General features: G+C 54.3%; 36 protein-coding genes (2 of these 36 cut by a window edge). 24 read left to right on the top strand and 12 right to left on the bottom strand.

All coding sequences use genetic code 11. From position 1 onward, the window contains the following. The 5 genes from JIN85_RS01630 to ptsP all read left to right on the top strand — a co-directional run. A protein-coding gene (locus JIN85_RS01630) for a DNA repair ATPase (RefSeq protein WP_200266956.1) crosses the window boundary here: on the top strand, positions 1-4,995 show its 3' portion. It extends 123 nt beyond the left edge of the window; only the last 4,995 of its 5,118 coding nucleotides appear in the window; its start codon lies off the left edge, out of view; it ends in the stop codon at positions 4,993-4,995. Positions 4,996-5,135: 140 nt separating this feature from the next. Next, complete coding sequence (locus tag JIN85_RS01625) at positions 5,136-5,516, top strand: ParB N-terminal domain-containing protein (RefSeq protein ID WP_200266954.1); 381 nt, start codon at positions 5,136-5,138, stop codon at positions 5,514-5,516. 424 nt (positions 5,517-5,940) lie between these two features. Then, positions 5,941-11,994: an alpha-2-macroglobulin family protein gene (locus tag JIN85_RS01620; protein WP_200266952.1), complete on the top strand. Its 6,054-nt coding sequence runs from the start codon at positions 5,941-5,943 to the stop codon at positions 11,992-11,994. A gap of 82 nt (positions 11,995-12,076) precedes the next feature. Next, positions 12,077-12,343, top strand: coding sequence for an HPr family phosphocarrier protein (locus tag JIN85_RS01615; RefSeq protein ID WP_200266950.1), 267 nt, complete (start codon positions 12,077-12,079; stop codon positions 12,341-12,343). A 104-nt stretch (positions 12,344-12,447) separates the two neighbouring features. Next, on the top strand, positions 12,448-14,214 hold the full coding sequence (ptsP, locus tag JIN85_RS01610) for a phosphoenolpyruvate--protein phosphotransferase (protein ID WP_200266948.1): 1,767 nt from the start codon (positions 12,448-12,450) through the stop codon (positions 14,212-14,214). On the opposite strand, the gene JIN85_RS01605 is transcribed toward ptsP, so the two are convergent. Further along, positions 14,193-15,830 carry a SpoIIE family protein phosphatase gene (locus tag JIN85_RS01605; RefSeq protein WP_200266946.1) on the bottom strand — a complete coding sequence of 546 codons (1,638 nt, stop codon included), beginning with the start codon at positions 15,828-15,830 and terminating at the stop codon, positions 14,193-14,195. The two genes, ptsP and JIN85_RS01605, sit on opposite strands and share 22 nt — an antisense overlap. A 101-nt stretch (positions 15,831-15,931) precedes the next feature. Between JIN85_RS01605 and JIN85_RS01600 the strand changes: the two genes are divergently transcribed. After that, the gene (locus JIN85_RS01600) at positions 15,932-16,549 is read left to right on the top strand and encodes an NUDIX hydrolase (protein ID WP_200266944.1); all 618 of its coding nucleotides are present in this window, start codon (positions 15,932-15,934) and stop codon (positions 16,547-16,549) included. 165 nt (positions 16,550-16,714) lie between these two features. On the opposite strand, the gene JIN85_RS01595 is transcribed toward JIN85_RS01600, so the two are convergent. Genes JIN85_RS01595 through JIN85_RS01585 form a run of 3 tightly spaced genes read right to left on the bottom strand, consistent with a single transcriptional unit; the run spans position 16,715 to position 19,716 of the window. Then, positions 16,715-17,026: a hypothetical protein gene (locus tag JIN85_RS01595; protein ID WP_200266940.1), complete on the bottom strand. Its 312-nt coding sequence runs from the start codon at positions 17,024-17,026 to the stop codon at positions 16,715-16,717. Between the two features lie 9 nt (positions 17,027-17,035). Further along, the gene (gene rho / locus JIN85_RS01590) at positions 17,036-18,886 is read right to left on the bottom strand and encodes a transcription termination factor Rho (protein ID WP_200266938.1); all 1,851 of its coding nucleotides are present in this window, start codon (positions 18,884-18,886) and stop codon (positions 17,036-17,038) included. A gap of 11 nt (positions 18,887-18,897) precedes the next feature. After that, positions 18,898-19,716, bottom strand: coding sequence for a YebC/PmpR family DNA-binding transcriptional regulator (locus tag JIN85_RS01585; protein WP_234047170.1), 819 nt, complete (start codon positions 19,714-19,716; stop codon positions 18,898-18,900). A 294-nt stretch (positions 19,717-20,010) separates the two neighbouring features. Between JIN85_RS01585 and JIN85_RS01580 the strand changes: the two genes are divergently transcribed. The 9 genes from JIN85_RS01580 (at position 20,011) to JIN85_RS01540 (ending at position 33,710) form a co-directional block, all read left to right on the top strand. Further along, the gene (locus tag JIN85_RS01580; protein WP_200266936.1) at positions 20,011-20,850 is read left to right on the top strand and encodes a hypothetical protein; all 840 of its coding nucleotides are present in this window, start codon (positions 20,011-20,013) and stop codon (positions 20,848-20,850) included. A 4-nt stretch (positions 20,851-20,854) separates the two neighbouring features. Then, on the top strand, positions 20,855-21,694 hold the full coding sequence (locus JIN85_RS01575) for an NAD(P)-dependent oxidoreductase (protein WP_200266934.1): 840 nt from the start codon (positions 20,855-20,857) through the stop codon (positions 21,692-21,694). Then, positions 21,691-22,542, top strand: a complete 852-nt coding sequence (ygfZ, locus tag JIN85_RS21850) for a CAF17-like 4Fe-4S cluster assembly/insertion protein YgfZ (protein WP_200266932.1) — start codon at positions 21,691-21,693, stop codon at positions 22,540-22,542. The genes JIN85_RS01575 and ygfZ overlap by 4 nt, the downstream gene beginning before the upstream one ends. Positions 22,543-22,572: 30 nt before the next feature. Next, entirely contained in the window at positions 22,573-23,577 is a 1,005-nt protein-coding gene (gene tsaD, locus JIN85_RS01565; RefSeq protein ID WP_200266930.1) for a tRNA (adenosine(37)-N6)-threonylcarbamoyltransferase complex transferase subunit TsaD, read from the top strand. A gap of 30 nt (positions 23,578-23,607) precedes the next feature. Beyond that, entirely contained in the window at positions 23,608-24,243 is a 636-nt protein-coding gene (locus JIN85_RS01560; RefSeq protein ID WP_200266928.1) for an HAD-IA family hydrolase, read from the top strand. A gap of 43 nt (positions 24,244-24,286) precedes the next feature. Next, positions 24,287-25,021, top strand: coding sequence for a hypothetical protein (locus JIN85_RS01555; protein ID WP_200266926.1), 735 nt, complete (start codon positions 24,287-24,289; stop codon positions 25,019-25,021). Between the two features lie 566 nt (positions 25,022-25,587). Then, on the top strand, positions 25,588-29,253 hold the full coding sequence (locus tag JIN85_RS01550; protein ID WP_200266924.1) for a beta strand repeat-containing protein: 3,666 nt from the start codon (positions 25,588-25,590) through the stop codon (positions 29,251-29,253). A gap of 94 nt (positions 29,254-29,347) precedes the next feature. Next, positions 29,348-32,938 (top strand): hypothetical protein, encoded by a 3,591-nt coding sequence (locus JIN85_RS01545; protein ID WP_200266922.1) that lies wholly within the window; start codon positions 29,348-29,350, stop codon positions 32,936-32,938. 16 nt (positions 32,939-32,954) lie between these two features. Then, positions 32,955-33,710, top strand: coding sequence for a hypothetical protein (locus JIN85_RS01540; RefSeq protein WP_200266920.1), 756 nt, complete (start codon positions 32,955-32,957; stop codon positions 33,708-33,710). A gap of 14 nt (positions 33,711-33,724) precedes the next feature. Here the strand turns inward: JIN85_RS01540 and JIN85_RS01535 are convergent, their stop codons facing one another. Continuing rightward, positions 33,725-35,626: a glycoside hydrolase family 97 protein gene (locus JIN85_RS01535; RefSeq protein ID WP_200266918.1), complete on the bottom strand. Its 1,902-nt coding sequence runs from the start codon at positions 35,624-35,626 to the stop codon at positions 33,725-33,727. Next, positions 35,623-37,800 carry an alpha-galactosidase gene (locus tag JIN85_RS01530; protein WP_200266916.1) on the bottom strand — a complete coding sequence of 726 codons (2,178 nt, stop codon included), beginning with the start codon at positions 37,798-37,800 and terminating at the stop codon, positions 35,623-35,625. Before JIN85_RS01530 ends, JIN85_RS01535 begins: the two co-directional genes overlap by 4 nt. Before the next feature lie 116 nt (positions 37,801-37,916). On the opposite strand from JIN85_RS01530, the gene JIN85_RS01525 reads away from it, so the two are divergent. Further along, complete coding sequence (locus JIN85_RS01525; RefSeq protein ID WP_200266914.1) at positions 37,917-39,179, top strand: glycoside hydrolase family 99 protein; 1,263 nt, start codon at positions 37,917-37,919, stop codon at positions 39,177-39,179. A gap of 1 nt (position 39,180) precedes the next feature. Here JIN85_RS01525 and JIN85_RS01520 read toward each other — a convergent pair whose 3' ends face one another. The 4 genes from JIN85_RS01520 to JIN85_RS01505 form a co-directional block, all read right to left on the bottom strand. Then, positions 39,181-40,206, bottom strand: coding sequence for a type III polyketide synthase (locus JIN85_RS01520; RefSeq protein ID WP_200266912.1), 1,026 nt, complete (start codon positions 40,204-40,206; stop codon positions 39,181-39,183). Positions 40,207-40,211: 5 nt separating this feature from the next. Then, a complete protein-coding gene (locus JIN85_RS01515) occupies positions 40,212-41,237 on the bottom strand; it encodes an NAD(P)/FAD-dependent oxidoreductase (protein ID WP_200266910.1) in 1,026 nt (341 codons plus the stop codon). Continuing rightward, a complete protein-coding gene (locus JIN85_RS01510; protein ID WP_200266908.1) occupies positions 41,225-41,869 on the bottom strand; it encodes a class I SAM-dependent methyltransferase in 645 nt (214 codons plus the stop codon). The genes JIN85_RS01515 and JIN85_RS01510 overlap by 13 nt, the downstream gene beginning before the upstream one ends. Before the next feature lie 214 nt (positions 41,870-42,083). Then, on the bottom strand, positions 42,084-43,877 hold the full coding sequence (locus tag JIN85_RS01505; RefSeq protein ID WP_200266906.1) for a beta strand repeat-containing protein: 1,794 nt from the start codon (positions 43,875-43,877) through the stop codon (positions 42,084-42,086). 439 nt (positions 43,878-44,316) lie between these two features. Here JIN85_RS01505 and purM point away from each other — a divergent pair, with 439 nt between their 5' ends. Then, a complete protein-coding gene (gene purM / locus JIN85_RS01500; RefSeq protein ID WP_200266904.1) occupies positions 44,317-45,312 on the top strand; it encodes a phosphoribosylformylglycinamidine cyclo-ligase in 996 nt (331 codons plus the stop codon). A gap of 19 nt (positions 45,313-45,331) precedes the next feature. After that, positions 45,332-47,257 (top strand): amidophosphoribosyltransferase, encoded by a 1,926-nt coding sequence (locus tag JIN85_RS01495; RefSeq protein ID WP_200266902.1) that lies wholly within the window; start codon positions 45,332-45,334, stop codon positions 47,255-47,257. Positions 47,258-47,571: 314 nt separating this feature from the next. Here JIN85_RS01495 and murA read toward each other — a convergent pair whose 3' ends face one another. Beyond that, positions 47,572-48,840, bottom strand: a complete 1,269-nt coding sequence (murA, locus tag JIN85_RS01490) for a UDP-N-acetylglucosamine 1-carboxyvinyltransferase (RefSeq protein WP_200266900.1) — start codon at positions 48,838-48,840, stop codon at positions 47,572-47,574. Between the two features lie 26 nt (positions 48,841-48,866). Next, positions 48,867-49,703, bottom strand: a complete 837-nt coding sequence (gene prmC, locus JIN85_RS01485; protein WP_200266898.1) for a peptide chain release factor N(5)-glutamine methyltransferase — start codon at positions 49,701-49,703, stop codon at positions 48,867-48,869. Positions 49,704-49,842: 139 nt separating this feature from the next. On the opposite strand from prmC, the gene JIN85_RS21845 reads away from it, so the two are divergent. From JIN85_RS21845 to JIN85_RS01450, 6 genes are all read left to right on the top strand, one after another. Next, a complete protein-coding gene (locus JIN85_RS21845; RefSeq protein ID WP_200266896.1) occupies positions 49,843-51,030 on the top strand; it encodes a beta-ketoacyl synthase N-terminal-like domain-containing protein in 1,188 nt (395 codons plus the stop codon). Further along, on the top strand, positions 50,981-52,105 hold the full coding sequence (locus JIN85_RS21180; protein WP_234047169.1) for an HAD-IB family phosphatase: 1,125 nt from the start codon (positions 50,981-50,983) through the stop codon (positions 52,103-52,105). Before JIN85_RS21845 ends, JIN85_RS21180 begins: the two co-directional genes overlap by 50 nt. A 76-nt stretch (positions 52,106-52,181) precedes the next feature. Then, the gene (locus JIN85_RS01465; protein WP_200266894.1) at positions 52,182-52,556 is read left to right on the top strand and encodes a hypothetical protein; all 375 of its coding nucleotides are present in this window, start codon (positions 52,182-52,184) and stop codon (positions 52,554-52,556) included. A 182-nt stretch (positions 52,557-52,738) separates the two neighbouring features. Then, positions 52,739-53,881 (top strand): lactonase family protein, encoded by a 1,143-nt coding sequence (locus tag JIN85_RS01460; RefSeq protein WP_200266892.1) that lies wholly within the window; start codon positions 52,739-52,741, stop codon positions 53,879-53,881. A gap of 12 nt (positions 53,882-53,893) precedes the next feature. After that, entirely contained in the window at positions 53,894-56,623 is a 2,730-nt protein-coding gene (locus tag JIN85_RS01455; RefSeq protein ID WP_234047168.1) for a valine--tRNA ligase, read from the top strand. 50 nt (positions 56,624-56,673) lie between these two features. Next, positions 56,674-57,671, top strand: partial view of a DUF4332 domain-containing protein gene (locus JIN85_RS01450; RefSeq protein WP_200266890.1) — the 5' portion only. It continues 133 nt past the right edge of the window; 998 of the gene's 1,131 nt are visible here — the first part of the coding sequence; it begins with the start codon at positions 56,674-56,676; the stop codon falls past the right edge of the window.

Below are 57,671 nucleotides of genomic sequence, written 5' to 3'. Positions count from 1 at the left end.
TTTGGCGCGATTCCGACAGCCCTTCTTTCCACCGGACACATCGCGACCAGCCATAACTGTGTTCCGCGAGATATCATCGGTTTGGGAAATGATCTCTATCTGTTAGGATTCAATATCCAGTTCGGTCTTAAGCAGACCATGGAGTTGGAGGATGTTTTCGCACTCTACCGGTTGGAGCCCGAAGGCACTTTTCATCCGGTCCCTCTTGGCGAGGTGCTAACCGATAAAGGGTTTGTTGAAGATTTCAACACGCTGTTTCGCTACTATCGCGAGGCGGTTTTCATCAAATTCATGGTGATCGGGCCCCACCTGCATATGAAAATGCGGATTGGGAAAACCGAGAATGATTTCAAAACCTTCAAGTGGCTTCTGAATGGTGATGGGAGCATGGAGTATCAGGGCAATCGCTCGGATCATGAATGCCGGTTTCCTGAGACCACTGAATTCCAATGGACCCGTGCACACCGCGATATGCATCGCTCTGGCGAGCATCCGCACATTTCCATTGAAGATCGGGTGTTCGTTGAAACGGTAGGCGGTGACCTGACGGTTAAAATCGAGGATAACACCAAGACCGGCGAGGGGATTTACGCGGAGCCGGTCACGGATTCGGATCAAACTCTGGATGATGCCGAGATTCACTATGCGATCATCGGATCGCTCATCGTGCTACGGGTTTTGCCGTACCGTGAGGAGCTGCACCGCTATCTGGTTTTCAATGAGAAGACCAAGGCCGTCCATCGACTCGATGGGATCGGTGAATCCTGCGTTCTACTGCCAGAAGACCAAGGGCTTCTGTTTGCCAATGGATATATCCTGGCGACAGGTGAGGTGAAAACATTCGAAACCGGCCTGAGTAAATTGCGTTTCGAGCGCCGATTGCTGGCCGGGAATGGCGAAGACACCCTGTTTGTTTTCTATCAACAAGCCAGCGGTCATTACGTTTTGTTGTCCTACAACGTCATCGCCCAGCAGGTGGAAACGCCGATGGTTTGCAATGGTTTCGCGATCGCGGCCGATGGCAGAATGGTGCAGTTCAAAGCACCGGATCAGCCACAGAAACATCATGCCTTGCAACTTTGGCAAACGCCGTATGCCGGAGATTCCGCGGTTGCGGTGCCAGAGGAAAAACGCGAGTCTCTCTTGTTCAAGGTCGGCAATGCCAACCTCGTTCATGGGATGGCGGAAGCACGGGAAATCCTGATCCTGTTTGGAAAAGGGGATACCTACGCGAATGTTTATCTCGATCTGGTCAAACGCAGCCGCGAGGTTCTTGATACTTACTTTTGGTTGAATCAGGAGGAGACAAAAAATCTCGCCGAACCACTTCAGGAAATCAACGCCGCTGCCAACTCGGCGATCGAGGAGTTTGATAAAGTGCAACGTCTCCGCCAGGCGACGGCTGCTCGTTCGAATGAAGTCCGTGCGATCACCGAAAAACTGCTCAAAGCGGTCCGCATCACATCTCCGGATGATATTCGAGGCTTTGTTAGAAACCTGGCCGATCTGCGGATGCGGCGCGGTGAAATCATCGGTCTGCGTGAACTGCGCTATGTGGACCTTCAGTTTGTTGAGTCATTGGACCAGCAGGTCACCAAGGCAACTGATGAGGTTTCCAAGCAGACTGCGGATTTCCTGATGCGTGACGAGGCGCTCGATCCTTATCGGAAGGCGATTGAGGAACAGCACGCGATACTCAAACAAATCACCAAAACCACCGAGGCGGATGAGGTGGCGAAGGCGCTCGATCAAGCGGGCAGCGAACTGGAATTGTTGATCGATATTGTTGGCAATCTGCGGATCGAAGATCCGACACAGACGACCGCGATCATCGAAAATATCTCGGCGCTGTATGCAACTCTCAATGGCATTCGTGCTGAGCTGAAATCCAAGCGTCGCGAATTGGCGCAAAGTGAAGGCGTCGCTCAATTCGGCGCGCAGATGAAGCTGCTCGGTCAAGCCGTGGTGAATTTCATCGACCTTTGCGATACTCCCGAAAAGTGTGATGAATACCTGACCAAGGTGATGGTCCAGGTCGAGGAACTCGAAGGTCGGTTCGCTGACTTCGATGAGTATGTCGACCAACTTTCACGCAAGCGTGAAGAAGTCTATGAAGCGTTCGAGGGACGGAAGCAGTCGCTGTTAGAACAACGCGGTCGGCGTGCGGGTAACCTGATGAAATCCGCTGAGCGAATTCTCAGCGGTGTCAAAAATCGCGCCGATTCGCAGGAGGATTTGGACGCGATCAATGGTTACTTTGCGGGTGACCTGATGGTTTCCAAGCTGCGCGACATCATTTCTGAACTTCGCGATTTGGGTGATACGGTCAAATCGGATGATCTTCAGACACGGCTGAAGACCTTGCAAAGCGATGCAATCCGACAACTGCGCGATCGCAAGGAGTTGTTCGCAGGCGGCAAAGATGTTTTGCAATTCGGCAAGCATCGGTTCTCGGTCAATACTCAGGAGCTTGCGCTTTCGATTGTGCCACATGAGGAAGGCATGGCCTATCATCTATCAGGAACTGGATTTTTTGAGCCTGTAACCGATGAGCGGTTTCTTGCCACGCGCGAGGTTTGGGATCAGCAACTGATTAGTGAAAATCGCCAGGTGTATCGGGTCGAATGGTTGATTCATCGGATGCTGCAGGATGGAAACCAAGGCAATGATCTGGAGGCGGTGCACGCCTTCATGTCTGCTAGATATGCCGAAGGTTATACCAAGGGCGTTCATGACGAAGATGCGGTGAAATTGCTCACAGCGATCCGCCCGATCCATGATGCATTGGGTTTGCTGAAATTCGGCCCGCGCGTTCGCACGTTGGCGATGTTGTTCTGGGAAGTGTTCAAGGACACGCAGGAAGGTTCGCGCTTGGCGCCGATGATCGCCTCACACGGAGCGATGCGGCGCGCGTTTGGCACCGCTCCAACTCCGAATCACCCGATGCAGGCCGCGCTGCAGCGGCAGCTTTCGGCATTCCTAACCGATTCAGCTGCGGCTTCGCAAATTGCGGGTATCGGTGAGCACGCAGAGCCTGTTTCTTTCGCAGCTGAGGCGGCCGGTTATCTGTTCGAACAGCTGGCAGAGGGCGGAGCTTTCGCTGCTTCGGCTGAAGCAGCCGCAACGACCGCTGAGTTCAAATTGGCAATGGATCAGAGAGGTGCCGTCGCTGAAATGAACAAGGTGCTGACCGCATTTGAGAAGGATGCGGAAAGGCGCTTTCTGGTGATTTTTGATTGGATGGCTGGGCAATTGAAATCGGCTGCCATTCAAGAAACACAGCATGGAACCTCACCACTTTCCTGGGTAGCGGAAGCTGCGGCTCACTGGTTGCGTGGCGGCATCCAGCAGCTTGGAGTGATTGAGGTGGTTTCGAAAATCCATGTCTCGGGATTGCGCGGCCAGCACCCGATGATTGGTGATGGCGGAGTTTATGAAACCGATTACCATGCGTTTCGAGATCGGCTGATGAAGTTCGAGCGACATGATCTTCCTGCTTTCGAAGCTTGCGCCGGGTTGAAGCAACAGTTGACGGAGGAGAAACGCGAGTCGCTGAAGCTTGATGAATTCAAGCCACGAGTGATGAGTTCGTTTGTGCGCAATCAGCTGATCAATGAAGTCTATCTTCCTCTGATCGGAGACAACCTTGCCAAGCAGATCGGCACCGCCGGTGTGGATACACGCACCGACCGTTCAGGCTTGTTGCTTCTTGTCTCGCCACCGGGTTACGGGAAAACGACGATCATGGAATATGTGGCGAATCGTCTTGGCCTCACTTTCATGAAAATCAATGGCCCGGCGCTTGGGCATGGCGTGGTTTCCCTGGACCCGACCGAAGCACCGAACCTTTCGGCGCGTGAGGAAGTGGATAAGCTCAATCTCGCGCTTGAGATGGGGGATAACGTGATGATTTACGTGGATGACATCCAACACACCAACCCCGAATTTTTGCAACGCTTCATCAGCCTTTGCGATGGCCAACGCAAGATGGAAGGGGTGTGGCGTGGCAAAGCCAGAACCTACGATCTCCGTGGTAAGAAGGTCGCGGTGGTGATGGCCGGGAACCCGTATACTGAAGGCGGCGCGAAGTTCAAAATCCCGGACATGCTCGCCAACCGGGCGGACACCTATAACCTCGGCGATATCCTTGGAGGTCATCTTGAGGCATTTAAGGCGAGTTACATCGAGAACAGCCTGACTTCTAACAAGGTCATGGCGAAGCTAGCCAGCCGCCATCAGGAAGACATCTACACGGTGATGAAAATCGCCGCGACTGGCTCTCAGGAAGGCATTGATTTCAAAGGGAACTATGCACCGGCAGAGATTGAGGAAATGGTGAAAGTCACCCGCCATTTGTTCGAGATCCGCGACACGATCCTGCAAGTGAACCAGGAATACATTCGCAGCGCGGCACAAGAGGATGCCTATCGGACAGAGCCGCCATTCAAGCTACAAGGTTCGTATCGGAACATGAATCGGATTGCTGAAAAGATCCTGCCACTGATGACTTTGGCGGAGGTGCGGTCACTGATTCTGGATCACTATCAAAACGAATCGCAGACACTCACTCAAGGGGCTGAGGCGAACTTGCTCAAGTTCAAGGAATTTGAAGGCATTGCCAATGAGAAGGAAATCGCCCGTTGGACGGACATCAAAAAGGAATTCATGAAGCGCCGCCTGCTCGGTGGTAGTGGTGAGAACGATCCGGTGGCTCGCGTCGTCGCTCAACTCTCAGCCTTTCAAGACGGATTGGATTCCATCCGGACTGTCATTGCTGAAACGGGTCGGGACTATATCAAACCGCAAACACTTGCAGAGACCACTGTGGAGCAATTGCGGGACATCATCGCCGGCCTTCGAGCTGTCCCAGTGGAGGTCGATATCAAGGTGGTGCCCGTTCAGGAACAAAACGGCCCTATCCAAAGCCTCGATGGAAATGATGAACCTCCGATCGACATCAAACCCGAGGTGCGGCAAAACGTTGGTGAAGAATAGAGTCATGAATTCCGATGAAGCCATTGCATTAAAGTTAACGCTTTTTTCAGCCAAGGGTGCGTGTGGGGATTCATTGAATTGCTTCAATTCTTCGATCTGAGTTAGCGCTGAGATTTTTTGAAAATTCGTTGTTAGAAAGAATGCGACCTCAATATCATTTCCGGCCATCTGAACAGGGATTGCTGGCATGGGATGTGCGCAATCTAATCAAGAAAACGATCGATTTAACGCCCTCGGAAATTGAACTCACCAGCATTCTGGAAATTGACGAGATGTATTGGTATGATTCAGAAGGCGATGCTCCAACATGCCGAAGTATCGCGAATCACTCCAAACTTATTAATGGTGCAGATTTGAGTTTTCCGATCATCCTTGATCCGGATGGTAGAGTGATGGATGGGATGCATCGGGTTTGTAAGGCATTGGTTCTAGGATTGGAAAAGATTGATGCCTACAAGCTGCCAGAAATGCCTGATCCTGATTTCATCGGAATCTCGGCCAAAGATCTCCCTTATGAATAGCGTTAGTTGGATTGATTGCTCCAACTTAGTGAAAGCAGGTCGGTGCTATCGTAGGTGACAGAAGAACGAATTGCTGACCTCTCCAATTTGGCTATCGAACCTGGCAAGCGGTTCCACCGGTGGCTATGGCTGATCCCGTTGCTTGGGCCGATTGATACGGCTCAATCAACGCATGGGCAGGAACACGATTTCAGCCATGTCATTTTCCGTGAGTGCAGCAACATTCATGGGACATGGATTCCGAGATTTTGCCCAGTTGCTTGGGGCTTTTCTGCCTAGCGATTAGGAATCATCGTTATTTGCGAAAAGGCACCGAAGAAAAGAAATAAATCTTCCAAGAAATTAGCGGTTTGGGTGTCATAGTAGCGTGATGAGATTTTCCGTTTGGCTTTGTGTTTTGACCTATTGGTGTTCTTTCCTGGCAATGGCGCAGCCCTCGGCTGAGTTGCGTGAGCAGCGTCAGGACTTGATGAAACGCGGTCTTTGGCGCGATGTGGTAACGCTTTATCGTGAGCAACTTTCGGCCATCAATGATGACAAATCGGGTGAGGACCTGCGTGATGCGGTGGATGCATTGCGCAATTTACGCGAGTGGGCCGAGTTCGATGGTTTGGTAGAAAATGCCGTAGCGTCGCATGCGGAAAACCCGAAGCTACTGGCTGAGGCTGCTGCTGGATATTGGAGGGCTCCACATCGTGGCAGGCTCATCGCGGGTGAGTTTGAACGAGATGCCTCCGCTGGCTATGCGATCCGTCGGGCAGCGCCTGGTGCGGATCCGGTGGCAAATGCCGGGGAGACCGTTTTTACCGACTACCGCGATTTCGTTCGCTCCCTTCAGTTGGTGATGCTGGCACAGTCCAAGGCGGTTGAGGTTCAGGATAAGGTCGATATTTGGCAAGATGTCGAAGGACTGATCGGGGAGCGGGACGACTGGAAGTTGCAAACCTTGACGCCGCTGGATGCACTACCGGAATGGAGTGAACCCGGACCGAACGGAGGGACTGAGGGGGCGCCGTGGAAAGATGGCAAGCCGGTCCTCTATCAGATTCCGGAAAGCTGGGACGCAGCCAAGAACGATGGCGAGAGATTGCGGTTTGCATTGGATCAGCAGGTGAAGCTGGATGAAAATAACAAGGCGCGCGTCATCATGATCCGGGCGCGGAAGTTGCAGCAAGAATTCAGCATTAGAAGTCTCAATTCTTATCAGCGATGGGGCTGGCAGGATCCGGAGCAGGCGAAAAGCATTCTGGAAGTCGAGACTCTCGCCGATGATGAATGCCTGGCGGAGACATCGGATGGCGTGAAGCGCTTCAAATTGTCTGCGGACTATCATTTTATCGCGCTCTATCGGTCGATTTTGGACGATAAGGGATTGGGCGGGGATGCTGGTGACGCGCTGGTTTCCGTTTACTTGGATCGCCTGCAATTGAAGAAGGCGGAAGAATGCCTGGAGCAGGTCATTTCCAAACATGGCCCGGGGCCGGAGGATTCGCGGAAGAAATTGTTAGAGCAGATCACCGGAGACTGGGGTCAGTTCAATCGTGCAGAATCCGTGGCGCATGGTTCCAAAGTGAAGCTCCCTTTGGTATTCCGGAATGCTCGTGAGCTGAAGTTGACCGCTGCTCCGGTGGATGTGGAAAGCGTTCTGAAAGATGCGGTGAGTTATCTGAAGTCGAATCCCAATGGGATCGATTATCAAATGATCAACATCGCGAACGTGGCCAATCGATTGATTCATGATAACGAGTCCAAATACATTGGCGAGGTCGCGAAGTCATGGGATGAGAGCCTGAAGCCTCTTCCGGATCATCGGGAAACTTACGTGGAGCTGGAAGTTCCGGTCGAGGATTCCGGTGCTTGGTGGATCACTGCGGAAACTGCCGATGGCCATCCTTTCAACACCTTGGTCTGGATCGTCGATACGGTCGTGATGCACAAGGATGTGGATGGTAAAAAACAGTGGTGGGCCGTCGATGCTGCAACGGGCGAGCCTGTCGCTGGGGCTGAATTTGAGTTTTTCGGCTTTCGCACCGTGCCGGTCAATAAGCCTGAGCCACAGGGGCGTAAAATGAATGTCCTGGTGAAGGAATTTTCCCGCGTTGCCGATGCGGAAGGTAAGGTGCTGCTAAATGGCGGCGATTGGGACCGTGACTATCAATGGATGACGGTTGCGAAAAGCGAGGGGCGGAAGTCGGCGTATTCCGGTTTCCTGAACTACTATCTCGGCGAGTCTGGGTTCGAGAATGGCAATCGTGACATCAGCTATGGGATTTCAGACCGGCCGCTCTATCAGCCGGGGGATACGGTGCATTTGAAATTTTATCTAAGGAATGTCGGTTATTTCAATCCGGAGGATGGCAAATATGCCAACTTGGAAGGGACCCTAACCCTTTACAATGGACGCGGTGACGAATCGGTAAAACTCGAAAAACTGAAGACCGATGCAATGGGAACTGTCGAGGCGGAGACGGTGATCCCCAGGGATGCGGCACTGGGGGAATGGCGTGCGAGATTCGAGATCGTCGACAAGATTTCGACGTCGATGTCCTTCCGGGTCGAGGAGTATCGGAAGCCGGAGTATGAGGTGACCGTTGAGGCACCAGATGCCCCGGTGAAATTGGGCGAAACTTTTACCGCCAAGGTCAAAGCGACTTATTTCCATGGTGCTCCGGTGCGAAATGCGCGGGTCGAGATCACGGTGAAACGAAAATCGCTCGGCGAACGTTGGTTCCCGCTTTCAAGATGGGATTGGCTTTACGGACCCGGTGCCTGGTGGCCTCAGGCGGTCGCAAGCTGGCACCCGTCCTGGGCTTCCTGGCGTTGCTTCCCACCATCACCGCCATGGCAAAATCGGGGCCGTTGGACGCCGGATGAGTTGGTGCTGCAAAAGACCACGGAAATCGGGCCAGATGGTACCGTTGAAGTGGTGGTGGATACCGCAGCGGCGCTGCAGGCCCATGGCGACATGGACGCGAAATACGTGATCGAGGCGCGAGTGGTGGACGCTTCAAGACGCGAGGAATCTGGCACGGGGGAGGTGATCGCAGCGCGAAAACCATTCGAAGTCGTGGTCTGGACCGAGCGTGGATTTAGCGCTCCAGGTGACGATGTTGTCGCGCAAATCTCCGCTGCTACCTTGGCGGGGAAACCGGTGGTTGGTGCGAAGGGAACCCTGGCCCTGCTCAAGCTGAATATCGGAGACGATGGCCGAGTCGAGGAAACTGAAGTTTCCTCCTGGCCGGTGGAAACGAACGCCGAAGGCAAGATCGAGCAGAAATTCCAGGCACCTGCTGCGGGACAATACCGGCTTTCCGCAAAGCTCTCGCTTGATGGCGGTGAAGTCACGGAAGGCGGGGCGATTTTGAATGTGTATGGCTCCGGCGCTCCCGACACGGAGCATTGGAAGTTCGGTGACATCGAGTTGCTGACCGATAAGCAAACCTATGCGCCGGGAGAGACCCTGAAACTCCGGGTGAATAGCGATCACGCGGATGCAAGCGTCTGGCTTTTCATTCACATGGCGGGAAACAGTGGTCGCGAGGCGAAGCTGGTGAAACTGGACGGCAAAAGCCTTGAAGTGCCGGTTCCCTTGGACGCACGCGACATGCCCAACATGTTCATCGAAGCGGTGACCGTGTTCAACGGGGAGGTGCATTCGACCGAGCGCGAGGTGCTGCTACCACCTGTTAGCAAGCTGATCGATGTCTCTCTGGAGCCAGCTGCAAACCGGGTGCAACCCCAGGCGCATTCCTCGATCAAGCTGACGCTCAAGGATGCTGCGGGAAATCCGATTCGCGGGAAGGCCGCTCTGACCATTTACGATAAAGCACTGGAAGCCATTGCCGGAGGCTCCAACGTCGGGCCGATCAATGAGAATTTCTGGGGTTGGAAAAACGAGTTTTATGGTTATTCGATTCCAGACTCCATTCCGATCGCTTCCGGGAATTTGGTCCGGGATGGTTCAGAAGAAATGGTGCATTTGGGTTATTACGCAGATGCCGGGATACGGACGCAGTCGCGAAGCCTTTACGGTAGGCAACGTTATGAATTTGCAGAGTCTGATGCTGACCCTTTTGCTGCATCCCCTGCCACACCGATGATGGCCAGAGGTGGTGCGATGGCTAAAGGAGCTGAAATGGCTGCTGCGCCTGAGATCCACGTCCGCAAGGACTTTGCGGATTTGCTGAAATGGTCTGGTGAAATCGAAACCGACGAAAATGGCCAAGCCGAGATCCCCTTGGAATTCCCCGATAATTTGACCACCTGGAAGGCCCGGGTCTGGGCGATGGCAGATGGTACACAAGTTGGCGAGGGCACTGCGGAAATCATCACGTCGAAGGAACTGCTGGTCCGACTGCAAGCGCCACGGTTTCTCGTAGAAGGAGATGAAGCGGTGCTGAGTGCGGTGGTTCACAACGATCACTCTGAAGCAAAATCGGTGACGGTTTCTCTCGAACTCGATGGTGAAGCGCTGGAACTGGTCAGTGGAGAAAGTCCAACGGTGGAAATGGCGGCGATGTCGGAAAAACGCGTCGATTGGAAAGTGAAAGCACTCCACGCCGGTGAAGCGACGCTGCGCATGAAAGTGACTGCAGACGACGATGGCGATGCGGTGGAGCGCCAGCTTCCGGTGCTGGTCCATGGCATCTCGAAACAGGAAGCGTGGAGCCGCGTGGTCACCGAGGATCAGGAATCGGCCGCCATCGACTTCGAAGTCCCGGACAAGCGTCGGCCGGAGGAATCGAAGCTGACGATCCGTTTTTCGCCGACGGTTGCCGGAGCGGTGGTGGATGCGATTCCTTACCTGGCGGACTATCCTCACGGCTGCACTGAGCAAACGTTGAATCGTTTCGTGCCAGCAGCGATCGCCCGCAAAATGCTGACGGAAATGGGCGTGAATCTGGCGGAAATCCGTGCGAAACGGATCAATTTGAATCCCCAGCAACTGGGTTCCGGTCGGGAAAAGGAATGGCAGCAGTGGCAACGCAATCCAGTGTTTGATGAAGCGGAGCTGGATCGCATGATCAGCACGGGGCTTGACCGACTGGCAGGGATGCAAAATGCCGATGGCGGCTGGGGTTGGTTTTCCGGCTACGGCGAGCATTCTTACCCACACACCACGGCACTGATCGTTCATGGCTTGTTGGCGGCGAATCAGGCTGGAGTGGATATTCCATCGACCATGCTTGATCCCGCGATTGGCTGGCTGATCGCCTACGAGCGTCACGAAGCGGAAGCGCTGCAGCGTTACGTGGAGAATCAGGCGCTGAGAGCTGCCGGGAAAAAAGTGCCGAACAAGAATCTGCGCGAGAAAGTGCGCTGTGATGCCGTTGACGCTTTCGTGCGATACGTTTTGGGGCAGGCATTGAGGAATTCCGAGCCGATGGCGGCATTTCTGTATCGCGACCGGCTGGACTTGCCGGTTTACGCCCAGTGTTTGCTTGGGCTGGAGCAAAATCGCATGGGGGATGTGGCGAGACGTGATGAAATGCTTGAGGTGGTCTCCCAATTCCTAAAACAGGACGCTGAAAATCAGACTGCCTACCTTGATCTGAACAACCAAACCTACTGGTGGTATTGGTATGGCAGTGAAGTGGAAGCAAACGCCTGGTATCTGAAATTGCTGGCCGCGGTGAAACCCAAGGACTCCGTGGCGCGTGGAGTGGCGAAGTATCTGGTGAACAATCGCCGCCAGGGATCGGCCTGGAAATCGACCCGCGATACGGCGTTTGCTGTGGAGGCGATTGCGGATTACTTCACTGCCAGCGGCGAGGGCGCACCTGAGATGAAGGTGGAAGTTCTGGTCGATGGGAATTCGCTGAGAACGGTCGAAATCAACCGCGACAATCTTTTCGATTTCGATGGCACCATCGTTCTTTCCGGTGAGCAGGTCCCTGGCGGGAAGCATCAGATCGAATTGCGCCGCAGTGGCAAGGGCACGCTCTATGCAAATGCCTATCTCCAGGTTTTCACCATGGAAGATCAGCTCAAGGCCACGGGCCTGGAGGTGAAAGTCCAGCGCCGCGTTTCGAGGCTGATTCCGCTCGAAAAAGAAACCGAAACGCCGGATTCGACCGGATTGGTGACGCATCAGCTTGAGCAACGGTTCCGCCGCGAAGTCCTGAAAGATGGCGATTCCGTCAAATCGGGCGACCGTATTGAGGTCGAATTGATCCTGGAGAGCAAAAACGACTACGAATATTTGCTGTTTTCCGATGCGAAAGCCGCCGGTTTTGAGCCGTTGGAAGCCCTCAGCGGATACGTTCCTGGCAGCACCCTGAACGCCTACATGGAACCGCGGAACGAAAGCGTGAATTTCTACATCCGCTCGCTACCACGGGGAAAACACACGCTTCGCTACCAACTGCGGGCCGAAGCCCCAGGCACCTACAAAGCACTCCCCGCGATGGCGGAGGGCATGTATGCGCCGGAGCTGCGGGCGAACTCCGATGACATCCGTTTAAAGGTCGGCGAGTGAGGGTTTCCATCTGCTGGCCGAACTTTTACCTTGGATGCGCCGTGGGTCCTTACTAGATTCCCGGCGGCGTGAGCCCCATCCCATGGCAAAGAAAGACTTCACCATCCTCAACAAGCTCGGCATTCATGCCCGGCCTGCTGCTCAATTTGTTAAAACTGCAAACCGTTTCCAGGCAGACATTTACGTCGAAAAGGACGGTGAGGAAGTGGACGGCAAGAGCATCATGGGACTGATGATGCTGGCAGCTGGTCACGGCTCTGTGATCTCGGTGAACGCCGAAGGATCAGACGCAGATGCCGCTCTCGAGGCGATCGGTGACCTGATCAGCCGGAAATTTGAAGAGGATTGAGCGGAAATCCACTTCTGAATCGTTGATTTGATGGGGCGTAGGACGCCCGGATAAAATTGCGCCTTGATCCAAGGGGCATTGAGGAATCACGCTGTGTCGAGGATATGCCGAAAAGCGACTTTGAACCGGAAATCGTTTATGAAGGGATTCCCGCGTCTCCGGGGATCGCTTTTTCCTTAATCCATGTAATGGCCCGCGGGTTTTCTGCCCCTGAGGTCTATGAAATCTCGGCTTCAGAAATCGCCAGCGAACAGCAGCGGTTCGAGGAAGCGATCGACGTCACCAAAAAGCAGCTCACTGAGTTGCGCAACCGACTGGAAGTCCTGGCCGGCAATGATGAGCAGGCGATTTTCGAAGCGCACATCATGCTGTTGGAAGATCGTGCGGTGGTCGACCGGGTGACGGATGCGATCAGTTCCCGGCAACAGAACGCGGAATTTGCGTTCTACGCGGTGATGCAGAATTTCCTGGAGGCGATGCGCCGGATTCCCGATCCCTATTTGCGAGAAAGAACTGCGGATATTGAGGACGTTTCGCAGCGGGTGCTGAGAAATTTCAAGCTGGGTGAGGACATCCGCCAGCTGGTTCCCGATGGACGCCATATCCTGGTCGCCTACGATCTTTCCCCATCCGATACGGCGTCGATGAACCGGCGGCATGTCATGGGATTCGCGACCGAGCAGGGGAGTGTGAACTCGCACACCGCGATTCTGGCCCGGGCGCTTGGAATCCCGGCAGTGGTGGGCCTGGACGGTGCGGTGATCGACATCAAGACTCTCGCTCCGGCGATTCTAGATGGTTACACCGGCAAGCTGATCCTTTACCCCAGTGCGGAAACTCAAGAGCACTACCGCGAGCTGAGCGAGCGGAAGGAAAAGGTCCGTTCGGCACTGGACGCCATGCGCGAAGTGGCCACGAAAACAATCGATGGCCGTGAGTTGACGGTTTCCGCCAACATCGAACTGGTCGATGAGCTTTCACTGGTCAAAAGCTGCGGAGCGAAGGGCATCGGACTTTATCGGACCGAATTCCTTTTGCTCAACGGCGAGGAAATGCCGGGGGAAAGCGAGCAAGCGGACGTTTATTCCCGCATTGCCGAGACGATGGCACCGCATCCGGTGATCATCCGGACTTTAGACGCGGGTGGCGACAAACTGCCGGTCGAGCCATTGACCGATCCGGAGCCGAACCCATTCCTCGGATGGCGTGGAATCCGGGTCTCGCTGGCCAGGCCGGACATGTTCCGCGATCAGTTGCGGGCGATTTTGCGAGCCAGCGGCAAGGGCAAGGTTTCCGTGATGTTTCCACTGATTTCCGGCCTTTCGGAAGTCCGCAAGGGGCGGGAAATGCTCAAGCGCTGCATGGATGAACTGCACGAGGAAGGCGTGCCTTTTGATCCCAAGTTGCCAATGGGGATCATGATTGAAGTGCCATCCGCCGCAGTTTGTGCGGATTTGCTGGCTCCTGAAGTCGATTTCTTCTCGATCGGCACCAACGACTTGATCCAATACACGGTCGCCGCAGACCGGGTGAATCCGCACGTTGCGGAGCTTTATCGGCCGACCCATCCGGCGGTGATTCGCTTGATCAAGCGGACGATCGAAGCGGCCAACGACAACGGCATCTGGACCGGCGTTTGCGGCGAAATCGCCGGCGATGTGCGACTCACTCCGCTGCTGATCGGGCTTGGCGTTGAAGAACTTTCGGTAGGCCCGTTGCAAGTGCCGCGTGTGGGTCAGGCGATTCGTTCGCTCAATCACGTCGAGTGCGAGGAAATGGCGAATCTGGCGCTGACCAAAGGGAACAGCCAGGTCATCCTGGACCTTTCACTCGATCTGGCGAAGGCGAACTACGCGGATCTGCTCGACTGAGGCTGCGGCTTGCGGACCATTTCGACGGCGAGCAGGCACACATCGTCGTCGAAGCGCTTGCCTTCGGAAAACGCCAGCACCGTGGAGAGGATGCCGTCCAACATTTCATCCAACGTCTGGCCGGTTCCTTCACTGATGAGTTCCATCAGGCGATTTTCGAAAAACGGTTCACCCACCTGATTCTCCGCTTCCAGCACGCCATCGGTGAAGAGGATGATGCGATCAATCTCAGCCAATTTGGCTTTGTTAGAAGGATATGCAGCGCCTTTGATCAAGCCGAGTCCTGGTCCTCGCTCCGAGCGATCGAAGGCGAGTTGATAGACTCCGTTAGATCCTGCCGCCACCGGGCCGGGATGGCCGGCGCAGGCGTATTTCAAGGTGTCGGTCTTGAGGTTCACCACGGCATAAAATGCGGTTGCGAACATCGAAGCACCGGCCCGATCCAGAATGGCGGAGAGTCCGTCATTCAGGCCTTTCAGAAACTGGCTGGGATCGGCCGCCTGGGCACGCTGCTTTTCTAACAATCCACGCAGCATCGCCACGATCAGCGCGGCACGCACCCCGTGGCCCATCACATCGCAAATCAACATTCCCGCTTCGTGATCGGAAATCGGGATCACCTCGAAGAAATCGCCAGCCAATCCCGAGATCGGGATGTAACGGGAACTGAAATGCAGAGCATCGCCTTCCGGCCCGGAAACTTTGGGAAAGCCACTGCTGGCCAGCGCTTGTTGCACTTCCCGGGCGAGGTGGAGTTCTTCTTCGTAGGCCTCGTTTCGCTTTTGCAGCTCTCCGGCCAGGACGACAGCTTCCTGCCGCGTGCGCACCAGCTCGGTGACATCACCCGAAACCCCGAAGGTTCCGCGGATGTTGCCATTGCGATCCAGCCATGGAAATTTGGAACTGGTGACCCAGGTTTCTTCGCCCTCGTGCCAGGTTTCGTGTTCGAGCTTTCCAACAATGGGTTGGCGGGTTTCGACAATGTTGCGCTCATCATCTTCGGCAGCGCGTGAATGGTCGTCTTCGAAAAAATCCCGATCGTGCTTGCCCAGCATGTCCTCTGGTTTTTCCAGGCCCATCCATTCCGCCATGCGCTTGTTGGTCAGAGTGAAGCGCGATTCGAGGTTTTTGAAATAAATCTGCAGCGGCACGTTATCGATCAACTGCCGTAACAAAAACCGCTCTTCTTCAAGCTGCGACTCAGCGAATTTACGCCTGCTGATATCGATCATCGAGCCGGCGATGCGGGTTGCGTTTCCCGCTTCATCGCGCAGCACGGTGCCGCGGATGCGCAGCCAAAGGTGAACGCCTGATCCCGCCTGCACTTGGGCATCGATCGCCAGGGTATCCGGCCCGCCAGGAGCTAGAGCACGGGCCAGAGTTTGCTCAAAGCGAACCCGATCGTCCGGATGGATCGACTCAAAAGGCGGGAGGAAAAGATTCGGTGCCTGCCCGGCTTCACAGCCGAAAAACTCAAGAATACGATGAGAGTAGTAAATGTCCGCCTCCGCAGTTTGCCAGTCCCAGATGCCTTCGTTCGACGCTCGCAGCGCAAGGTTGAGCCGTTCCAGATTGACCTCACATCGGTTGCTTGCAGCTTCGTCACCAATATCCATGGGGCTATCAAGATGAGGCCACAATGCTGGTAGGGCAATCGGATTTCTTCATCAGGAATACATTGAATCGATCATTTGATGCGTGAGATTCAGACAATCGTATGCAAACGTGGGGCGTGGCGGACTTGTTGGAATTTTCTCGGGAGCTTGCGTCGATCGCGCAGGTTGGATTGACGTATGCGAAAGATCCATTCGATCTGGAGCGCTACCAGAGGCTGCGGGAAATGGCCGGTGAACTCCTGCAGATCCCCGATTATTCGCCCGATTTCACCTGGCCGGATGAACTCGGCTACGAGACGCCGAAGGTGGATGTAAGAGCCGTCGTGTTCCGCGGAAATTCGGTACTGATGATCAAGGAAGTTTCCTCCGGGCTCTGGACCCTGCCCGGAGGATGGGCAGATGTGAATGCCTCTCCGGCCGAAAATGTCGAACGCGAGTGCCTGGAGGAAACCGGTTTCATCGTGAAGGCGCGCATGATTTCGTCGGTGGTGGATCGGGATCGAGCTGGCTACCCCAGGAATGCCCACACGATTTACAAAATCTACATCCTCTGTGACCTCATCGGCGGCGAGGCGACGACGAGCATCGAGAGCAGTGAAATCGATTTTTTTCCAATCGACCAATTGCCGCCATTGGACACGCATCGCACCGGTGCAGCTCAGTTGCAGACCGCCTGGCAGCACGAGCAGAACCCGTCACTGCCGACGAAGTTTAACTGAGAAATTCCGAATAAATTGATATCGAATTCTGATCTGGTTGGCGGATTCAGATTGGAGAGCAATCGCAGCATGACGTGCCTGACAGAGGATAACTTACCTTCAGAGGTGTCTCTGCTCGAAGAACTTTTGGATCAAGTCGAGCAGTGATCGTAAACTGAAGCCACTTCAGCGGGAAAGTCCGCGGAAGATGATTTGGGCGATTTTGATCAGAAGAAAAATCGCCGCCGCGACCAGGCCGATGGTGACGAGCAGAAATAGGGCAATGATGCCGAGAAACAGCCAGAGCGGCCACCAGCGCATGTCGAGCTGACGGACCCGGCCGGGCCATTTTTGCCAATCCTGCCACGCCCATCCTCCGGAAGTTCCCGTGGAATATGGGTCGTGATGGGGATCGGAATAGCCTTTGGCAGGTGGAGCGGTGGCTACGCCATCGATCTCCACGACCTCGACTTCGATTTCCTGTTGCTCCTGTCGCATGGGGAATGATCACCCTTTTATCTCAAGAAGCATCTGAGGATTATTCGGAAATTTCTTCAGGAAATAGAGCAGGCGTTCCATCGCTTCCGCTGGCCGGTGACCGGCGAGTCCACGGCGGATGAGGTGGATTTTGTGCAGCATGTGGTCCGGCAGCAGAAGTTCTTCGCGCCGGGTTCCCGATTTGAAGATGTCCACGGCAGGATAGATGTAGTTTTCCGCGATTTTGCGATCGAGCACGAGCTCCATGTTGCCGGTGCCTTTGAATTCCATGTAGATCGCTTCGTCCGCCCGCGAGTTGGTCTGGATCAAAGCCGTCGCGAGGATCGTCAACGAACCTCCACCACGCGTGTTGCGGGCGGCAGCGAACAGGCGGCGTGGAACTTCCAGCGAGCCGATGGTGAGACCGCCGGTACCGGTGCCCCGGCCACGATGGTTCATGTTGCCATTGTAGGCGCGGGCAAGGCGGGTGATCGAGTCCATCAGCACAAAGACATCCTGACCGGCCTCGACCAGGCGCTTGGCTCGTTCGATGGCAAGTTCCGCGATGCGGCAATGGCTGCGGGCACCTTCGTCGTTGGAGCTGGCGAAAATTTCCGCACCGGGAAGTGCACGGCGAAACTCGGTGACTTCCTCCGGGCGCTCATCGACCAGAATGATCATCAGGTGCATCTGCTCGTCGTATTTTTCCCGGATGGCTTCCGCCATGTGCAGCAGCAAGGTGGTTTTGCCGGAACGAGGAGGGGATACAATCAAGCCGCGCTGGCCGCGACCGACGGGAGCCATCAGGTCGACAACCCGGGTTGTGAAGCGATCGGAAGTCGTTTCGAAACTGATGCGCTTGTTCGGGTTGATCGCTTTCAGTTCGTCGAAATGCGGCAACTTGGCTGCTTCGGCGATGGTCATGCCATTGATGCTGGTGATTTCCACCAGCTGAGGACCGCGTGGACCTTCCTGGGAAATTCCGTGGATCCATTGGCCCAAGCGCAGGTTGTATTTGCGGATGAAATCGGGCGGAACAAACACGTCGTCGCGTGCCTGTTCGAAGTTTTTACCCGGCACACGCAGGAAACCGAATCCTTTTGGCGCAAGCTCCAGCATGCCATCGACTTCGACCTTGGGTCCGTCGAGTTGCACCGGGCGGCGTTCCTGTTGGAAATCTTCGCCACCACGTGGGTTGCGTTCGCCTCGATCGTTACGATTTTTGCGCTCTTGATCACGGCGGCGCTTCCGCTTCTCGCGGCGGCGCTTGCTGCGGCTATCTCCACCATTTCCGCCCTCAGCGTGATTTCCGGCAGCGGCATGTTGGCCATCACGCGAATGGGAGTGGCGTTCTTTGGGGGGTAAATCGGCAGTATCGCGGTTTTGCACGCCGGATTCGTGAGAATCGTTCGAGCTTGGCTCTTTCTGGGTAGCGGTGCCGACAGGTCCACCACCCGGGACGCGGCCAAAGCGGCGGGGAGATTCCTCAACTTGGGAATCGGCCGCCGGTGCCGATTGTGAAGCTTCTGCTGGGCGGGTTTCCTCCTTCGCAGCCGGGGCTGGGGCGGAAACGGGAGATTCTTCGGTGGCGACGGCGGCTGCTTTCCTAGCCCGCGGGCTCGCCGTTTTTTTCGCGGCTGCCGGTTTTACCGGAGCGGAGGCTACGTCCAGAGGCAATTCAACCTGATCTACGGCAGTCTTTTTCGTGGCGGTTTTCTTTGCCGCGACTTTTTTGACAGCTGCTTTTTTCGCCGTGGTTTTTTTGGCGGCTACTTTCTTGGTAGCGGCTTTTTTCGCGGTCGTCTTGCGTGCTGTCGCCGACTTGGTTTCGGTATCCACAGTGGCCTGGGAGATGGTTTCCTCGTTGGTGTTTTTGCTCATCCGAAAGTGGTTTATGGATCGATCTGATCGAGAAGTTCCTCTGCGATCTCGAAATTGGTGAAAAGGTTGTGAGTGTCCTGATAGTCGTCGATAACGTCGTAAATTTTCACGACTTGGCGGGCGATGATCAGGTCATCGATCAAAATGGGTGTTTGTGGGATGGATACGAGTTTTTCAGAGGTGAGGGAAATTTCACGGTCGCGCAGGATATTGGCGACGCTGCCGAGCTCAGTAGGCGCGGTGTAAATGAGGTGTTCGTCGTCATCGCTCTGGATGTCGTCCGCACCTGCTTCAATCGCAAGATCCATGAGCTTCTCCGCAGAGATGCTGGTCGCGGGGATACGGATTTCTCCCTTGCGATCAAATTGATAGGAAACGCTGCCAGGCGTGCCGATGCTGCCGCCGTTTTTCGAAAAAATCGTGCGGGTATCCTGGGCGGAGCGGTTGAGGTTATCGGTTGCCATTTCGACAATAAATGCGGTGCCGCCTGGGCCATATCCTTCATAAGTAACTTCCTGGATCGCATCGCCGCCGAGCTCGCCGGTGCCTTTTTTAATGGCACGCTCGATGTTATCTTTAGGCATGGATACGGATTTGGCATGATCGATGGCGGAACGTAGCCGGGCATTGGCAGCCGGGTCTCCGCCGCCAGCACGGGCCGCCAGGGCGATCTCGTGGGCGCACTTGCTGAAGACTCTACCTTTGACGGCATCGACACGTGCTTTGATGTGTTTGACCTTGGACCACTTGTTGTGACCGGCCATGAGTGGATAGATTACGAATTGGGGAGGTAATGGGCGGGACCAAACCGCGGGATATGGCTGGGCCATGGATTCGCGGGTGGTTAAGAGACGGATCAAGGCACGATGTGGCGTGATCTTTTGGGGGCATGCCGTTACCTGAGCGCTGCGTTGCTTAGCAAAGGTGGGCGGGATGCTTGAACCCCGGGACTTTCCGCGCGTTGCGGACCGGAATGTCCCTCCGTCGTTCCAACGACGACACTCTCCCCTAGGTTCCGCATCTTGGCAATTCAAAAGTGAGGTGGCGGATTTTGCCCATTTCCTACTGCATTTCCCCGCGATTTGTCGGTTGCCGAATCCGCTAGACGGTGGCAGCCTGCGCTCGTGAAACATTGGATTGCAGGAGTTCTCGCATTGGTTGTCCTGTCATTTGCAGCGCATGCTCAGGAGGATGGGGAAGCTGTCGATTGGAAGGGGGAAATCCCGGCCGATCTGTTGGATGATCCTCATGTGCTGGAAGAATCCGCCGTCAATGAGTTCACGGCTCCGTCCATCGCGAAATTGTTTGATACGCTCCAATTTCTCATGCCCTTGCCCATTGCTGAGACCGAGCGGAAAATGCCGGCACGCATGCCGCTTGATCGTGCCGACCTCGCGATGGAACTCGGATTTCTCATCGCCGATGGATTCCTTGTCGTGCAAGCCGGCCAAATGGAAAAAGTGGAGGATCTTGCCGCGGATTTGACCCGATATGGCAAGGCTCTCGGAGCGGGAGACCGGGTGAATCGCCACGCGGCTAGTTTGCTGGAAAGTGCTCGCAAGCAGGAAGTTGAGCAACTGAAGAAAGAGTTGGCTGCAACTCAACGCGATGTGGTGATTGAGCTACTGAGCCTGCGCGATGCGGACTTGGCTCACTTGATTTCCCTCGGTGGCTGGATCCGCGCGCTGGAAGTGTCAACGGTGGCTGTCGATAACCAGTTTTCACCGGAACGCGCGCGCAAGGTGATGCGCGAGGACATTGCCGATTATTACACGGAGAGCGTTGCCAGCCTGGAGCCGCGAATTTCGGAGCGGCCCAATTATCTGGCGATGCGCGACATTTTAGCAGGTTTGCGCACGGAAATGGTGATCGGAGAAAATGCCGAACCAACGAAAGAGCAGATCAAGGAGATCCGGAAGCAGGCGGCCAAATTGGTCGAGCTCGCCTTGCAACGGCAGCAATGAGGTTATGAAAAAAGCAGCGGTATTGGGTTTAGGAATCATCGGTTCACGCGCGTCTGCGTGTTTGCAAAACGCCGGTTGGGAGGTTGCATGCTGGAATCGCACGCCAAAAGCGCTGCCCGGTGAGGTCGCTACCCCGGAAGAGGCGGTTCGCGATGCGGAAATCATTTCGATCTATCTGAAAGATGCGCCAACGGTGCGGGAAATTTTTGCCAGAATCGCCCCGGAATTGAAGCCGGGACAAATCGTGATCAATCATGCGACCATCGATCTGGTGACCACGCTCTGGCTCGACAATCGTTGTCAGGAACTGGGTTGCAAGTTTCTCGATTCACCCTTCACCGGTAGCAAAAACGCCTCAGCGGGTGGGCAGTTGGTGTATTACCTCGGCGGCGATGAAGCGCTGATCGAGCAAGTCACCCCGTATCTCCAGGCCACCTCAAAATCCTTGCTTCACTGCGGGAAAGTCGGTGCTGGAACCGTGGTGAAGGTTGCTACCAATTTGATCACCGCCAGCACGGTTCAAGCCTTGGCGGAAGGATTGGCCGTCGCCGTGAAACACGGAGTCGCGGCAGATGCGTTCATCGATGCCGTTTCCCAAAATGCTTCAGCTTCTGTGCTGGCAGGAATGAAGCTGCCGGCGATGGCGAGTGGTGATTACGACACCCATTTCTCGCTGGAGAACATGCTCAAGGATAGCAAATACGCGCTGGATCTGGCAGGCGAGGCAGGCATCGATGCCCCGGGCATCAAAGCGGTCTCGACTCGCATGCAAGCGCTGTGCGATTCCGGGCTTGGCGGATTGGATTTCGCGGCTATGGCAAAACCTTATCTAACCGATTCGTGAGCTTACGCGGTAAAATCGCCATACCAACCAAGGCCTTGTTAGAGTTTAGCGGGCCGGACGCGATCCGATTTTTGAACGGGCAACTGACTCAGGATGTCCGCAAGGTGATCGGCTCCGGCAAAAGCTGGTCGTCCTGCGTCACCGATGCCAAAGGCAAGCTGCAGTTCCGGGTTTGGCTGGCTGAAGCGGAGAATCAGGCGATCTGGGTATCCTGTGAGCACGGCGATGAAGGCGAGCTTGAGGCAAGGCTGACGCGCTATCTGATCGCGGATGATGTCGAGGTGCGCGATCGGACGGCAGAATTATGTTTGGTCCATTTGCTCGATTGCGAACCCAAGGAAACCGCCGGAATGCTGGCGAGCCCTACAGATCGTTTCGGGACCAGTGGCATCGATTGCTGGTTGCCGGTCGGGGCGGAAGCGCATGGGTTGGATGAAATCGATGAGATTCCGATGGATCAGTTGGAAGATTTCAGAATTTCCCATGCCGTTCCGGCTTGGGGCAAGGAATTGCAACCTGGGATGTTACCGCCTGAGGCTAACCTGGAAACCACCGACATTTCTTACGCGAAAGGCTGCTACATTGGCCAGGAAGTGATCTCCCGGATCAAGTCTGCCGGAAAGGTGAATCGCAACCTGCAGCGGTTCTCGATCCCAAGTGACGTGCCGGATTCGATCGATCTCTCGATCTACGATGGAGATCGTATCGCAGGTGAAATCACCAGCATTTCACCGATGGCACTTGATGGGACACGGGCCGCGCTCGGTTATCTCAAACGCGGGGCAGGCGAGTCGAATTTGTCGATACGGCGCGCAGATGGCGAGGATGTGCCAGTTTCGTTGTTGTGAGTTTCTGCCGAATCCTTCAACGATCTTTCCGTGGCACTGATCCTGGCAATTGAATCTTCCTGTGACGAAACAGCGGTGGCTGTTTTGCGCGGAGCCAAAGGCGAACCGACCGAGGTGCTCGCATCGGTCATTTCGTCCCAGATCGAGCTCCATCGTGAGCACGGCGGAGTCGTCCCGGAACTTGCTTCACGCAATCATTCGCTGCACCTCCGCCCGTTGGTCGAACAGGCGCTAGCCGAGGCGGAAATTGCGATCGGCGAGGTCGATGCGCTGGCTGCCACGACTGGACCGGGTCTCGCCTCATCTCTTTTGATCGGCAGCACTGCGGCGAAGGCGATGGCCTGCGCCTTGGGCAAGCCTTTCATCGGGGTCAATCACCTGGAAGGCCATTTGCTCTCTCCCTTTTTGTTAGAAACCGAAGTGCCGCCCCATCTCGGGCTCATTGTTTCCGGCGGACACACCCTGCTGATTGATGTGAAGGCAGCGGGGGAATATCAGAAGCTCGGAAGCACGCGGGATGATGCGGCCGGTGAAGCATTCGATAAAGTCGGTAAAATGCTCGGATTGCCCTATCCCGGCGGACCCGAGATCGAAAAAGTAGCCAAGGAAGGGAGCTCGGCGGCCTTCGATTTCCCGCGCTCAATGCTCCATGATCCGCATCTGGATTTTTCATTTTCCGGCCTCAAAACGGCGGTGCTTTACACGCTGCAAAAAGAGCAAAATCCCGTGGTTGCGGACCTGGCGGCATCATTCCAGCTGGCAGTCATTGAAACCTTGGTGGGTAAAACCATGAAGGCGGCTCGGCGCAGTCGGGCCAAAATCATCGCGCTGTCAGGCGGAGTGAGCATGAATCGCGCGTTGCGGGCTGCGTTCCAGGAGGCATGCGATCGCGCGGGCATTCGCCTGGCGGTGGCGCCCCCGGATCTTTGCACGGATAACGCGGCGATGATCGGATTTGCCGGATTGCTGCGATTTCTTGATGGCGCCTCTTCCAGGCTGGATGCTGATATTTCGCCGAACTTGCCGCTCGTTTGAGGTCCAAAAATGGTGTAACTTCTTGCTGTAATGAATTACCAGACGCTGATCTTTGACTTTGACGGGACCATTGCGGACACCCTTGAGGAAAGTCGTAAGATTTTTAACGAGATCGCTCCAGACTACGGGATCCGCCAAGTCGACCGGGAAGAGATCGATAATTTGCGTCATCTTTCGTTGAAGGAATTGCTGGCTCATCTGGAGATTCCGAAACGCAAGGTTCCGGTATTCATCGCACGTGGGACCGGAATGATGCGGCGCAACATCGAGTCGTTGCCACTGATTCCAGGGATTGGTGAGGTGCTTCGTGAGCTCCGGCCGCAGGTCAAAGGCTTCGGGATTTTAACTTCAAATTCGACGCCAAACGTTGAGCTTTTCCTGGAATCGCATGGATTGCGCGATTTGTTCGATTTCATTTCATCGACTTCGAAACTGACGGGTAAGGCCCGTCATTTGCGTGCGATTCGAAAGACATTTTCGCTCCGTCCCGAGGAGATGCTGTATGTGGGCGATGAAATCCGCGACATCAAGGCCGCGAGAAAAGCTCGCATCTCGATCGCGGCGGTAGCGTGGGGCTTCAATTCGCGGGAAGCACTCGCCGCTGAAGGCCCGGAACTGGTGTTCTCCAAACCACAGGAACTGCTGGGACTGTTGGCGCTTCCCTGACCCCTGAATTGACATCAGCGGCGGGTCGTAAGCACCATTGCGCATGAGTCAATCGAACGAGCAGGAAGACGTAGTGGTGGTGGAGGAGACCGTGGTTGAAACCGTCGAGGTGACGGCCGAACCTAAGAAATCCGCGCCGATTCCACTCTATTTGGTGATCTTGTTGTTTGCGGGGGCGGTGTTGATGATGATTTTCGTATTGAATACGAGAAAACCGCAAGTAGCTACCAATCAGGTGGATAAAGCTCAAGTGAAGGCTCTGAAAGCCGATCTTGAAGCACGCCGGGTGGATTTGAACCGGCAGCGCGAAGCACTCGGGTTGACTCCGATTTCCAGCGAAAGCGAATCAGTCGATGAGATCGCTGCTCGGTTGACGAAGGATGCATCGACGCTGGTTGCCCTGACGGGAAGTTTTCACCATCTGATCGCAGAGAAAGACCAAGAGATTTCCCAAAAAAGCGCGGATTTCATGCAGGCGGAACAAGCCCGTCAGGACGCGATGACGGAGATTTCACGTCTTCAGACAGAGTTGCAAACCGCGCAATCTGCAGCGGATGACAATCGCCTGTTGTTGAAACAAGTCAACGATCTGAAATCGCAGCGTGATGAGCTGAAAGCCAATCTGGATGCTGCGAATCAGAAGCTATCCACCTATGGCAAAGACAGCCTGACCAGCGATCAAGCGGGCGACCTTACCAGGCAGTTGAACGAAGCAACGCGGGCAAAAAGCTTCTTGGAAAAGCGCGTCGCGGAGCTGGAAGCCAAACTCGGCAATTAAAAGCCGATAAGCAGGGTAATACTTAACAACGGCGGTGGCGAGTATAACCGCCGATGATCAATTTAGCAGCGGCTAAGTTAGTGACGAAGTGAGACTGGGAATAGATTTAGCTTAATTGGGCATTAAATCTGCTTATGCTTGCGAACCGTTTTGTCTGTGGGTTAAAATCCACATCAAGTTACGGCCTATCCACCATAAATTCGAGTTGTAGAATTTAATCGATCGTTTTGCTTTTGCTGCAACCGATTGTTACAGAGCAAATTGCTCAAAATGCTTGGGATTGGTTGAGTTGACCAATCCCACTCAAGCGGCAAAATTGTAATCGTAGGAACACCCTGGCCGGGAGAAAATCCTTGAGAGGGCCTGGCACGGAGAATAGGGTTCTTCCACTCAAACCCTATTAAATTGAACTAAACCCATCTGTTCCGGTGGAAAATACGGAGCTGATCGTTCATCTAATCCAGAGATCTATTTAGGCTGACCCAGGCCCAAAATATTTCAGATACATTCGGTTCCGGAAGGATCGATTTGATAGTGTTGCAGATCTTTATTGTCGAAAACCCTATATGAAACCCCGAATCAATCTCTTTCAGATCAAGTTTGCCTTTGTTGCAACTGCCGTTTTGGCCATTTCTTCAAGTCTGCCATGTTTGGCGGCCGATATTGAGTGGGTTGGAACCACCGGTTCCTACTCGACTGCGACCAATTGGGACGGAGGGGTCATTCCAGGAGGTGTCGATTACGCCCAAGTCAATAACGGTGGAACGATTGAGATTTCCACAGACTGGAACGTGAAGCAGATCGGTGCCGGTGTGACCGCAGGCGGAACCGGGACCATCAATCTGACGGATCGAAGCCTGGTTCTCGGCACCGGACATAGCTATCTCGGCAGCGGTGGCACTGGAACCATGACCATCAGCGGAAATAGCGTTCTCAACAAAGCGGGTGGCAACAGCAATGATGATGCCCTTGTGATCGGGGAACAAACCGACACCTTGCCATCTGGCTTGGGAACTCTGAACCAGACCGGCGGGAGCATCATCTGTACGCCACAAATCTGGATCGGCCAAGGAACTGGCGGCGGTGGTGTTGCCGGGACTTACAACATCAGTGGCGGAACGTTGGACATTCAAAACTGGCTGGCCGTTGGTCGGGAAGGCGCGATGGGTGTCATCAACATGACAGGCGGAACGATTACCCGGACAGGTAACGGTAGCACCGTGCTTGGAACGGGAGGCGGCACCGGGACCATCAACCAAAGCGGCGGTGTCTATAACAACATCACCAGCCAAACCTGGCTTGGGGAGGGCGGCACGGCGGTCTGGAACCTTTCGGGAACCGGGGAAGCTAATTTCAACATCTTGCGCCTCGGTCAGAACGGAACCTCGAATGGAACGTTCAATCTCGATGGTGGTAAGGTCGCAACCTACCGGGTGGAAAAAGATGCAGCAGCGACTGGATCATTTTTCTTCAACGGCGGGACTCTGACTGCACGAGAAAACGCGCCGGCGTTCATGACCGGATTGACCACCGCTTCGATCAAATCCGGCGGTGCGATCATCGATACGAACAATTACAACGTCACGATCGCCCAACCTTTGTTGGATGGTGATACTTCTGGCACTGGCGATACCCTGACCAAACTTGGCCAAGGGATTCTGCGTCTCACGGGTGCTAATACATTCAACGGCAACATCACAGTCAGTGACGGTGACATGATCGCCGGTGCCCCATCGGCCATGCCGGGCTGGGATGTATCAGGGCGAATTTCGGTGGACGCATTTGGCGTCCTCGGAGCCAGCTTGGGAGATGGTGGTTTCACCCAGGCTCAATTTGAAACGATGCTAAGCAATGCAACCATGACCGAAGGCGCTTCGGTTGCGGTCGATACCCGCCTTGGGGATTACGTCTACACCGGTTCCATCGGCACGCTTCCGAACGCATCGACATGGACGTATTTTGATAAAACGGGTGCCAACACGCTGACCCTTGATGCCACCAATCAGGTGTTCACCGGCACTTACTATGCGCTGGAGGGAACGCTCCTGTTGCAGAATTTGCCTGAGTCTTCGACCAACCCGCTCGGCACGCTGACCACGGCAACGATCGCATTGGAGAACGCGACCAGCCGCACCTTCAGTCCGGACCAAATCACCATTGGCAGCAATTTCTCGTTCCTTGGTGACGGCGATAAGACGATCGTCAGCAATGGTGGATCACTCAACTACTACTCGATCACCAAGGCAGGTTCCGGTGCCTTGAATTTTCCTGCGGAAGGGCTGGACACCACGGCGAATTTCATTTCTTCGGGCGGCGCAATCAATCTCAACGGAGGATCGGTTTCCATCGGTGGTGAATCCCAAATCGCTCAGGGCGTAGGCGCTGTTTCCGTGTTGAACATTGCGGAGGGTGATACTTACACCGCTAATAACTGGCTGGCGATCGGTCGGGGCGGCGGCACGGGTAGTGTCGAAATGACAGGTGGAAATCTGATCAAGCAAGGTGGCGGAAGCGCGTTTGTCGGTGGCCGCGATGGCGGTGCTTCGACCGGGGTTTTCAACCTGAGCGGTGGAACGTTCGCGATCACCAGCGGTGAGCTGTGGATTGGTCAAAACGCCAATAATGCGGATGGTGCCAAGTCACAGGGGACCTTCAATTTGAGCGCGGATGGTGTCGTCACGCTTGATAACTGGTTCGCAGTCGGCCGTGAAGGCGGGATCGGAACTTTCAACATGACCGGTGGCTCCTTCACGAAAACGGGCAACGGCAATCTGGTGCTCGGCACCGGAACCGGTGGATTCGGAACCGTGAATCAAAGTGCCGGAACATTTACCGCGACTGGCGAACTTTGGCTCGGCGAAAGTCCGGGAACCGGTGTTTGGAATCTGTCCGCTAGTGCAGTGCTCGATACCAACATCATCCGATTTGGCCGCAGCGCAGACGGACTTGGAACTGGTGATAACACCTTCAATCTGAACGGCGGAACGGTTAACGCAACCGGGATCGCCCACGACAATGCAGGAGTAGCCACCTTCAATTTCAACGGAGGAACCTTGTTTGCCAAAACCGGTGATACCGAAACCGCAAGTTTCATGACCGCAGTGAATGTTGCTGCGGTGAAAGAAGACGGCGCAATCGTGGATACCAATGGATTTGTGGTAACATTTGATTCTCCACTGACTACAGGTGTCACTGGTTCCGCCGATGGAGGTTTGGCAAAGTTGGGTGAGGGCACCCTGAGATTGACGGGCGCAAACACCTACACCGGTCCAACAGACATCAACGCCGGCACCTTGGTGCTTCGCGCTGGGGGATCTTTGGGAGCGGGACAAGTGACCGTTGCCTCCGGCACAACCTTGCAACTCCGCGAAAGCACCACGCTTGCAGGCAGTGTCCAGGTCGCTGGCACCATGGATGTGCTCCCGGATGCTGCATCCGGAAACATCGCGGTGGGGCAAGGCCTGACTTTCGCCTCCGGCTCGACTGCTAAATACACCTTCGGCGCGAGTCCTTCATTGGCCTCTGCCGTGGTGGTATCGGGCAATGTGAGCCTTGGAAATGCCACATTGGCAGTCACCGGATCCGGGACTTACGAAGCTGGAACGAAGTTCACTTTGATGACCTACTCCGGCACCCTTCAAGGCACCTTTGCTGGATTGGCCGAAGGAGCGAATGTGCAAATTGGCAGCACGACTTTTGAACTGAGTTATGCCGACAGCAAGGCCGTGACCTTGACCGTTCCAGGTGGCACCGAACCAACGGATTATGCCGATTGGTCGACCTCTGCCGGATTGAGCGCCAGCAACAACGGTAGAGATGCTGACCCTGATGGTGATGGCCGCCCGAACTTCATGGAATTCGCGCTGGATGGATCACCGCTCTCCGCCGGCAACGATGGAAAAGTGGTTTCGAAAATTGCCGAAGTCTCAGCTGGTGTGAACGCCCTGACCATCACCCTGCCAGTGAGAGCTGGAGTTACCTTTACCGGTCCAGGAGACTTGGTATCGTCCTCGGTGGATGGCATCAGCTACACCATTCAGGCGTCATCGGATCTGCAGGACTTCACCACCTTGGAGGTGACGGAGGTCACGCCCGCTCTTTCCGATGGCATGCCATCGCTCTCAAGCTCTGACTGGACTTACCGGACATTCACAGTGGCGGGAACTTCCCCCACCGTTCCCAAAGTATTCCTCCGGGTTCTGGTTTCAGACTCCACGTTGGTAGCTCCTTGATGATTTGATGAGGCTCATTCCCCCCTGCGATGTGTGCAAGCGTGTCAACGGGGTGGGTGGGTCGTGACCACATGCCAACGCGAAAGCGCTCCATATGAGATACGCCTGCCGCCCCCAACGATCCACACGCCACCGGCTAGCCCGCGAAAAGGGCTTCGCGCTGATGGTGGTGTTGATGATGATGTCGTTGCTGATTGTTTTGGGAGTGGGATTGCTTTCGCTTTCCACCATTTCAGTTCGATCGGATGGGGCGGCGCGAGCTCAGCAACGAGCTCAGGCCAATGCTCGGTTCTCGCTGATGATGGCGATGGGTGAATTGCAAAATTTACTCGGTCCGGATCAGCGTATCTGTGCAAATGCTTCCGCCATGTTTCCGGCTGCCAAACAGCCCAACTTATTGGGAGTTTGGGAAAGTTGGCGTTGGAACCCTGAAACCGAGTCCAGCCCGGATTACGGCGCAAAAAGCAAACTCTTCAAAGGCTGGCTTGCCTCTGTTGATTCGGTTGAAGATGAACTCAACCTCGAATTGCCACAAGGTGATCTAACCAATCAGACTTGGTTGGTGCGGCCCGACTTGACGGCTGGGACCACCGGGCTTGCTGCCGCCAGAGTGCCGATTGAGAAAGATGGAAAAATTAACGGTTCCTACGCCTGGGCCGTGATTGATGAAAGCCAGAAAGCACCTATCAATTTGCCTGATACCGAGGCGACGACCGATGGTGAAAAAGTGGCGCGCAGAATCTCTCCGGAGCGGGCTTATCCGGAAGGTATCATTAGCAATTTAAATCCCGATCAGATCGGAGATCCCCTGAAGCTGGTCACCCTTCAAACCGCAGCTCTTGCCGCAGCGAATCAAGGCAAACTACTACAAACACACGAGACGGATCTAACTCCATATTCAGTTGGACTTTTGACCGATGTGGTATCGGGCGGATTTAAAACCGATCTGACCCAGCTGTTCGAATCGGATAGCGATTTGACCTCGGTATTCGGCAGAGAAACCCCTTATTTTCAACCGGAGAACGGAGCACCGACCTGGGATTATTTGCGGAATCACTATCAACTTTATCGCAGGACCAATCAGTCAGCAGTCGGGACACCTGAGATCACATTGACGAAAAATGACCTGACCCCATCGACCGTAGGACTCATCACCGCTCCATCCCAAGAGCGGCTGCTGCCGATTATCTCGAAATTGCAGATCATGTTCTCGATGGTGGCTCACAACGCGCGGATTCAGGATCGCGTGAATGTTTACAATAGCAAACCCACTCGGCCGTATCCCAAGGGCAACGCTCAATATGTGGTGCCGATGCTGACCTATGATCCAGTGGTTACGCTCTACAATCCTTACGATGTCGCCCTTGAATTGGATAACCTACGGGTGCGAATTTCGGATCCGCCGATTTTGTTTGGTTTCCAGAAAAATGGTGTCTGGTTGCGCAATGAATTTTCGGCAACTCCCCTGGGAAGTGGTTTTCAGCATTTAGCCCGTTTTCAAATTGCGACTCAGGATACACCCACGGCCCGTCGCTATTTCACCCTGATCCTCGGTGGTGGGACGGCGGATCAATTTGGCGGATCCATTCGTCTGGAGCCTGGCGAATTGAAAGTGTTTTCACCACGGGTGGAGAGCAATTGGACTTGGGGATTTGAGACCGATGCCGGTGACCACTATAATGGTCGTACTTTCTTCGACTGGGATGCCGGGAAGAAATTTGGCAACGAGGACGGCCGCGGGGGAGCCAAGGCAGCCTATGGAGTTGAGAGCGTTCCCGGATGGGATCCGCGAGCCGGCTTCCAGGTCGACCACCTGAGCTATGGTGGCGGCAAGCGCCCTGCTGGAACTCTCTACTCCTGGGAGGCGGATAATTTCCGCAATGACGGCTGGATCGGCGTCTGGGTGGAGGATACCGTCAGTGCCTACGCTACCGCAGGCAAAGCGACCTCAGCTCGGGGACAGCCGGATTTCACCGTTGATCTATTGGCGGGGGAAACCGTTGATCCGAAGTCCGATTATCTGCGTTCCTATCAATTCCGGTTTCAGAACATCGCATCTGAGATCAACGGCGATCTTTCCAATACGGTCGTGCAACGGGATTTCCGCGCTGGTGACCTTTTGCAAGCTGAACGGGACACGAGTCCGGGGGGGAAATCGCCCTTTGCCTTGCTGACGGTGAGCGCCAAGACAACGGTTGATAATGCGAGCTCCATTCCGTGGTTGCATAACAATCCAGTGGTGGAAGGAGCCGCGCAGGACTCATCCGCAGTTGGCAACGCATTGGATGTCTATGATGTTCGGGTAGAACAAACGAGCGACTTTACCTCCTTCCCTGGGATTTCCATTTCTCCTGAAGGCAATCGTGGATATTTCGGCGCAAGCACGACTGCGAACCGCGGCGCCACCAATGTGCCGATGCATCGGGTTCCCGTCTTGCCGGCTGCGAGTCTGGGCGACCTCATTCCGGCGAATCTCGTTTCCAGTCAATTGCCACCACGAGTGATGCACCCGCTTGGGAACTCCAGAGCGCAACCGCTGATCCCATCGGATGGCATCAAGGCGGTGATCGAAGCGGCGCAGGATAATGTGAACTCGACCACACAGAAAACCACGATTCTGGATCATTCGTATCTGTTGAATGATGCGATGTGGGACCACTTCTTCTTTTCGACGATGACCGACTACACCAGCGGCTTGTTGAAAAGTGAAACCCGAGCGGATTTGATGTCGGACTTTTTCGCAGGGTCCGGTCAGCTGTTGAATCAGCGGCTCACTCCGATGATCCAGGGCGAGAGTTCCATGGATGAATTGGTGAACAAACTGGATGCGGAATCGGATCAGGATTTGAGCAAAAGCATTGGCGCGAATTTAGGCATCGCCGGACCATTCAATGTGAATTCGGTTTCCAAGGACGCATGGTTCGCGTTCCTATCATCACTGAAAAATCAAAAAGTTCTCGGCTGGCGGAATGCGGAGTTAGGCTCCGATAATGTCACATCCTACCCGCGCATGAGCCTTTCCATCGCAGGAGACGGAGAAGGCAAGGAAGCAAGTTTGGATGTGGAAGGTCAGCGCCGTTGGGCCGGATTCCGCTCCCTGAGCGATGAGCAGTTGCAGCGTTTGTCAGAGGAAATCGTGAAGCAAATCGAGCTTCGTGGAAGAGAAGATAAGGCTCCATTTCTCTCACTCGGAGAATTTGTGAACCGGCGCATGGGAAGCGCGGAGGGGCTGCATGTCGCAAAAGGATTACTGGAAACAGCAATCGAAAACTCCGAAATCAATCGTGATTTCCAAGCCAAGGATTCGGTCAGCATCACCAATAATTCGGTGCATTCGACAACCGATTTGAATGGCATCCGTTTTCCAGAAGCGCGGGAAGGATACAGTGCTGAAGGCGCACCCTCGATCGTGACTCAAGGCGATCTTCTGATGGCTTTGGCTCCCGTGGTGACGGTTCGTGGCGATACGTTTCGCATTCGCGGTTATGGCGAGGCAAAGGATACTCATGGCAATATCATTGCCTCGGCCCGGTGTGAGGCCGTGGTGCAGCGGATGCCCCAGTTCGTCGAACGCACGGATCTGCCGGATCAATCGGTGGATGATCTGAAATCTGAAATTAATAAGCGCTTCGGTCGGCAATTTGTTTTAGTATCATTCCGATGGCTTGCATCAGACGAGACCTGAAGATCCATTTTGAATCATGAGAATTTATCGAATTATTGGTCCATTGTTGTCGGCGATTGCGGTGCTGATCGCTCCAGTTTGCGCCGCGCAGACAACCGAATCAACCGAGACGGAATCGACCCCGAAAGAGGCGGGGCCAGGCATACATGTCCGCGGGCTTTCGTTTCAACTACCTGCTCAGCTCCCGGAGCTTTATATGCATGATCCTGCCGGTGGTGATGAGGCGGTGGGGGTTAAATTGACTGTAAAGGATTACCTCAACCGGGATTCGGGCACGATTCCGCTCAAAGGGAAGTCGATCATTTTCACCAAGAAGCCAGAGCACCAAAGCATCAAGTCGCCCGCAGATGTTGTCGCATCGCTGACGATCCCGGGGAACCCATCCTCGCTGATTTGCATGTTTGTTCCGGGGACTGGTGCGGCCGGTGCACCGCCATGCCGTGTCTATCCAATCGAGGATGACAAGAAAGGTTTTCCCAAGGGTTCGCTGAAAATTCTGAATCTCAGCCCGCTTCCAGTCCGAATTCAGTTAGAGAAAAAGAATTTCGATTTCAAAGTTGGAGAAATCAAGGTCATCTCCGATCCACCTGTGGGACCTAGCAATTCTTCCGGAATGGTTGCCTACCGATTCGAGAATGGTCAGTGGCAAAAAATCGCGTCCGGTATTTGGCCGAACCCGGGCACCGTCCGCGTTCTGCAAATTCTTTTCAAAAGCCCGTCGTCCGGACAGATCGAGCTGATGGGGATTCGTGATATTGCGGTTCCGAATTAATCATTGCCAAAGCCTCATTCTGGATTTGAAAGCCAGATGAGAATCCCTCCCTTGGCTGGAATGACATGGCTTATTTCTGGATCACCGTTCAGTGGGGTTGAGGACAAGTCATCCAACGGGTTCGACCCTTCGGCGATCAGAAATGCTTTTTGGAATGGCGCGAATTCACTTGGATGCAGAGTGATCTCTTCATCTTTGCTTTGACCGTTGATGCCAGCAATGAACCAGGATTTTCCGGCCCGTCTGGCAACTACGACCAATTCCCCAGGTCTGGCGATCAGATAGCGGGTTTCATCCCACGCCGCTCGGATCGACCGTAGGGCATCTTGCGCTGGAGCTGGGAACTTTTCGTAGATTTTCGGATCGTCTGCGAAGTGGACAATTCCACTGTTGAAGATGAACGCGGTGGCCAATTCGTGAGCGGCGCTGTTTTGCCGGGCATAACCTTTTTTGCCCAATCCGAGCGGGGTGTAATCCATGGGCCCCATGACATTTCTCGTGAAGGGGAGGATGGCATTAAGCTCTGCGGATTTCTCGGGATAGCGTTCATCGAACATGTAGGACTCAGTGCCCAGCACTGCTTCAGCAGAGATGAGATTCGGAAACGTTCGCTGCCATCCCCGGGTTAGAGGGCAGCCGTGGAGGTCCACAAGAAGATGACGAGTTGCCGCTTCGCGCAGCGTTGACTGGATCGCTTCCATGGTTTCTTGCCGATCGGAGCACCAAAAATCGATTTTGATACCAGCGACTCCCATTTGCTTGAACTCGTCCAATTTCGCGGCGCGCTTTTTCGGGTCATAAAAATCATTGGCGTGTGTCCATGCCAGCAAGCCAATGCCTTTTTGCTCGGCGGCGAATCTCATCTTGGCCATGTCCGTTTGCCACCAACCCGCGTCTAACAAGGTGTATTCCCAAGCGAAGTGCTCGGCTCCATCGAGATAGTGCTGATAGATCTGAGAGGTGGCGGTTTGATCTAGTGAGTCGGGGTGCGCCCACCAACTCCATGATGCACGACCAGGGCGAATCCAGGAAACGTCATCGATCTCGCATGCTGGCGCAAGGTCGGTCACCAGTGTGGAATTGGCAATTCCAGCAGCAGAATCTGCGAGCGCAATCACTCTCCATGGCATCGTCCAGGGCAGTTGATGTTGCGGCAGCGCAGATGGTGGGAAATCGACTCCCTGGGTGCGTTCATCCGGAAACGGAAACTCGATATGATAAATCCCGCCTTGCGAATCCGATGCCAAGTGGCATCCCGGGTAATTCTCAGTGGTTGCACTTTCAGTCAGTAAGATCCATTTGCCGGTCGGGAGTTCGAATAAGGCCGGAAAATACCAGCCGCGCGTTTTGCCACCGCGTGAATCAGGTGGTGCTGAACCCGGTTGCGTTTTGAAATAGTAATCCTCATAAGCCGGACTGGTATCGGAACTATTGTTATAAGGTGAGATCCATCCATGCGCTTGCTCAGAGATTTTAAAACCCGTCGACTCGGATTGAATGGTCCGTGGTGACCCGGTTTGTTGATCAAATCGATATCGGAAAGCCACGCCTTCATTCCCTGCATCCAGATCGATGAACAAGGATTGCGAGTTGGCATTTTCCAGTTTGATGCTGAGTCGACGGTGTTCCTGATGAACACTTCGCTGGTTGCCCGAGATGAGTGTGTAGTTCTCGGTTTGTATGGAAGGATCACTAACCGAAAGCAAGCGAAGTTGTTTGGTGAAATCACCATCGCTGGTGATCAGACCAAGGGGTGATTCGTCAATGATCGAAATGCCATCACGCTCCACCGTGTAGTGGATTTCGCCTGTCTCCGTAATTTCAAGAGAGATGCGGTTTCGACTGTCCGGTGAGGAAAGGGGAATCGTTTTTCCTTCCGCTAGCCCGATTGCCAGTAGGACTGAAAGCCATTTCATTTCGCTGCCTCCAGTTGAAGGATCACGCTGCTCCGGTCGGCATTGACCTTCGGGTTGTAGCCGACGGTCATCAGATAGTCGCCGGAGAATTGATTCGCCGATGGGTCCAATGCCGATGACTTCCCTGGATACAGGTTGATCTCGGTGATTTGATAAGTCGCTTCAGGATTCAGTCCCTTGAGTTTGATGGCGCGATCGCTGCCTTTCTGATAGCGGTTGTTCACCAAATAGTTGAACCAAATAGCCCGGTCTTTTCCCGGACTGACATAGCTGAGCGACGCAAAGTCATTTTCGTAGGGGGAAGCGAGACGATACAAATCGCCATGCCAGATGACGTCTTTGATTTTTGCGTAAGTGGCCAGTGCCTCTTGACTGAATTTGAGATCATCTGGAGACATCTCTGAGACAACGATGTCGTAGCCGAGCTTGCCCATCATGGCGACATCGGTGCGATACTTTAGCGGCTGCTTGCCCCATTCGGTGATGTGGGCACAGGTGGCGATGGAGGGGAAGAAGTAGGAGTAATTCCATTGCAGGAACACCCGTTCCAATGCGTCGGTATTGTCGCTGGGCCAGAACTCGGTGAAGTCGTTTAGCGCACCGTAGTCCACGCGGCCACCTCCCCCAGAGCAAAGCATCATGGGAATATCAGGGTGCTTTTTGCGAAGATCGCTCGTGATTTCATAGAAGCCGTTGACGAAATCGACATAGAAATTTCCCTGATGCTTGAGCGTGGGCGACCATGCGTTGTAAATCACGGCATTGCAGTCCCACTTGATGTAAGCGATGTCGGGATGCTCGGTTAGAAGTTGATCCACGGTGTCGTGCACAAACTTGCGAACTTCTGGATTCGATAAATCCAGAACCAATTGATTGCGGAAATAGTAGGGTACCCGATTCGGTAGCATGACCACCCAGTCCGGGTGATTTTCGAATAGTTCACTCTTCGGGTTCACCATTTCGGGTTCGATCCAGATGCCGAACTTGATTCCGGCTTCGGCCGATTTCTGAATCAGGTTTCCGATGCCGTTCGGGATTTTTTTCTGGTTTTCCTGCCAGTCCCCCAAACCGGCATTGTCGCCATTTCTAGGGTATTTGTTGCCGAACCAACCGTCATCTAACAGGAATAAATCGACTCCAAGTTTTTTGCCATCGGCGAACAGATCCTCTAATTTCTTTTCATCGAAATCGAAATAAGTCGCTTCCCAATTATTGAGCAGTGTCAGGCGGTTTCCTTCTCCATGCGGAATCCGATGTTTCCTCGCCCATTGATGGAGATTGCGGCTGGCGAGCCCTTTGCCTTCGGACGAATAGGTGTAGATGAATGATGGGGTTTTGAAATCAACTCCGGGATCGAGCACATACTCGGATGCATAAGGGTTGATCCCGGCGATGAGCCTTAATTCGCCCAGTGGATCGACTTCGAAATCCATTTTGAAATTTCCCGTCCACGCCAGTGTGCCAGCGATGACTTCTCCTGTATCCTCTGCGGCTGGCTGGTTTAGAGAAATCAGAAATGATGGGGGCTGGAATAGGTCGGCCCGGGTGCCCAGTTTGGAATCGAGCACCTTGATGCCGGCGGTCAGCTTGGATTCCTGAGGCTGCATTTCCTTTGCCCAGTCGCCATGGAATTGGGTTAGATAATAATTCGCCGCAGAAATGGTAAGATTCGCCGATGCATATTTCTCCAGTTTCACCGAGGATGGCTCATCATGATGAATGACGCTCCATTGCTCGATTAGGTCCTCGTCCTGATAGGCTTTGTAAAACAGCGTGACTTGGAATGGATAGGCCGGGTCCTTCAGATGAATTTCTGTGGTGATGGTATCTGGCCCTTGGATGCTCTCATGGCTGACATACCGGAGATCGAGAGACGGGTTGCCATCGGCATGGATCGCCTGAATGGCTGGCTCCAGAAGATTGCGCGAACCAGCCGGGGTGTAAGCGGAGTTGTAGAGGCCGGTGTAATCTTCCGTGGATCGCGGTTGATCCGGGAGTTTTGCGTATTCTTCCTGATGGGCCAGGCGTTTGCCGAAGTGGACGATTCTTGGATTTTGCCCGTCGTTGATTCTTACGACGAGGGCTGTGGAGCGGGTGGTGATGGCGATGTCCTCAGCGGTTGAAATCAACTGCATGGCGAAAAACGCAGACGTCGTCAGGGTGGCAACTCTCATAGATGGGTTTTGATAGTTTGATAGGTCACGGGCGCGTAGCATCCAGGATGGCGATTCATACGGGATGCAGATGGTTGAAACTTGCAGCAATTCTTTATCTTGCCGGTTCTTGCTCCATGATAGCGAGAGAAGCCGTTGCTGATTCGTGGCAGCTTGCCATCCAGCGGCTTCATCCGATTCCTAACCCGTCATCCGTAAATCATCCTGATATCCACGGGAAAGTGATCGCCGGTTATCAGGGCTGGTTCGGCGCGAAGGGCGATGGCTCAGGATTAGGCTGGCGGCATTATGGAGGTGGTGACCTTGGACCCGGCAATTGCACTTTTGAAATGTGGCCCTCTACGACGGAAATGGGAGATCAGGAGAAATATCCGACGCCGTTCCGATATGAAGATGGCTCGGTTGCTCATTTATTTTCCTCATATCATCCGGATACGGTGGATCGACATTTCGCCTGGATGCAGGAATACGGCATCGATGGAGTCATGCTTCAGCGATTTGGAACGAATTTGCGAAGTCCGCAGGATTTCGATTTCTGCACTGCGGTGATGGATCATGTCCGCACAGCGGCTGTGAAACATGGCCGATCCTGGGCAGTGATGTACGACTTATCAGGGATGAATGCATCCGAAGTGGTGCCGCTCATTGAGCAGGATTGGCAGCGTTTGTTAGAACATGCCAAAGTGACAGATGACCCTGGCTATCTTCATGATCATGGCAAGCCGTTGATTGCACTCTGGGGTGTTGGATTTTCCGATGGCAGAGATTACGGTCTGAAAGAGTGCGCGAAGTTGATCGATGATTTGAAAAGCGACCCGATATTCGGCGGAAATGCGATCATGCTGGGTGTTCCGTATTTCTGGCGCGATGGAAATCGAGATGCGGTTTCGGATTCTGAATTGAAAGAAGTTCTAGCAAAAGCAGACATCATCAGCCCTTGGGCAGTTGGGAGATATCGGGGATCAGCTGAAGTCAGCAAAGTGCTGCCAGATCGGATCGGGGGTGATCTGAAATGGTGCGCAAAGTCGGGATGTGACTACCTGCCGGTGATTTTTCCCGGTTTCAGTTGGCATAACTTGCAGAAAAGTCATGGCCAGAAAGCCGAGCTGAATGCCATCGATCGCGAGTCCGGGAAGTTTCTCTGGCAACAGGCTGTGGAAGCAAAGCGCAGCGGAGCAGATATGCTTTATGTGGCGATGTTTGATGAGGTGGATGAAGGCACTGCCATTTTCAAAGTCAGTGCGCATACTCCTGTGGGAGATAGCCCGTTTGTGAGTTATGGTGATCTACCGGAAGATCATTACCTATGGTTAACGGGTGAGATTGGAAAGATGCTGCGTGGTGAAATTCCGGTGAACGATGATATGCCAGCTCGTTGATCTAACGGGATAGCTCGCAGGCATGCGCCGCAAAACCGGCGCCGAATGCAGTTAGCCAAAGCTGTTGATCGCCCGGACGTTGTTGCTGCAGCCGCTTTTCGAGCGCGAACAGAATGCACGGACTGCTCATGTTGCCGTAGGTTTTGAGCACCTCGCGACTTTCTGTTAGAGCGTATGGGAGGACCGCCTCCAAGGCGTCTAGCACATCGCGCCCGCCGGTATGGGCGAGGACCTGATCCGGATCCGATGAGCGTTTTTTGAAAAGCTCAGAGACCGCATCTGCAGCGAGCGCCGGCACGGTCCGGTGCAGTTGGTTTTTCAATTTTCCCGCAGAGTTGATGAATCGGATTTTCTCCCGTTGTTCCGGCCGGTGCAAGGTGGTGAAATTCTCAGCCTTCCAATCCCCCGGCTTGCCCTCTCCGCTCCAGATGGCAGCGGCTGCTCCATCACCGAACAGGCAGAGGCTGATCAGCACGCTCGGGTCATCATCGACAAAGAAGGCAGCGGAGCAAACTTCGACGGCCACTGTGGCAACGATCGCATCAGGATTCGCCGCGAGGTAACCTTGCGCGGCCCGCATGGTCGGAATGGCGGCTCCGCATCCCAGCCCTACCAGATCGGCCAGATAAATATCGGGCCGCATGCCGAGGATTTCCGCGATGTAACTGCTGACGCCCGGACAAAGATAGCCGGTGCAGGTGCAAACAAACAACGCGTCGATCTCTTCCGCCACGAGCCCGGCCTTTTCCAAGGCATCTGTCAGCGCGGACGCGGCGAGCGGTGGTGCTTCGCGTTCGAAGTCGCGGTTCAGTTGTTCCGCATCGTAGTCAAAGACGCTTTCGAGCGTATCCAGGGCAAGGAAGCGAGTGGAAATGCCGGAGGTTTTGCTGGTGAGAATTTTTCCGAGCAAGAGCTTCGATCGCGGATTCAGTTCATCCACGAGAGGATTATTTTTGAGAGCCTCCCAACAGGATTCCTGGGTGTAAGAGCGGGTTGGAACCCGGGTGGCAATGGAGCGGAGATACATGCAGATCAGCGGATAAGGGAAAGAATGGGGCGGACGGGGAGAGCGCGGCAGCCCGCAAGTGCGCGTAGCAAGGTGCGACCGGATTTTTTGAGTAAGAAGGGATGCAGCAGGCGTGCCGATTGCAGCCGAAGGGAAAATTGAGAACGCAGGGCGGCCTTGATTTCGGATACGGTTGTCGCCCAAGGGATCTTGCCGTCATGCCATTGGACGAGCGGGGAAATCGCTGCTTCCGCGGCCTGGAATGCCATCGACATGCCATTGCCCGTGAATGGCGGGATGATGCTTTCGGCATCACCCAGACAAAGCAAACCCGGGATTTCAGGTTGTCGGCCAAGTGAAAATCCGGCCACGGCTGTGAATGAATCATCCCGCCAAATCGCATTCCTAATGTCGGTCGCTAGACGGGTATTTCCGCCAGCTTCCAAATAGGCGGAGAGGAGGTCCGGACCTTTGGCGCGAATGGAGCGATCAATGCGAAATAACCCACATGCATTTACCCAACCGTCTTCGACTTCGGCGAGGCCAAGGTAGCCGTTTGCACCGAGATGCATTTCCAAATCGCTGGCTTTTTTGATGCCTTTCACATGCGCCTTGAGTCCTATCCAAGGGCCGTCGCAGGGCCGTCTTCCGGCGGCCCAAATGTGGCCATCGAAGGGGGCGGGCTTGGAGCGGTGACCGGTTTGCAATGCGCAGCCGATTTGCTGGGCCATCGTTGCAAGCTGGTAATCAAGGTGATGGCGAGAAATGCCGAGCGCAGGTTGATCGAGTTGACCCTGATGAAATTCCCGACCTTGTTGCCACCAGGAAAATGACCGATGTCGTCGGCATTCGGAAAATGCATGGGCGATCCCAAGATTTTCCAGAGTTTCATCGGCAACGCCCGAGATGAATTCCCCGCACACCCGGTGGCGTGGGTAACTTCCGGATTCGAAAATCCTGACTGGCAGGTCACGCCTACGAAGCGCGATCGCCAGCGAGAGACCGGCCAAGCCTCCCCCAGAAATGGTGATGGAACGTGTCAAATCCGACATCCTACGACACGGCGCGATCCACGCCAGTTAGATTGTTCACGGATTTTCCAAACAGATGGGTTGAGCCCTAAAAACTCAGCAATTTCGCCCGCAGAGAAGCCGGCATCGATGCTTACGTGGAGGTCGTGTTTCGTGACCCGATTGATGCACGGATGCAGCAGGCGACCGTGAAAATGTGGCAGCCGGGCGCGATCCGGTTCGCAAAACAATAAAGTGCTGAACTGGGCGGCAATCGTTCCGATTTGCTGAAGTGCGTCCTTTTCGAAATGATGCAGGAACAAATTCGCGATCAGGACGTCACCCTGAATGGATGATAAGTCATCGAAGATGTCGGTTTGGTGCCATTTCAGATTGGTAGGCAGAGTCTCAGGGGGCGGGGAAAGATCCCAAGCGTGGAGTTGAGATGCTGGAAAGTGGTGGGCGATTTGCCGGGACAGATGCCCATCTCCAGCTCCTAGTTCGGTGATGGTTGAGGCGGGTGCCGTGGCGAGATGGCGCAGGTTTTTCAAGACCCAGCGTTCATTTCCCATCAGGAAATTGATTCTTCGAAGATCCCGTCGACTCCTCACCGCTTCCGGATCGTTGGCGGGAAGTCGATCGAGTATCTCTGGAACCACAGAACGTTGCTGCACTTGGCACAGGTTACGGGATTCTCATTCTGCCGGGAAAGAATCGTTTTGCGATCCAGTGAGGATTGTTAATGATGATAATAGAGTTATATGCGATTTAAATATATAGTGTTTCCATCGACTGTCACTTTCGTGGATGACATGCATATAAATTAAAACCGCCACCCGGGTTGGGTGACGGTTTTGGAAGGTTAACTTCTGATGTTTAGCTTATTTCTCAGGCGCGGCGTGAACGGCGCAGCAAGAGCATGCCGGCAAAAGCGGTGAGCGTCAGGCATCCCGGTTCAGGGATGATCGACAGTGTCGCATTGAAGGCATCCGAGGTGAAGGTGATGGATGAGGATGAACCCAGAGCGTTCAGTTCAGAAATGGTGTAAGTCCCGGGATCTACCTCGACACCATCCAACGTCAGTGATTCGAGAGTCATGTCTCCATCATAGAACAGTTCAACGGCTGTGCTGCTTGCTAACTCGATGGTGGTCAGATTGGTAAGTCCTGATCCGGTATCGAACGACAGAATCGACCCACTGGCTACTGAGATGAGCGATGTGGCAAGTGATCCCGTCGCCCCAACCGAGAGGCTGCCCTCGGTGACATAAGTTTCACCAGTGTAGGTTAGTGCCGAATTGATGGTAAGATCACCGGCTCCGATCTTATTCAGTCCGCCGCTGCCGTCGATCACCGTGCCGATTCCAACGTTGAATCCATTGGTATCAAAGGTCATGCCACCGGCAGCAATGGTGACCGGGGTGGTGATGGTATTGATCGCACTGCTGCCGTTCATGCCTGCAGGGAAGAAATTCGCCACGCTGGCAAGAGCTCGGACCGTTCCGCCGTCGACTGTTAGCAAGTGGGTTCCCGTTCCTGATCCATTCTGGACATATTGGGTTTCCAGAACGCCACCGTTGAGATTGATCAAGGAGGAAACCGCTGTGCCGGTAGCGCTATCATCGCGGCCAAGTGTCACGTAGCTGCTTGCGGTGAGCTTGGCTCCTGTGTTCACGGTGACCGTTGATGTGCCGCCACCGGAATAGTGCCCGACTGTCAGCTGTTGAAGCGTCATGGTGGAACTATCGTTCAGCGTGATGGATGATGTGGACCCGGAAGCAGTGGTTCCTGCATCGCCCATTTTGATTTTGGTGGCGTTGAAATAGCTGTTTCCGTTCAAGGTGACAGAGGCGGTCGATCCACCACCACCGCCAACGATAACGGCATTGGTCGAGGTGACGTTGACATAGCTATCATCCGACAAAGTCAGAGTGCCTGTAGAGCTTCCGCCGCTGGCGATTTTCAATGTGCCGCCTGTTACGTTGATCGATGCTGAGTCGGTGAGTGACAAGGTGGTATTGGTGGAACCTCCGTTCGCAATGACGAAAGTGCCCGCCGAGGAATTGAGTTTCGAGCTTCCGGACATCGTGAAATTCACGGTCCCGGCGCTGTCGCCAAAATAGAAGTTGCTCGCGGATGAGCTGATCGAAGCAGTGTCGGACATGCCGCCGTTCAAGATGCCATTTCCGATGACAAAGTAAGAGCCGCCTGTCGTGTTCACGGCAGATGCACCCGACATGGTGAAGGTGGTAGCTGTGCTGCTTGAGGCGCCGATCCGGTAAACGAAGGCGCTCGCGATGTTGAGCGTGCCTCCTGTCATGTTGAGCGTTCCACCGTTGTTGCCGAAGTTTTGTTGAGAACTGGTTGAGATCAGGTTCAACGTTCCGGAACCGATGGTCAGGCTACCGGTGGTGGAGGATAGATAGCCGACGGAGATGGTGGAACCATCGTTAAATACCGCAGTGCCAGCAGCCAATAGCGCATTATCGCTCGATCCTGGAACTGTTCCGGAGCTCCAGTTGGTACCGAGGTTGAACACGTCGCTGGTGGCACCGGTCCAGGTGATGTCCGCAGCATTGGCGGCTTGGATGAAAAGGAGCGTGCTTAGACTGAAAGCGGCTCCGATGAATTTGGATGAACTGATAGATTTTACACGACTCGCAAAACAATGATGATGTTTCATGGGGAGGTTGCTATAACCATCGCTCACTATCTTTTTCCTTTGGGTTCAGCAATGGAATTCAAGAAGGGAATCGCCGTTCTGGAAGCGGAAAATATGGACTGAATTCTTGCCCAATGGCTTAGCGATAAAAAATATTTTTACCCATGTTCCGCGAGAGCGATCGGAGAGATAAAAAACCTTCAGAGGAAGGCGGCTGGCGGCATCGAAATGATCCATGTTTTCCTCAGTCCGACCGACGGTTTGGTGATGGTTAGGAGCTTTCGCGGCGAAAGAAGGGTAAACGAATTGGTGATGCCGCCACCATCTAGAATCAGGCCAATGGGCACCAAATTTCACGATTCCGGAACATTTTTTCTGATAGAAGATCGAACGATCCGCCGATGCGGGGTTTTTCTGCGTGACGAAAGGGGGGCGGCTGGTAGAAAGCCCGCACGGCAACATGGCGGGCAAGCTAACTTACCAACAGGCTGGAGTGGATACGCGTAAAGCGGCTGCTCTGGTAGGCGATATCGGGACGCACGTGCGTCGAACCCAGCAATCGCGCAAACTGTGGGGTGCCTTCGGGCTCTTCGCTGCGTGCTACGATTTGAGCAGCTACAAGGAACCTGTCATCATGACCGGTTGCGACGGCGTCGGCACCAAGCTGGAGCTGCTGCTCGAACACGATTTGCTGGAAACCGCAGGCAAGGACCTGGTGGCGATGAGTGTGAATGACATTCTCACTACGGGCGGCGATGCGCTGCTTTTCCTCGACTACATCGGCATCGCCGCGCTGGACGAGGATCGGATCACTCGCTTGATCGCCGGCATGGCGGACTATTTGGAAGCCTGCAATTGCATCCTCGCCGGTGGCGAAACGGCGGAAATGCCAGGCATCGTGCCGGAGGGCATCATCGAGCTTTCCGGCTTTTGCATCGGTTGCGCGGAGAAATCTGATTTGGTCGATCCGACCACGGTGGAAGTCGGCGATGTGCTGATCGGCTATCCGTCGGACAGCATTCACGCCAATGGCTGGTCGCTGGTGCGGCGCGTATTGGCGGAGCATCCGGGCGAGGTGACTGAGGAGGAACTGGCTGCTTGGTTGAAGCCGACCCGACTTTATCATGACGTGACGACGGACCTGAAAAAATCCGGCGTCAAACCGAAGGCCATGTCGCACATCACTGGCGGCGGTCTTCCGGAGAATTTGGAGCGCCTGTTCCGCGGAATGGGTGCGGATTTGGAAATTCCAAAGTGGGATCTTCCTGGCATCGAGAAGCTGTTGGCACACGTGGATTCGGAAGATCGATTCCACACATTCAACATGGGCATCGGCTGGGTGGCGATTGTTGCGGAAAAAGATGTGCAAGCCAGTTTGACGGCAGGGGAAGGCGGCGTGATAATCGGGCGCATGGTTCCTCAGGAAGGCGTCCGAGTGCGCGTATCCGGCGAATGATTGATCGAATTTCCGAACGATGAGCGATTTCCTGAAACACGAGTGCGGAATCGCCGCTGTGCGACTCCGCAAACCCCTGGCGTATTATTATGACCGTTATGGGACCTGCCTATGGGGTCTCAACAAGCTTTTCCTGTTGATGGAAAAGCAGCACAACCGTGGCCAGGATGGCACCGGTATCGGTTGCGTGAAATTGGACATGCCCATCGGCCAGCCTTATGTGCATCGCCGCCGGGGCATTGAAAAAGACGCGTTGGCACAGATTTTCCGCAAGGAAATCAAGAGCTTCTCCAAGATGGCCCGCAAGGGAATCATGGATCAGAATGATCCGAGCAGCGTGAAGAAGAATTTCGATTTCGGCGGGGAAATCCTGCTGGGTCACCTGCGCTACGGCACTTCCGGTGAGTTCGATGAAGGTTCCTGCCATCCTTATTTGCGCCGCAGCAACTGGCCGACGCGGACCCTGATGGTGATGGGAAATTTCAACATGACCAATGCCGCTGCGCTCAACCAGGTGTTGATCGAGCGCGGTCAGCACCCGGTTTTCGGCACCGATACGCAGACGGTGCTGGAGGAAATCGGCTACCATTTGGATGAGCATCACACCGATCTTTATCGCCAACTGCGCGATGCCGGAGTTCCCGGTGATCAGATGCCGCCGAAAATTTCCGAGGCTCTCGATGTTGCGCGATTGGTTGCGGAATCCGCCTCCGCTTGGGATGGGGGTTACACCATCTGTGGCGCTGTCGGGAATGGCGACATGTTTGTTATGCGCGATCCACGTGGCATCCGGCCATGCCACATGCTGATCACCGACGAGGTGGTGGCGTTTGCTTCCGAGCGGGTGCCCTTGATGACCGTTTTCGAAGCGGAAGTGGATCAAGTCAAAGCAGTCGATCCCGGCTCGATCATCACGATCAAATCAGATGGGACGATTTCGGATGCGGTATTTGCTCCACCGCAAAAATACACTCCGTGCTCGTTCGAGAAGATCTATTTCTCCCGCGGCAACGATCCGCAAATCTATCGCGAGCGCAAAGCCATGGGCGCGGCGCTGGTTTCCCAAGTCGTCGCATCCATCAACGGGGCATTCGACAAAACCGTATTTTCGTTCATTCCGAATACGGCGGAAACGGCCTATCATGGGTTGATGGATGGTCTCCGGCTTTATCGTCGCCAGGAAGTCCGGGCATCGATTTTGAAAGCCGTCGAAGAAGGGAATCTCACCCCAGATTTGGTCGATGATCTCATTTTGAGAAACTGGCCCTGTGGAGAAAAGGTCGCGCACAAAGACATCAAGTTACGCACTTTCATCTCGCAGGAAAAAGGTCGCGATCAATTGGTGTCCCACGTTTACGACATCACTTATGGCGTGGTGAAACCCGGTGATTATCTCGTGGCGCTGGACGATTCGATCGTTCGTGGCACCACCCTGAAGAAGTCGATCCTGAAGATCCTCGCCCGCACCAAGCCTTCGAAGATCGTCGTTTGCTCAACCGCACCACAAATTCGTTATCCCGATTGCTACGGCATTGATATGTCTGAGCTCGGCAAGTTCATCGCCTTCCAAGCCGCCGTTGCGCTGCATCGTCGTGCGGGCCGACATGCCTTGCTTGATCAGGTTTATGAAGATTGTCGGGCAGAATTGCAAAAGCCGGCCGCTGAGCGCACCAACCGTGTTTGCGCCATCTATGATGCGTTCACGGATGAGGAAATTTCCGCAGAGATCAGCCGCATGGTCTACCCCGAAAAAATCGAGTGGGACGGCGAAGTGGAGGTGATTTTCCAAAGCATCGAAAACCTTCGCGCTTCCATCAAAGGGCCGAGCGGGGATTGGTATTTCACCGGAAATTACCCAACTGCCGGTGGTTTCTCGATGGTGAATGCCGCCTACATTCGCTGGCATGAAGGCGTGAGTGGGCGTAGCTACGATCTGCCATTGTAGTCGGATCAGATCCCATTTCTTGGGGGAGCACACGCGCCCCCGCGTGTTGCTGGCGGCGCCTCGCCGCCAGATGAGCTCCGCTGTCCCAGTTTGCCGACTCAATCGTAATCCAGCACCGAAGTTCATTTGTTAGATCTTGGGGAGCACACGCGCCCTCGCGTGTTGCTGGCGGCGCCTCGCCGCCAGATGAGCTCCACTGTCCCTGCTTGCCGACTTAATCGTAACCCAGCACCAAAGTTTTTCCCGCGAAGGATCCCGGCGAGGGCGCCGGGACCGACACGCGAGGGCGCGTGTTCTCCCCGTAGAGCCCATTCTCACCCCTTCACCCGCTCAACCGCTGCGCCGAGCGTGAGGAGTTTTTCATCGATGTGTTCGTAGCCGCGATCGATGTGATAGAGTCGGCTGATTTCCGTGCTGCCTTTGGCGGTGAGGGCGGCGAGGACCAGTGCGGCGGAGGCGCGTAAATCGGACGCCATGACCGGGGCGGCGGAGAGTTTTTCCACTCCGCGAATGATGGCGGTGCCGTTGTCGACCTTGATGTCGGCTCCCATCCGCTTCAGCTCGGAGCAGTGCATGAATCGCTGCGGGAAAATGGTGTCCTTGATCAGGCTGATGCCCGGAGTCGTCACCAACAGCGCCGTCATTTGGGCCTGCATGTCGGTCGGGTAACCCGGATAGGGCGATGTTGAAATCTCGCAGCCGCGAAGTTCTTCTCCTCGGTAAACGGTGCACGAATCTCCCTCGGCATTGAACTCCACGCGGTGGCCCGACTTGATGATTTGCTCGGTGATGGCCTTGAGGTGTTCGCGGCAAATGCGATTGAGGGTGACTCCTTCGCCAGCGAGTGCGGCGGCGGCCATAAAGGTCCCGGCTTCGATGCGGTCCGGGATGACGGTGTGCTCGACACCGCGCAATTCCTTCACGCCCTCAATCGTGATGCGACGGGTTCCGGCACCTTCGATTTTCGCGCCCATCGCGTTGAGGAAATTCGCCAAGTCCAGCACTTCAGGTTCAGCCGCAGCGGATTCGATTACCGTGATGCCTTCGGCCAAGGTTGCAGCCATCATCACGTTGTCGGTGCCGAGAACCGTCGGTCCGTTGCTACCGCGGAGATCGATTTCCGCTCCGCGCAATCCGTCCGGCGCGGTGAGAATGATATTCCCTCCCTCGAATTCAACCTTCGCACCCAGCGCTTCCAGTCCACGCAGGTGGAGGTCCACCGGGCGATCGCCGATGACGCATCCGCCGGGAAGTGAAACGACTGCCCGGCCTTTGCGGGCGAGCAGCGGGCCCATGACGCAAATGGATGCGCGCATGCGGCGGACCAATTCGTAGGGGGCTTCGTCGGAAATATCCGCGCAGGTGATCCGCACGGTTCCGGATGAGCGTTCCACATCAGCACCAAGCGCGCTGAGAATCTGGATCATGTAATTGGTATCCGAAACGTCGGGAACGCGGCGGATGATGCAATCCTCACCGCTTAAAATCGCCGCCGCCAGGATGGGCAGCGATGCGTTTTTTGATCCGGAAATGTTAACGGAACCCCTGAGTGGTGAGCCGCCGTGCACAACGAGTTTGTCCATGGAATGAAGGCGTTAGATTTGAAAGTTCAATCGCGATAGGCGATGGGGAAGCGGGGGATACCGGAAAGATCGTTCCGGACTTCAATGCGGGTGAAGCCGGAGTCTGCGAGAATCCTGCTGACCTGTGAAGCCTGATCGTGGCCGATTTCCAGAGCAATCCAGCCACCCGGATTCAATCGGGCAAATGCCTCCGGGATGAAACGGCGGATGAGATCCAATCCGTCCTCGCCACTAAATAAAGCGAGGTCCGGATCGTAGGTGACTTCCTTACTCAGGCTGGCACGATCCGCCTCCGGGACGTAGGGAAGGTTGGCGGCAATGCCATCGAAAGTTCCAGAAACCGCGGTAAACAAATCCGAGTGGATCGCGTTGTAATTCTGAATTTCAAGGGCGATCGCATTTTCCGATGTTAGCGCCAGTGCATCGGGCGAAACGTCAGCGAGAGTGAGCTGCCATTCGGGTCGCTCTCCCGCCAGGGTGAGGCCGAGAACGCCGGAGCCGCAGCCCATATCGAGCACGGATTGCGCGGAGGTGGGGGTAAGGGAAAGGATGAGTTCGGCAAGTTCTTCCGTTTCCGGCCGGGGGATCAATGCTCTGGCATCGGTTTTGAATTCCCGGTTGTGAAAATAGACGGTGCCCAGCAAATGCTGGATGGGCACGCCCTCGCCGCGTTTTTTCAAAACATCACGCAGTGGAGCAAGATCGGCTTCCACCATCGGGCGATCGAATTGAAGATAAAGGTCCATTCGGGTGCAGCCCAATTGATGAGCGACCAGCATTTGCATATTTCGACGGGCATCTTCGATACCTCGCTTTTCCAGGTAACGGGTGCCGCCATCAATGGTTTCAAGGACCGTATTCATGAGTGAAAAACCGGCTTTGGCAGTGAGCTTACCGGAGCCGAACGATGGGGCCGTTCCGCGAGTTCGCCAAGGATTTTGCAAGTGCTGGGGGAATTGTGCAGGAGTTTAGTATTGCGGGCTGATTTCTGCTTGTTAGTCCGTGGCCATCGATTCGCCAATTTTCATCGCAGGCATGGGTGCGCTTTCCGCATTAGGGGAAAGTGTCGAAGATCATCATGCGGCGGTTCTATCAAAAGTGTCGCCGTTTCGTCCGTTGGGCGAGTTGCTCGGAATGGAGAGTCCGCATGCGGCGTTGCCTGGAGCATGGATTTCACAGCGCGGTGTTCTAACCAACCGGAAGTGGAGTCCGGTGACCATGGCGGCTTTGCATGTCGCGCGTCAGGCGGTTGCGGCAGCTGGCTGGTCTGCGGATGAATTGAGTGAATCTGCTTTGATTGTAGGAACGAGTCGCGGGAATGCAGCCGGTTGGCTCAATTCGTGGCCAGGCCGCCGGCCATTTAAGTTGATGGCGGCGAGTAATACGATTCATAGCGAATCCTGCAGCGCGATTAGTATCGAATTGGGAATCTATGGGCCGAATCAAGTCACCGCCAGTGGTTGTGCTGCCGGATTGGACGCACTCGGGATGGCAATGATGATGGTCCGCAGCGGCATGGCTCCGCGTGCTTTGGTGGTCGCGGTGGATTTGCCTTTGGTCCCGGTGCTTTTGGATAGCTATGCGGGATCAGGATTATTGGCGAAGCAGTTTCAGCTGGATCCTTATCATCCGCAAACGTCTGGATTCATCCCAAGTGAAGGCGCTGCTGCCATGGCAATAGGTCATAAGGCAAATGCGGACCCGCGCTTATTATACTACAGTTCGAATTCCGATGGGGTCGATCCTCTCGGTATACCGTCGGACGGCGGTCGCACCGGCGAGTTGATTAAGCATGCATTAAGAGCGGTCGGAACCAGTCATGCCATTTGTCCACATGCTACAGGCACCTCGGTTCAGGGACGGGCGGAGCCAGAAATGTTTCGCCGCCTGTCGCAAGTGGGAAAAGTGACGCTGCACCCATTGAAGCCATATCTTGGTCATACGATTGGTGCGAGCGGGCTTTTGGAAACCGTGGTGCTGACCCGCTTTTTGCAAGATGGTAAATTGCCGCCGAACCGCGAAGGTCTGAGTGAACCGGCGGGATTTACATTGCCGACGCATGCAATCGATGCCAACTCACCTGTGATCAAACTTTCCCACGGGATGGGTGGTCATAATTCCATTCTAGCGATTTCACCAAATGACGAATCCGATCCGGCTCGAAGTATCAATCGATCAGCAACGCCTTGATGTCATCTCCGACGGCGAGTTGGTCCGTAGTTTCACCATTTCCACAGCGACTAAAGGAGTAGGTTTCGCCGAAGGAAGCTATCGAACCCCAACCGGGAGATTTCGAATTGCAAAAAAAATCGGCGATGGAGAACCGCTGAATACGATTTTCAAGGCGCGGGTTCCGATTGGAATTTGGGACGGTGGGGATTGTTCGAAAGATTATGTCCTTACGCGAATCCTGCAGTTGGATGGATTGGATCCAGACAATTCGAACACGCTGGAGCGCTATGTTTATATCCACGGCACCAATCGTGAGGATCGGATTGGCATTCCCACCAGCCACGGATGCTTTTGTCTGACAAATCAAGAAATGTTGGAATTGTATGATCTTGTAGCGGAAGGCACGGAACTCACGGTCATTCCGCCCGTAGAAAAGAAGGGCAAGCTGATCTTCTTTGACTGTGATTGCACATTAGCCTCGATTGAGGGCATTGATGAGTTAGCTCGTCATTCGGGGGACGCCGTTTTCGAAAAAGTGTCTTCTCTCACTCACGCGGCGATGAATGGAGAAGTGGCACTCGATCAAGTGTTTGCAATACGAATGGATATCATCCGTCCTGATCAATCGATATGTGATGCTGTATCACAACAATATTTGAACAATGTTACGCCTGGAGCCAAACAACTGATCGCTCTTCTAAAAGCTAATGGGTGGACTCCAGTAATTCTTTCTGGCGGTTTCGCGCCCCTGATCCGGCCACTGGCAAAAGAGTTGGGCATCGACCATATCGAAGCGGTTCCTTTATTTCTCAATGAAGACGGCAGCTATGCCGGCTACGGAGAAGATTACCCGACGACACGCAATCTAGGTAAAAATCAGGTAATTCGCGAATGGAAGGAAGCCATGTTACCCGGCAAGGTAGTCATGGTGGGAGATGGTATCTCTGATCTAGAGACGACTCCCGATGTGGATCTTTTCATAGGTTATGGTGGAGCTGTAGCTAGACCTCGTGTTCATCAAGCCGCAGATCATTGGATTACCAATATGACCGATTATGAGAATATTTTTAGCGTTCTCGATACGATCGAATGAACAAACTGATAGTTTTGATTAATAAATCGCGGATTTTACTTGTCTATAGTATAGCCGGTATTACTTTGCCCGGGTCATGAGTACTAATGCAAAAAAAGCAGGCGTAAGAGGTAAACGTTACACTCCCGCCGAAAAGCAAAATATCGTTTCCTTCGTGGAAGAATACAATGCGACGAATGGTCGTGGTGGTCAAAGTGCTGCTTCTAAGAAGTTTGGTATTTCCCAACTGACTATTTCAAGCTGGTTGAAATCATCTGGTGAAGCGGCACCTGCCGCTGCTGCTGCTCCTGCAAAACGCGGCCGTAAGGCTGGTAAAGCTGCTGCTACCACCAAGGGTTCAATGAATGCTAAGTTGAGCGAGCTGCTTTCTATCGGTAACGAAATCGAGAAAACCGAGAAGTCTCTTGAGGCTCTTAAGGCGAAGTTCAATTCGATCAAAGCTTCTCTCTAACCGATACAATCTTAGAATCCTTGAATGGCCACTCCCAGCTCGGGAGTGGCTTTTCTTTATAGGGGTATCATATTAGGTGACTTGATTGAATAGAGGTTTGATTAAACAATGTTCGTTGGTCAGAGGGTGCCTGGCACATAATCGGGATAGATTCTATCCGCCAAATGATGCGAATATTCAATATGATGAGAAAAACAAGCTGCTGGATCGCGTGTCTATTATTTACCTGTGGCATCCAACCTTGGAGCACTGCCAAAGCAGACACATTGTTTATCGGAACAGACTCTGGAGGAGGAAAGTCGAAAGGCATCTATCATTTGGAGTTCGATAGCGGTTCGGGGCAACTCGGTGAGCCTGAGTTAGCTGCTACCTACACAAATCCCGGGTTCCTGGTGCAAAACCCGGTAAAGCCGATCTTATATTGCTGCGGGGTTCCAAAGGGGGACTTTGGCAAGGGGGTGGGCTCAGTGGCTGCGTTTCGGATTTTAGAAAATCGGAAACTCGAGTTTATTAAAGAGATATCATCCGGCGGCATCAATGCATGCCATGTGGCAGTTGACCGGTTGGGGCGGACTGTGGCGGTCGCAAATTATTCAGACGGTAGTTTTTCTACCATTCGGTTAGATCAGGAGGGCATTCCTGAAAAATTGGTATCGACCATTGGCCACGATGCAAAAGGGCCTAACGCGAATCGGCAGGACCGTGCCCATGCGCATGGAGTTTATTTCACGAAAGATAATCGGCACTTATGGATGCCGGATTTGGGATTGGACCGAGTTTTCGTATGCGATTTCAACCCGGAAACTTCGGCAGTCGTCGAAAATCCTGAGATGGATCTGCGCCTTTCGCCAGGAGATGGGCCTCGTCATCTGGCATTTTCTAAAGACGAAAAGAACGTCTATGTCATCAATGAACTGGCAAACCGCGTCTCGGTTTTCACAAAAAATCCGGATTCAGGGAAGTATGATGCTATCCAGTCGATTAACACATTACCAGAGAGTTATCGCGGATCTAACACGACGGCTGAAATTGAAATTCATCCCAATGGGAAGTTTGTTTATGGTTCAAACCGGGGTGATGACTCGATCGCATTATTTCAGCGCGATGAGCAAACCGGGAAATTGGAATGGGTGAAGACCTTCGCATGTGGCGGGAAGACTCCTCGTCATTTTAAGATCGACCCTAGCGGCAAATGGCTCATTTGCGCTCATCAGGATTCGGATTCCATCGAGGTAAGATCGATCGATCCGAAAACGGGATTTTTAGGGGATATTGCATCGTCGGTGACGTGCCCGAAGCCGATTTGTGTGCTCTTTGCGCGGTGAGGGGCATTTCCCATGCTGGACAAACCGCTTGACGTCTGGCATCCATCCGCCCTCATGTCAGAGTTGCCGAAAGCCTATGAACCTCAAGCGGTGGAAGCCAAATGGTATGCCGCTTGGATCGATGGAAAATGCTTCGAAGCCGATCCTTCCTCGGAGAAGGATGGCTATTCGATTGTCATTCCACCGCCGAATGTAACTGGCATTCTTCACCTTGGGCATGTCTTGAACAACACGCTTCAAGATATTTTAGCCCGCCGCGCCCGCCAAAATGGCAAGGAAGTCCTGTGGCTGCCCGGGACGGATCACGCTGGCATTGCGACCCAATCGAAAGTGGAGCGCGAACTCCGCGAAAAAGAAGGGGTGACGCGCCGTGAACTGGGTCGCGATGAATTTTTGCAGCGTGTCTGGGACTTTAAAAACAAGCATGGTGACATCATCATCAACCAGCTGAAGCGTCTTGGCTGCTCCTGCGATTGGAGTCGTGAGCGGTTCACCATGGACACCCCTTACACGGAGTGGGTGAGCTATGTTTTCGTGGAGCTTTTCCAAAAAGGGCTCATCTATCGCGGCAAGCGGATGGTGAATTGGTGCCCGGTTTCCCTGACCGCACTTTCTGACGAAGAGGTGATCATGACGCCGCAGCGATCGAAGCTGTACTTCATGAAATACGAGCTGGCGGATGCGCCGGGCGAGTTCCTTGAAATTTCCACCACCCGGCCTGAAACCCTGATGGGCGACGTCGCCGTGGCAGTGAACCCGAAAGATGAACGCTTTGCCAAATATGTGGGACGCAAGGTGAAGCGGCCGTTTCCGCATGCGGAAATCCCGGTGATCGCGGACGAGCATGTGGATATCGAGTTCGGCACGGGCGCGCTGAAAATCACCCCAGCGCACGACAAGGCCGACTTTGAGATTGGTCTCAAGCACAACCTCGAAATCATCGATACACTCACTCCAGACGGGCATATCAACTGTCCGGAATGCCCGGAGTTGCATGGATTGGACCGATTTGTCGCACGCAAGAAAGCGGGTGCGATGCTTGAGGAGATGGGCTTGCTTCTTAAAGTTGAGGAATACGACAATAACGTCGGATTTTCGGAGCGGGGCGGGGTGCCGATCGAGCCGCGCATTTCCATGCAGTGGTTCCTGAAGTATCCATGCGTTCATGAAGCGGCGGCAGCCGTTGCTGAAGGGGATATCAAGTTCCGGCCAGAGCGCTGGGCGAAAACGTATGCCCACTGGATGGAAAACCTGCAGGATTGGTGCATCAGCCGCCAGCTCTGGTGGGGTCATCAAATTCCGGTTTGGTATCGGAAGGATAAACTGGCGGAACTGAAAAACGCCGAGTCCCTCGATATGTCGAATTTGGCGGCTGGGGATATCCTCGTGGGGGTTGAAGCGCCAGACGATGAGGAAAACTGGGTGCGTGACGAAGACGTGATGGATACCTGGTTTTCATCGTGGCTGTGGCCGTTTGCGACCATGGCGAACGTCGGTGAAAAAACCGAAACCTTGAAGAAATTCTATCCGACGGAAGACCTCGTAACCGGGCCGGATATCATCTTCTTCTGGGTCGCCCGGATGATCATGGCTGGCTTCGAATTCACCGGTGCTCTGCCATTCCGGAATGTTTATTTCACGGCGATCATTCGCGACCTCAAAGGCCGCAAGATGTCCAAATCATTGGGTAACTCACCGGATCCGGTGGAACTGATGGAAAGATATGGCGCGGATGGTTTGCGTTTCGGGCTGATGCGGATCGCACCTGTCGGCAGTGACCTGCGCTTTGATGAATCATCGGTTGAAGAGGGCCGCAATTTTGCCAACAAGCTCTACAATGCCTGCCGTTTGCGGCAGATGGGTGGTGAACCATTCCAAAAGCTGGAAACTCTGCACGGACTCCGGCCCTATCACATCAATGTTCTATCGAAACTGGATGAACTTTCAGCCGATTTGGTGCGCCTTTTCGGCGAGTACCGTTTTGGCGAAATTGCTTATCGTTTGTATGAGTTCCTCTGGAATGATTTCTGCGACAAGTTCCTGGAGGCCGTGAAGCTTGAGCTGCGCGAATCCGCTGAACCGTGGGTGCGGGCCACCGCCCTTGGAGTGTTTGATGCTGCGATGAGCCGTTATTTGCAGTTGCTGAGCCCCTACATGCCGCACGTGACCGAAGAACTTTCCGCTCGGATGGGCTACGTGCCGGAAGGCGAATTCCTCATGCAACAGACCTTGCCTGAGTTGCCGTTGCTGGCGGACCTGCATTTGGATGAAATCACCAATGCTCAGTTTGTCGCCGCTGAAATCTACGAAGCTGCCGGGCGTTTGCGCAATCTGAAGGCGGAATACAAATTGGGCTCTCGCAAGGATGTTCGATTTGTCGTCAAGGGAGCGCCAGACTGGTTGGCAGAAGAAACCGGTGTGCTCGCATTGCTTGCCGGAGCTGCCGAAATCTCGCTCGATTCCACTTTTGACGCTCCCAAGGGCACACCCGCTGTAGTGACTGGAGTGGGCGAAGTTTATCTGCCATTGGACGGACTTATCGATGTCGAGGCTGAGCGGTCCCGTTTGACCAAGGAAATTGCAGCGACGGAACTCGAAGTCAAAAAATCCACCGGCAAATTGGGTAATGCGAGCTTTGTCGACCGGGCGCCGCCCGAAGTCGTTGAGCAAGAGAAGAGTCGATTGCAGGATTGGCAAACTAAGTTGGCTCAGCTCAAAGAGATGCTGGCTGCGTTGTCATGACGGCTTGCCAGACCGGCCACAGTCTCTAATTTCGCGTCAGCAAAACCCACATGGCGAAACTCAATGACATCCCCGGTATCGGAGAAACCTCGCTCGAACTCCTTGAAGCAGCTGGATTTCTAGATACCAAGGTTCTCGCGAAGGCAAATGCCGATCTACTGACGAAAGAACTGACAAAGGCGAACGAAGTTTTGGAGATCACCCAGAACCCGCCTTCGCTCGGTGAGGTCGAAATCTGGATCGCAAGCGCGCGTGAACGGGAGGGAATCGTGGATACTCCTAGTCCGGTGGCGACTCCGGCAGTCGATTCTGCGCCGCAAGAAGAGGCTCACTCATCGACAGTTGCTGATCCAGCGAAACCGGTCAACTACGAGGAAAACACGGAAGTGGCCGCCATGCTGGATGCCGCACCGTTGGCGATTCCATTGCCTGCGAAACTGCTGATGGATAACCATTTAAAGGTTTCGGAAATTCCTCCGGCAATTCTCTTGAGCCGATATTCCGGAGATCTGGAAGTCCGCGTGGAAGACCGGACCGAGGCCCCGAAACCTCAGGCGAAACCACAAATTCGCACGGTTACCGGGTCGGGCACGGTGCAGACGACTTTCGATGCTCCAGGATCGCGCTTGGATATCGATGTTTCACGCATCAAATCCATCGACGAAATCGGCCCAGCTCCTAAGAAGGTTATCTCTTCGAAAGCGGGACACGAAGAAGACCGGGTCGCCTTGCTACGGACCCCGCGTGAAAAGACCAATCGTGGGAAAAAACCCAGCTCCAGACGCTACATCCGCGGAGTTCTCCATTCCCATCCAATCGGCCTCTATTTCGGAGCGGTTATCACGCTGGTTTTGATGGCCATTCTTCCGCTGGCTATCATTTCAGCAGCATTGCTTCTCTTGTCCGATCAGCTGCACGATGAATTTTACTGGGTTCCCAAGTGGATCCTGGCGTTTCCGATTGCTCTCCCAGTGATAGCGATTGCCTACATGATTTGGGGCTTCAACGGACGTTGCCGAATTTGCGGTCAGCGATTGTTTTACCCTAA

It is taken from the genome of Luteolibacter pohnpeiensis (assembly GCF_016595435.1).
GTDB classification, from domain to species: domain Bacteria; phylum Verrucomicrobiota; class Verrucomicrobiia; order Verrucomicrobiales; family Akkermansiaceae; genus Luteolibacter; species Luteolibacter pohnpeiensis.
This window is presented reverse-complemented; position numbering and strand designations above follow the sequence as displayed.

Excerpts from the sequence above, each read along its gene's own strand:
- JIN85_RS01625 (WP_200266954.1), top strand. The coding sequence starts at position 5,136 with ATGCGACCTCAATATCATTTCCGGCCATCTGAACAGGGATTGCTGGCA.
- JIN85_RS01620 (WP_200266952.1), top strand. The coding sequence starts at position 5,941 with ATGGCGCAGCCCTCGGCTGAGTTGCGTGAGCAGCGTCAGGACTTGATG.
- JIN85_RS01615 (WP_200266950.1), top strand. The coding sequence starts at position 12,077 with ATGGCAAAGAAAGACTTCACCATCCTCAACAAGCTCGGCATTCATGCC.
- ptsP (WP_200266948.1), top strand. The coding sequence starts at position 12,448 with ATGCCGAAAAGCGACTTTGAACCGGAAATCGTTTATGAAGGGATTCCC.
- JIN85_RS01605 (WP_200266946.1), bottom strand. The coding sequence starts at position 15,830 with ATGGATATTGGTGACGAAGCTGCAAGCAACCGATGTGAGGTCAATCTG.
- JIN85_RS01600 (WP_200266944.1), top strand. The coding sequence starts at position 15,932 with ATGCAAACGTGGGGCGTGGCGGACTTGTTGGAATTTTCTCGGGAGCTT.
- JIN85_RS01595 (WP_200266940.1), bottom strand. The coding sequence starts at position 17,026 with ATGCGACAGGAGCAACAGGAAATCGAAGTCGAGGTCGTGGAGATCGAT.
- rho (WP_200266938.1), bottom strand. The coding sequence starts at position 18,886 with ATGAGCAAAAACACCAACGAGGAAACCATCTCCCAGGCCACTGTGGAT.
- JIN85_RS01585 (WP_234047170.1), bottom strand. The coding sequence starts at position 19,716 with ATGGCCCAGCCATATCCCGCGGTTTGGTCCCGCCCATTACCTCCCCAA.
- JIN85_RS01575 (WP_200266934.1), top strand. The coding sequence starts at position 20,855 with ATGAAAAAAGCAGCGGTATTGGGTTTAGGAATCATCGGTTCACGCGCG.
- JIN85_RS01560 (WP_200266928.1), top strand. The coding sequence starts at position 23,608 with ATGAATTACCAGACGCTGATCTTTGACTTTGACGGGACCATTGCGGAC.
- JIN85_RS01555 (WP_200266926.1), top strand. The coding sequence starts at position 24,287 with ATGAGTCAATCGAACGAGCAGGAAGACGTAGTGGTGGTGGAGGAGACC.
- JIN85_RS01550 (WP_200266924.1), top strand. The coding sequence starts at position 25,588 with ATGAAACCCCGAATCAATCTCTTTCAGATCAAGTTTGCCTTTGTTGCA.
- JIN85_RS01545 (WP_200266922.1), top strand. The coding sequence starts at position 29,348 with ATGAGATACGCCTGCCGCCCCCAACGATCCACACGCCACCGGCTAGCC.
- JIN85_RS01540 (WP_200266920.1), top strand. The coding sequence starts at position 32,955 with ATGAGAATTTATCGAATTATTGGTCCATTGTTGTCGGCGATTGCGGTG.
- JIN85_RS01535 (WP_200266918.1), bottom strand. The coding sequence starts at position 35,626 with ATGAAATGGCTTTCAGTCCTACTGGCAATCGGGCTAGCGGAAGGAAAA.
- JIN85_RS01530 (WP_200266916.1), bottom strand. The coding sequence starts at position 37,800 with ATGAGAGTTGCCACCCTGACGACGTCTGCGTTTTTCGCCATGCAGTTG.
- JIN85_RS01525 (WP_200266914.1), top strand. The coding sequence starts at position 37,917 with ATGATAGCGAGAGAAGCCGTTGCTGATTCGTGGCAGCTTGCCATCCAG.
- JIN85_RS01520 (WP_200266912.1), bottom strand. The coding sequence starts at position 40,206 with ATGTATCTCCGCTCCATTGCCACCCGGGTTCCAACCCGCTCTTACACC.
- JIN85_RS01515 (WP_200266910.1), bottom strand. The coding sequence starts at position 41,237 with ATGTCGGATTTGACACGTTCCATCACCATTTCTGGGGGAGGCTTGGCC.
- JIN85_RS01505 (WP_200266906.1), bottom strand. The coding sequence starts at position 43,877 with ATGAAACATCATCATTGTTTTGCGAGTCGTGTAAAATCTATCAGTTCA.
- purM (WP_200266904.1), top strand. The coding sequence starts at position 44,317 with ATGGCGGGCAAGCTAACTTACCAACAGGCTGGAGTGGATACGCGTAAA.
- JIN85_RS01495 (WP_200266902.1), top strand. The coding sequence starts at position 45,332 with ATGAGCGATTTCCTGAAACACGAGTGCGGAATCGCCGCTGTGCGACTC.
- murA (WP_200266900.1), bottom strand. The coding sequence starts at position 48,840 with ATGGACAAACTCGTTGTGCACGGCGGCTCACCACTCAGGGGTTCCGTT.
- prmC (WP_200266898.1), bottom strand. The coding sequence starts at position 49,703 with ATGAATACGGTCCTTGAAACCATTGATGGCGGCACCCGTTACCTGGAA.
- JIN85_RS21180 (WP_234047169.1), top strand. The coding sequence starts at position 50,981 with ATGACGAATCCGATCCGGCTCGAAGTATCAATCGATCAGCAACGCCTT.
- JIN85_RS01465 (WP_200266894.1), top strand. The coding sequence starts at position 52,182 with ATGAGTACTAATGCAAAAAAAGCAGGCGTAAGAGGTAAACGTTACACT.
- JIN85_RS01460 (WP_200266892.1), top strand. The coding sequence starts at position 52,739 with ATGATGAGAAAAACAAGCTGCTGGATCGCGTGTCTATTATTTACCTGT.
- JIN85_RS01455 (WP_234047168.1), top strand. The coding sequence starts at position 53,894 with ATGCTGGACAAACCGCTTGACGTCTGGCATCCATCCGCCCTCATGTCA.